The sequence below is a fragment of the Streptomyces eurythermus genome, assembly GCF_014649115.1.
GTDB lineage: Bacteria > Actinomycetota > Actinomycetes > Streptomycetales > Streptomycetaceae > Streptomyces > Streptomyces eurythermus.
Map to the genome: position 1 here is coordinate 55132 of NZ_BMSK01000029.1, position 49751 is coordinate 104882.

At 70.0% G+C, this 49751-nt stretch carries 52 protein-coding genes and 4 pseudogenes (1 of these 56 running past the window's edge); 23 read left to right on the forward strand and 33 right to left on the reverse strand.

Annotation, left to right across the window (positions count from 1 at the left end; genetic code table 11):
• From IE251_RS36895 to IE251_RS36960, 14 genes are all read right to left on the reverse strand, one after another.
• Window positions 1–746: the 5' portion of a chromosome segregation protein ParM gene (locus tag IE251_RS36895; RefSeq protein WP_189757306.1), read on the reverse strand. 1402 nt of this gene lie to the left of the window's left edge; the window shows 746 of its 2148 coding nt (coding positions 1–746); its start codon is at window positions 744–746; the stop codon falls past the left edge of the window.
• 85 nt (window positions 747–831) lie between these two features.
• Window positions 832–1251, reverse strand: a complete 420-nt coding sequence (locus IE251_RS36900; RefSeq protein ID WP_189757307.1) for a conjugal transfer protein TraB — start codon at window positions 1249–1251, stop codon at window positions 832–834.
• 21 nt (window positions 1252–1272) lie between these two features.
• Window positions 1273–3504 (reverse strand): ATP/GTP-binding protein, encoded by a 2232-nt coding sequence (locus IE251_RS36905; protein WP_229897093.1) that lies wholly within the window; start codon window positions 3502–3504, stop codon window positions 1273–1275.
• A gap of 128 nt (window positions 3505–3632) precedes the next feature.
• Window positions 3633–3941, reverse strand: a complete 309-nt coding sequence (locus IE251_RS36910; protein WP_189757308.1) for a hypothetical protein — start codon at window positions 3939–3941, stop codon at window positions 3633–3635.
• Entirely contained in the window at window positions 3938–4414 is a 477-nt protein-coding gene (locus tag IE251_RS36915; RefSeq protein WP_189757309.1) for a hypothetical protein, read from the reverse strand. Before IE251_RS36915 ends, IE251_RS36910 begins: the two co-directional genes overlap by 4 nt.
• Before the next feature lie 115 nt (window positions 4415–4529).
• The gene (locus IE251_RS36920; protein WP_189757310.1) at window positions 4530–4694 is read right to left on the reverse strand and encodes a hypothetical protein; all 165 of its coding nucleotides are present in this window, start codon (window positions 4692–4694) and stop codon (window positions 4530–4532) included.
• A gap of 99 nt (window positions 4695–4793) precedes the next feature.
• Window positions 4794–6833, reverse strand: a complete 2040-nt coding sequence (locus IE251_RS36925; RefSeq protein WP_189757311.1) for a coiled-coil domain-containing protein — start codon at window positions 6831–6833, stop codon at window positions 4794–4796.
• A gap of 91 nt (window positions 6834–6924) precedes the next feature.
• Window positions 6925–7311: a hypothetical protein gene (locus tag IE251_RS36930; RefSeq protein WP_189757312.1), complete on the reverse strand. Its 387-nt coding sequence runs from the start codon at window positions 7309–7311 to the stop codon at window positions 6925–6927.
• Between the two features lie 130 nt (window positions 7312–7441).
• Entirely contained in the window at window positions 7442–7636 is a 195-nt protein-coding gene (locus tag IE251_RS36935; protein WP_189757313.1) for a hypothetical protein, read from the reverse strand.
• Window positions 7637–7745: 109 nt separating this feature from the next.
• Window positions 7746–7937 carry a DUF5999 family protein gene (locus IE251_RS36940; RefSeq protein WP_307784810.1) on the reverse strand — a complete coding sequence of 64 codons (192 nt, stop codon included), beginning with the start codon at window positions 7935–7937 and terminating at the stop codon, window positions 7746–7748.
• A 198-nt stretch (window positions 7938–8135) separates the two neighbouring features.
• Entirely contained in the window at window positions 8136–8654 is a 519-nt protein-coding gene (locus IE251_RS36945; RefSeq protein ID WP_189757315.1) for a DUF6197 family protein, read from the reverse strand.
• Between the two features lie 309 nt (window positions 8655–8963).
• Window positions 8964–9263, reverse strand: coding sequence for a hypothetical protein (locus tag IE251_RS36950; RefSeq protein ID WP_189757316.1), 300 nt, complete (start codon window positions 9261–9263; stop codon window positions 8964–8966).
• Between the two features lie 198 nt (window positions 9264–9461).
• Window positions 9462–9758 carry a hypothetical protein gene (locus IE251_RS36955; protein WP_229897094.1) on the reverse strand — a complete coding sequence of 99 codons (297 nt, stop codon included), beginning with the start codon at window positions 9756–9758 and terminating at the stop codon, window positions 9462–9464.
• A 187-nt stretch (window positions 9759–9945) separates the two neighbouring features.
• Window positions 9946–10653 carry a hypothetical protein gene (locus IE251_RS36960; protein ID WP_189757317.1) on the reverse strand — a complete coding sequence of 236 codons (708 nt, stop codon included), beginning with the start codon at window positions 10651–10653 and terminating at the stop codon, window positions 9946–9948.
• 358 nt (window positions 10654–11011) lie between these two features.
• Between IE251_RS36960 and IE251_RS36965 the strand changes: the two genes are divergently transcribed.
• The 9 genes from IE251_RS36965 to dnaB all read left to right on the forward strand — a co-directional run bounded on the left by IE251_RS36965 (window position 11012) and on the right by dnaB (window position 20852).
• The gene (locus IE251_RS36965) at window positions 11012–11359 is read left to right on the forward strand and encodes a GntR family transcriptional regulator (RefSeq protein ID WP_189757318.1); all 348 of its coding nucleotides are present in this window, start codon (window positions 11012–11014) and stop codon (window positions 11357–11359) included.
• A gap of 355 nt (window positions 11360–11714) precedes the next feature.
• The gene (locus IE251_RS36970; RefSeq protein WP_229897095.1) at window positions 11715–12731 is read left to right on the forward strand and encodes an XRE family transcriptional regulator; all 1017 of its coding nucleotides are present in this window, start codon (window positions 11715–11717) and stop codon (window positions 12729–12731) included.
• A 4-nt stretch (window positions 12732–12735) separates the two neighbouring features.
• Complete coding sequence (locus IE251_RS36975; RefSeq protein ID WP_189757320.1) at window positions 12736–13314, forward strand: cysteine hydrolase family protein; 579 nt, start codon at window positions 12736–12738, stop codon at window positions 13312–13314.
• Complete coding sequence (locus IE251_RS36980; RefSeq protein ID WP_189757321.1) at window positions 13311–14222, forward strand: FAD-dependent oxidoreductase; 912 nt, start codon at window positions 13311–13313, stop codon at window positions 14220–14222. Before IE251_RS36975 ends, IE251_RS36980 begins: the two co-directional genes overlap by 4 nt.
• A gap of 1131 nt (window positions 14223–15353) precedes the next feature.
• A complete protein-coding gene (locus IE251_RS36985) occupies window positions 15354–17618 on the forward strand; it encodes a hypothetical protein (protein ID WP_189757322.1) in 2265 nt (754 codons plus the stop codon).
• Window positions 17619–17823: 205 nt separating this feature from the next.
• Window positions 17824–18159, forward strand: coding sequence for a DUF6083 domain-containing protein (locus IE251_RS36990; protein WP_189757323.1), 336 nt, complete (start codon window positions 17824–17826; stop codon window positions 18157–18159).
• Window positions 18160–18239: 80 nt separating this feature from the next.
• A complete protein-coding gene (locus IE251_RS36995) occupies window positions 18240–18806 on the forward strand; it encodes a hypothetical protein (protein ID WP_189757324.1) in 567 nt (188 codons plus the stop codon).
• Window positions 18803–19339 carry a DciA family protein gene (locus tag IE251_RS37000; RefSeq protein ID WP_189757325.1) on the forward strand — a complete coding sequence of 179 codons (537 nt, stop codon included), beginning with the start codon at window positions 18803–18805 and terminating at the stop codon, window positions 19337–19339. Before IE251_RS36995 ends, IE251_RS37000 begins: the two co-directional genes overlap by 4 nt.
• Before the next feature lie 163 nt (window positions 19340–19502).
• Complete coding sequence (dnaB, locus tag IE251_RS37005; protein WP_189757326.1) at window positions 19503–20852, forward strand: replicative DNA helicase; 1350 nt, start codon at window positions 19503–19505, stop codon at window positions 20850–20852.
• Window positions 20853–21996: 1144 nt separating this feature from the next.
• Here dnaB and IE251_RS37010 read toward each other — a convergent pair.
• Complete coding sequence (locus tag IE251_RS37010; RefSeq protein ID WP_189757327.1) at window positions 21997–22203, reverse strand: hypothetical protein; 207 nt, start codon at window positions 22201–22203, stop codon at window positions 21997–21999.
• An 88-nt stretch (window positions 22204–22291) separates the two neighbouring features.
• Here IE251_RS37010 and IE251_RS37015 point away from each other — a divergent pair, with 88 nt between their 5' ends.
• The 5 genes and pseudogenes from IE251_RS37015 to IE251_RS37035 form a co-directional block, all read left to right on the forward strand.
• Window positions 22292–22552, forward strand: coding sequence for a hypothetical protein (locus IE251_RS37015; protein WP_189757328.1), 261 nt, complete (start codon window positions 22292–22294; stop codon window positions 22550–22552).
• Between the two features lie 1039 nt (window positions 22553–23591).
• A complete protein-coding gene (locus IE251_RS41465; protein WP_229897096.1) occupies window positions 23592–23885 on the forward strand; it encodes a hypothetical protein in 294 nt (97 codons plus the stop codon).
• 156 nt (window positions 23886–24041) lie between these two features.
• Entirely contained in the window at window positions 24042–24194 is a 153-nt protein-coding gene (locus IE251_RS37025; protein ID WP_189757329.1) for a hypothetical protein, read from the forward strand.
• Window positions 24191–24478 (forward strand): annotated as a pseudogene (locus IE251_RS37030) (DUF6420 family protein); the annotation flags it as partial. The gene IE251_RS37025 and the pseudogene IE251_RS37030, both read left to right, overlap by 4 nt.
• Before the next feature lie 6 nt (window positions 24479–24484).
• Window positions 24485–24697 (forward strand): annotated as a pseudogene (locus tag IE251_RS37035) (ATP-binding protein); the annotation flags it as partial.
• 60 nt (window positions 24698–24757) lie between these two features.
• Here the strand turns inward: IE251_RS37035 and IE251_RS37040 are convergent.
• From IE251_RS37040 to IE251_RS37050, 3 genes and pseudogenes are all read right to left on the reverse strand, one after another.
• Window positions 24758–25525 (reverse strand): class I SAM-dependent methyltransferase, encoded by a 768-nt coding sequence (locus IE251_RS37040; RefSeq protein ID WP_189757330.1) that lies wholly within the window; start codon window positions 25523–25525, stop codon window positions 24758–24760.
• A 949-nt stretch (window positions 25526–26474) separates the two neighbouring features.
• Window positions 26475–27225: pseudogene (locus IE251_RS37045) on the reverse strand (transposase).
• On the reverse strand, window positions 27149–28591 hold the full coding sequence (locus IE251_RS37050) for a zeta toxin family protein (protein WP_229897097.1): 1443 nt from the start codon (window positions 28589–28591) through the stop codon (window positions 27149–27151). The pseudogene IE251_RS37045 and the gene IE251_RS37050 overlap by 77 nt, the downstream one beginning before the upstream one ends.
• Window positions 28592–28703: 112 nt before the next feature.
• Between IE251_RS37050 and tap the strand changes: the two genes are divergently transcribed.
• Window positions 28704–30917, forward strand: a complete 2214-nt coding sequence (gene tap / locus IE251_RS37055) for a telomere-associated protein Tap (RefSeq protein WP_189757331.1) — start codon at window positions 28704–28706, stop codon at window positions 30915–30917.
• A 6-nt stretch (window positions 30918–30923) separates the two neighbouring features.
• Window positions 30924–31481 (forward strand): telomere-protecting terminal protein Tpg, encoded by a 558-nt coding sequence (tpg, locus tag IE251_RS37060; RefSeq protein ID WP_189757332.1) that lies wholly within the window; start codon window positions 30924–30926, stop codon window positions 31479–31481.
• Between the two features lie 325 nt (window positions 31482–31806).
• Here the strand turns inward: tpg (IE251_RS37060) and IE251_RS37065 are convergent, their stop codons facing one another.
• The 5 genes from IE251_RS37065 to IE251_RS37085 all read right to left on the reverse strand — a co-directional run bounded on the left by IE251_RS37065 (window position 31807) and on the right by IE251_RS37085 (window position 37134).
• Window positions 31807–33942: a tetratricopeptide repeat protein gene (locus IE251_RS37065; RefSeq protein ID WP_189757333.1), complete on the reverse strand. Its 2136-nt coding sequence runs from the start codon at window positions 33940–33942 to the stop codon at window positions 31807–31809.
• Between the two features lie 160 nt (window positions 33943–34102).
• The gene (locus tag IE251_RS37070) at window positions 34103–34609 is read right to left on the reverse strand and encodes a hypothetical protein (RefSeq protein WP_189757334.1); all 507 of its coding nucleotides are present in this window, start codon (window positions 34607–34609) and stop codon (window positions 34103–34105) included.
• A 478-nt stretch (window positions 34610–35087) separates the two neighbouring features.
• On the reverse strand, window positions 35088–35528 hold the full coding sequence (locus tag IE251_RS37075; protein WP_189757335.1) for a hypothetical protein: 441 nt from the start codon (window positions 35526–35528) through the stop codon (window positions 35088–35090).
• Complete coding sequence (locus IE251_RS37080) at window positions 35525–36208, reverse strand: hypothetical protein (protein WP_189757336.1); 684 nt, start codon at window positions 36206–36208, stop codon at window positions 35525–35527. The genes IE251_RS37075 and IE251_RS37080 overlap by 4 nt, the downstream gene beginning before the upstream one ends.
• Window positions 36205–37134 (reverse strand): hypothetical protein, encoded by a 930-nt coding sequence (locus IE251_RS37085; protein WP_189757337.1) that lies wholly within the window; start codon window positions 37132–37134, stop codon window positions 36205–36207. The genes IE251_RS37080 and IE251_RS37085 overlap by 4 nt, the downstream gene beginning before the upstream one ends.
• A 744-nt stretch (window positions 37135–37878) precedes the next feature.
• Between IE251_RS37085 and IE251_RS37090 the strand changes: the two genes are divergently transcribed.
• Together IE251_RS37090 and IE251_RS37095 are read left to right on the forward strand one after the other, a co-directional pair.
• Window positions 37879–38760, forward strand: a complete 882-nt coding sequence (locus IE251_RS37090; RefSeq protein ID WP_189757338.1) for a hypothetical protein — start codon at window positions 37879–37881, stop codon at window positions 38758–38760.
• Window positions 38757–39104, forward strand: a complete 348-nt coding sequence (locus IE251_RS37095) for a hypothetical protein (protein WP_189757339.1) — start codon at window positions 38757–38759, stop codon at window positions 39102–39104. The genes IE251_RS37090 and IE251_RS37095 overlap by 4 nt, the downstream gene beginning before the upstream one ends.
• 73 nt (window positions 39105–39177) lie before the next feature.
• Here IE251_RS37095 and IE251_RS37100 read toward each other — a convergent pair whose 3' ends face one another.
• The 3 genes and pseudogenes from IE251_RS37100 to IE251_RS37110 form a co-directional block, all read right to left on the reverse strand.
• The gene (locus tag IE251_RS37100; RefSeq protein ID WP_189757340.1) at window positions 39178–39600 is read right to left on the reverse strand and encodes a hypothetical protein; all 423 of its coding nucleotides are present in this window, start codon (window positions 39598–39600) and stop codon (window positions 39178–39180) included.
• A gap of 287 nt (window positions 39601–39887) precedes the next feature.
• Entirely contained in the window at window positions 39888–40376 is a 489-nt protein-coding gene (locus IE251_RS37105) for a hypothetical protein (protein ID WP_189757341.1), read from the reverse strand.
• Window positions 40377–40470: 94 nt separating this feature from the next.
• A pseudogene (locus IE251_RS37110) lies at window positions 40471–40956 on the reverse strand (DUF6233 domain-containing protein).
• On the opposite strand from IE251_RS37110, the gene tpg (IE251_RS37115) reads away from it, so the two are divergent.
• The 3 genes from tpg (IE251_RS37115) to IE251_RS37125 all read left to right on the forward strand — a co-directional run bounded on the left by tpg (IE251_RS37115) (window position 40955) and on the right by IE251_RS37125 (window position 43763).
• Window positions 40955–41647, forward strand: coding sequence for a telomere-protecting terminal protein Tpg (gene tpg, locus IE251_RS37115; protein ID WP_307784872.1), 693 nt, complete (start codon window positions 40955–40957; stop codon window positions 41645–41647). The pseudogene IE251_RS37110 and the gene tpg (IE251_RS37115) sit on opposite strands and share 2 nt — an antisense overlap.
• Window positions 41648–41750: 103 nt before the next feature.
• Window positions 41751–42536 carry a hypothetical protein gene (locus IE251_RS37120; protein WP_189757342.1) on the forward strand — a complete coding sequence of 262 codons (786 nt, stop codon included), beginning with the start codon at window positions 41751–41753 and terminating at the stop codon, window positions 42534–42536.
• Between the two features lie 219 nt (window positions 42537–42755).
• Window positions 42756–43763, forward strand: coding sequence for a PIN domain-containing protein (locus tag IE251_RS37125; protein WP_189757343.1), 1008 nt, complete (start codon window positions 42756–42758; stop codon window positions 43761–43763).
• A 340-nt stretch (window positions 43764–44103) separates the two neighbouring features.
• On the opposite strand, the gene IE251_RS37130 is transcribed toward IE251_RS37125, so the two are convergent.
• Window positions 44104–44523: a hypothetical protein gene (locus IE251_RS37130; protein WP_189757344.1), complete on the reverse strand. Its 420-nt coding sequence runs from the start codon at window positions 44521–44523 to the stop codon at window positions 44104–44106.
• Window positions 44524–44646: 123 nt separating this feature from the next.
• On the opposite strand from IE251_RS37130, the gene IE251_RS37135 reads away from it, so the two are divergent.
• Window positions 44647–44889: a hypothetical protein gene (locus IE251_RS37135; protein ID WP_189757345.1), complete on the forward strand. Its 243-nt coding sequence runs from the start codon at window positions 44647–44649 to the stop codon at window positions 44887–44889.
• Entirely contained in the window at window positions 44879–45136 is a 258-nt protein-coding gene (locus IE251_RS37140) for a hypothetical protein (protein WP_189757346.1), read from the forward strand. The genes IE251_RS37135 and IE251_RS37140 overlap by 11 nt, the downstream gene beginning before the upstream one ends.
• Window positions 45137–45304: 168 nt before the next feature.
• Here IE251_RS37140 and IE251_RS37145 read toward each other — a convergent pair whose 3' ends face one another.
• The 6 genes from IE251_RS37145 to IE251_RS37170 all read right to left on the reverse strand — a co-directional run bounded on the left by IE251_RS37145 (window position 45305) and on the right by IE251_RS37170 (window position 48711).
• Window positions 45305–45685: a hypothetical protein gene (locus IE251_RS37145; protein ID WP_189757347.1), complete on the reverse strand. Its 381-nt coding sequence runs from the start codon at window positions 45683–45685 to the stop codon at window positions 45305–45307.
• Between the two features lie 50 nt (window positions 45686–45735).
• Window positions 45736–46176 (reverse strand): RapZ C-terminal domain-containing protein, encoded by a 441-nt coding sequence (locus IE251_RS37150; protein WP_189757348.1) that lies wholly within the window; start codon window positions 46174–46176, stop codon window positions 45736–45738.
• Between the two features lie 41 nt (window positions 46177–46217).
• Window positions 46218–46472 (reverse strand): hypothetical protein, encoded by a 255-nt coding sequence (locus IE251_RS37155; RefSeq protein ID WP_189757349.1) that lies wholly within the window; start codon window positions 46470–46472, stop codon window positions 46218–46220.
• Between the two features lie 204 nt (window positions 46473–46676).
• Window positions 46677–47159: a plasmid transfer protein KilB gene (gene kilB, locus IE251_RS37160; RefSeq protein WP_189757350.1), complete on the reverse strand. Its 483-nt coding sequence runs from the start codon at window positions 47157–47159 to the stop codon at window positions 46677–46679.
• A gap of 323 nt (window positions 47160–47482) precedes the next feature.
• Window positions 47483–47956, reverse strand: a complete 474-nt coding sequence (locus IE251_RS37165) for a helix-turn-helix domain-containing protein (protein ID WP_189757351.1) — start codon at window positions 47954–47956, stop codon at window positions 47483–47485.
• Entirely contained in the window at window positions 47953–48711 is a 759-nt protein-coding gene (locus IE251_RS37170; protein WP_373302100.1) for a hypothetical protein, read from the reverse strand. Before IE251_RS37170 ends, IE251_RS37165 begins: the two co-directional genes overlap by 4 nt.
• Between the last annotated feature and the right edge of the window lie 1040 nt (window positions 48712–49751).

A 49751-nucleotide genomic window follows, 5' to 3' on the forward strand; every position in this document is an offset into this window, starting at 1 on the left:
GCGTCAGTCGGCTGGGTACGCCGCCTCGCGTTGGCCTCGGGGGTGACGAGGGCCTCCATCCAGCCGGGTCCGCCCTGGCGGCCCGGCTGGATGGCGACGTCCGCGAGGGTGACGTCGGCGGCGGCCACGCCGAACGCGGCTCCGACGGCCTCCGGAGTCAGGCCGCTGATGGGCCGGCCGGTCTCCGAGGCACGCAGCAGAACCGTGAGGTCGTGGCGCATGCCGGGGTGCCGGGTGGCCTTGACGATGTGGGTGCGGGCGGGCATCCCGGCGCGCTCCCACAGGATCCGGGCCTCGCGGGTGAGCGGGTCGGCGCCGTCATCCGGCTGCGCCACGCTCGGCTCCGGCGCGACCCGGGCGGGCATCAGCTGCGGGGCGGGGGCGGCGAGGGCGGGCCGGTGGCCCCGGCGGGTGTGCCGGGAGAACGGCATGACCACGAATCCGGCCGCCGCCCATCCGGCGGCGAGCAGCCCGTCGAGCCAGTAGGGGCCGAAGCCGGGAGTGTTCTTCGCGGCGACGTCGACGGCGGCGGCCAGGACCAGCGGGGACCAGCGCAGGATCTTGCGACCGGCGCCGGGCTCGTCGCTCTTGGCGGCCAGGACCCAGCCGCCGATCCCGGCGGCGCCGGCCAACTGCACCACGGTGTTGACGGGGCTGTCGGGGAAGACGTTCGGGGCCACGGCCAGCACGGGCGCGGCGAGGGTGTAAGCGAGGCGTTCGAGCGCGGCACTGCGCGGCGTGGTCACCGGTGTACTCCTTCAGCAACGAGTCGGGCGGCCCCGCGAGATGTGCGGGACCGCCCGGAGCGGGGGTGGGGTGGGGGAGTGGGGGTCAGCGGTTGAAGAACCCGGGCTTGGGGGTCTTCTCACGCCGGTTGGAGCGCACCTCGTCCAGCGCGCTGTAGAGCCGGGCGTGGGCGCGCCGGGTCTTGTAGGTGAGGTCGACCGTCTCCTGCGCGGACTGGGCCAGCTTGTGTACTTCCCGCGCGGCGCCGGCCAGGGCGGTGGCCACGAGGTCGGTCAGGGTGACGAACTTCGGGTCCAGTTCGGCGTTGGTGATGTCGGTGGACACCCCGTCGGTGTGGTCGGCGTTGTTCTGCATGCTGCGGCGCAGCCCCTGCAGTTCGACCGTGGCGTCGTCCATGGCCTTGCCGAGCTTGTCCAGCTTGGCCTGCACCGCCTTGTACCGGTTGTCGTCGTCGGCCACGACGGGCGCCGCGCTGCTGCCGCGGGGCGTGAGGGAACCGCTCATCAGATGTTGTCCTCTCGGGTTCTAGTCGTGGTGGGCGGCGGCCGAGGCGTGCTTGAGGCCGGCGTCTTCCTTGGCGGCCATGTCCTGGCCGTAGACGCGGGCGACCTCCCTGGCCGCCACACCGGCGGCTTCCCTGGCGAGGCCGCACTGCTCGGCACACCGCTTGGCCTGCGCCTTCATACGGCCCGCGGAATCGGCCAGGTCGGCGATCAGGTCGGTGACCTCGGTGGTGACGTTGTGGTCGCCGGCCAGATCGGCGGACATCTCCCGCAACGCGTCAGCGACCCTGCCCAAGGCCTCCATGAGGGCTTCGGCACGCTCCTGGTCGGAGGCGGCCCTGATGGCGATGTTCGCCATCTCCACCAGGTACTCGCCGAACGTGATGTCCGTCCGGTGCTGGGCCGCCAGCCCCTGATGCCCAGTACGCCTGCTGACGTGCGAACTGCTCACGCTGCTCCCTTCTGTCCTGGCGGGCCGACTGGTGCCGGGCCGCTGTGTGTGCTTCTCCGGCACGGGCGGCAGGCCCTTCACGCCGGTGGTCACGGCCGCGGGCGCATCGGGGACAATGTCCGCGTCGACGATGTCGTCCTCGTCGTTGCCGACGGGGCGCTCGGGCGGACGGGTGGGATGCTCGGGCCACACGTACCTCGGGGTGGTGTCCTCCGCCCCGAACGGGCTGTCCGCCGTACGGCCGTGCCGCCCGGCATCGCCCGTGCCACCGCGCTCTTTCCGGCCGGTGCGGCGGGTGCGTCCGCGCCGCCCGGTGCGGCCGGTTCCGGTGCGCCGACGCCGCTTCCGGCGCCGCTCCTTCGAGCCGCCAGACGGCCCGCCGGCGGCCTTGGACTTCTTGCCCGGCTCATCCGACGCGCCGTCCCCGCCGGCGCCCGAGGCGCCCTCAGGGCCGTCCTCGGCGGCCTTCTCGTCTTTGCCGCCGCCCGCCTTGTCCTTGTCGACCTTGTCCTTGCTGCCCTCGTCCTTGGCCGGGTCGGCCTTCTCAGTACCGTCCTCGGCGGCCTTCTTGTCAGCGCGGCGCTTGTCCCAGCGGTCCTGGATGCCTTCCATCACCGCCGCACCCAGGGTGGTGCGGTCCTCGGCAGCCTTGGCGGCCTCCCGCTTCGCCTTCTTCGCGGCCTTCCGCTCCGCTTTCGCCCGGCGCCGTTCCTCCCATTCGGTCTGCCGGTTGGCGCGGGCCTGGTCGCGATCCTTGCTGCGATCGGCGAGGTTGGCGGCCTGGTCGGCGCTGCGCCGCTGCTGCCGGGCCGTCTGGCGGGCACCAGCGCGCTCCTGGCGGCCGCGGGCCCGTTCAGCCCGCGAGCTGGTCGGCGAGTGCTGCGACGCGCCGCCGCCCTTCGAGCCACCATCGCCCTTCGAGCCGCCCTTTCCTGCCCCGGAGCTGCCCGAGCCGCCCGAACTGCCCTTGCCGGAACCGGGCTTGCCTGACCCGGAGCCTCCAGAGCCGTTCTGACGGCCTTTGGCGCCGCCGGACGGCTCATTGCCTTTGGAGCCGCCTCCACGGCCGCCAGCGGAGCGGTCAGAGCTTTTCCCGGTGCCCTTGGGCGAGTTACCTCCCCCGGAGCCACCGGACCCTTGCGTCCCCGAGCCGCGGGCGCCACCGGAGCCCCGGCCCGGGCCGCCGGAGCTGCGGCCGCCTCCCCGTGAACCGCCCCCGCCCCCGCCGCCGGCCTTCGAGCGGCCCTTGTCGACGCCCATGCCGGAGCCGGGCGACTTCATGCGGTCGGCGTCCGCTTTCCCGCGCGCCGCCGCTTTATCGCCCTTCGCTTTCATCATCGCGGCATGGAGCTTTCCGTTCCGCTCCATCATCGCGACTTCCTGCGCGGTGCGACCCTCCAGCAGTGCGACCTTCCGCGCTATTTCCGCCTCACGGAAAGGCGCTTCGCCTTCATGCCGCGCCCGCGCCCTTTCCAGCCGGAATTCCAGCCAGTCACCGAGACGGTCGGCGAGAGACCGAGGCTGAACATATTCACCCTCCTCGCATTCACCGTCATCTTCACCGGTTTCCGCTGCCGTAATTCCTTCCGAACGCAGCGCCATTGCCGGATCCGGGGCGGCCGGAATCGGCGGCAACTGCATCGTGGTCTCCTCCGGGGACTCCGGAGGAGCCTCCGGAATGTCTTCCGGAGACGGAATGGTGTCGGAGAAATCCGGGACCGGCGGCGGCGCGTAGGTGGAATCACCCCTCCAGGGGCCGCGGACCAGGGTCCCGCTGCCGGACTCGTCGGACTCGTCGGACACGGTGCACCTCCCTCCAGGGGACTTGACAGACAGTGGGGTCTCGTGTGCACGCGCGTGCACGTGCACGTGTGCACGCTTTACGCGCGCGAGGCCCCGCCGGAGCCCGGCGGGGCCTTCGTTGATGACCTTCAGTGACGCGGGCCGTGCTGCTCCAGCACCTGCTGCGCGTACTGCATGAGGTGGTTCCACAGCCTCGCGTCGCCTGCTGCCCGCTTGTCGACCGCGAGCATGAACAGGCGGCACACGCTGGTGAATCCGCCAAGGACGTCATTGCGTCCGGCTTTGACGTCCTTGCTGATACGGGACCGAGTAACGCGGAGCCAGAATTCCATCCGGCCGATCTCGCCTCGGCTTTCGATCGCCTTGCGCTCCTCCTGCTTCAGCCAGTCGTTCCGCCCTTGAACGGAGCGTTCGATCCTGGTGAGGGGGCGCGTCACGCCGACTCCCTGTTACCCAGGTCGTAAATCGACGCGGGTTCACCATAGCCGAGATTCCGGCTGTGCGCACCCTGCTGCTGCGGGTCGGGCGCAGCCTGGAGCTGCGGCGGGTTCTTCTTCCGCTGCTTTTCCAGCTCCTTTTCTTTCCTTTCCCTCACCGTATTCACAACGGCTTCGTCGTGGGCTCGGCGCTTATAGGCGCTCTTTTCCAGGCCCTCGGTGAGGTTCTTCAGGTTTTTCAGGACGTTTCCGAGGGCCCTTTCGACGGGCAGCGCGCGCAGCCTGGCGTGGTACCAGCGGTCGCCCTCCACGTGGGTGTCGCGCAGGTGGACCTGGGTCTCGATCGCGAGGGTCTCCAGGTTCTTGCCGATGTCCAGCAGGACCCGCTGAACGTCGGCCAGGTACCGGGCGGTTGCCTCCGGGTTCTGCGCGACGTCGCGCAGGGGGGAGTGGGTGGGGTCGGTGCTGTTCACGGCGGGGATTCCCTCCTGGTGTACTGGGTGGAGCTGGGACTGCTTCCGGCAGTCGCAGCGAGGGCCAGCCCGCTTGCCTCGGGCTGGCCCTCACTGGTGTGTGCCGGACGGCTGATCAGAAGCGCCACTTGCGCAGCAGCTGGGACGGGTGGCATCGCCAGCAGGCCGGCCCGTGGTCCGGGCCGGTCCACCCGTGGCCGAGGTAGGCGAGCGTCGCGGGGATCGCCAGGACGGTGAAGGACACGGTCAGGGCGCTGACCACGTACAGCCAGACGGGCATGGAGAACTCCTCATTGGATGCCCGCGGATGAGCGGGGCGGGGCGGTGCTGCGCCTCCAGGGCGGGGCGCTTCACGGTGGCTGTTTGGGGCACCGTGATCTCACGAGACCTTGCGGAAGCGGGCCCGTGCGATCTCAAGGCGGCGGCCGGCGGTAGCGCGTGAGACGCCGAGGATGTCCTTGGCTTCGTCGACTGAGACGGTGTCCGCACCCTGGCGCCGGTACATGAGACTGAGCAGTGAGGTGATCTGCCCCTCGATCTCAGCGTCCCGGGCGAGCGCAGGGCGGCCGGTCTCAGCCGAGCGCAGCGGGACCGGAGTCGCGCCGCCGCCCGCAGAGGCTGTCTCACGCTCTGACGTGCGCGTCTCACTCGTGTGAGACGTCGTCTCAGTCGTACTCACCGGGTCGCTCGTCTCAGTGGAACCGGTCTCAAGCTCCCGGCGCGTCTCACTCTCGCCCGTCTCAGCAACGAGTGCTGGGGCGGTGCGAGGGTGGGGAACCGTCTCACCGAAGCCGGTGAGATCGGCGGCCCGGGTGTGCTCGGTCTCACCGGCGGGCGCGGTGCGCGTGGTCTCATCCGGCCCGGCGCCGCCCGCGGTGCCGGTCTCACCGGAGTCCGTCTCGCTGGGCTCCTTGGTGATCTGATGGATGCGCCACATCACCCACGGAGCGATGGCGGCGACGCCGACGATGAGCCACCACAGCGGGTGCCCCTTCTTGTCGACCCCGACCAGTCCGGCGGCCGCGAGGTGGTAGATCGCGTTCGCGGCGACCATGAGGACCAGCGCGCCCGCGACGTCGCGGTGCCGGCGGAACGCCTGCACGACGTAGACGTCGATCGCCAGTGGCAGCGCCCAGGCCACCTGCCAAGGCCAGCCGCTCAGCTTGGCCAGGGCGAACTCGCCGGAGGCGGTGAGGACAATGGTGGCCCCCAGGGCGATCCTGGGTCCCCACGTGTTGACCACGTTCTTCGTCTTCTCCTGCCGGGCGATGAGCGCCTGGGCCCGGGCGACCTCCTCGCGGGTGGCCTCCAGCTCCACCCATACCGACTCCTGCTCGGCACGGGCACGGGAGAGGGCCTGCTCGGCTTCCCGCTTGGCGTCGGCGACCAGGCGGCCCGCCTCCTTCTCGGCCGCCGTGATCCGCTCGGCGGCGGCGGCCTCCGCGCTGGAGATGGCGCCGGCGGCCTTGGCCTCCGCGATCGAACGGACCCTCAGGACGTCCTCTTCCGCACGGGCCTGCGCCTCTTCGAGGACCTGCCGCGCCTCGCCCCGCGTGTCATCGGCGTCCTGCTCCGCCTCGCGCAGCACCTCGTCGGCCTGGCCGCGGGCCTGGTCCAGGATCCTCGCCGCATCCTCTTCAGCCCTCACCATCTCCTCACGGGCCTGAGTGCGCAGCTGCTCGGCGTCCTTCTCCGCCTGCTGACGCATCTCGGCCGCGGCCTCACGGCGGGCACGAGCGTCGTCCTCGGCGGCGGCCACCAGGTCGGCGGCCCGCTGCTTAGCCTCCTTCACCAGGTGCTCGGCGTGCTCGGCGGTGGCGTCGACCTCGGCCTGGACGCGGTCCTTGTTCTGTTCGGCCTCGGTGCGGATCTGCTCGGCGCGCACGCGGGCGGCCTCCACGATCCGGGTGGCCTCCGCTTCGGCCTCGGCCTGGAGCTTCTGCGCCGTCTGGCGGCGGCGGGCGAGGGTCTGCTCGGCCGCCGCCAGGTCACCGTCGGCGATCGTGCGGGCGCGCTGCACGGTCTCCTCGGCCGCCGCGATCTGTTCCTCGGTGAGCTTGCGGATCCGCTCGGCCTGGTCCTTGGCGACGGCGAGGATGCTGTCCGCTTCCACCTGCGCCTTGTGCACGGTGCTGTCGGCGTCGGCGGTCTGCCGACGGGCCTGCTCCAGCAGTGCCTCGGCCTCGGTGCGGGCGGCGGCCAAGAGCTGGTCGGCCTCCGCGCGGGCGGCGGTCACGATCGCTTCGGGGTCGGCTTCCGTCACCGTCGCGGTGCGGGCGGGGGCGGGCTCGGTGGCCGCCACCGCGGTGCCGGCGGCCGCGCTCGCGCCGCCCGTCGTCGCCGTGGAGACCACGGTGGTCTTGGCCCTGGTCGTCGTTGTCTTGGCGGCAGCCTTGCGCGACTGTCGTCGGGTACTCACGGACGGGGGGTCCTTTCTGCTGTACGCCGGCCTCGGCCGCCGTCCCAGAGGATGAGGCGGCGGCCGGGGCCGGATGCGGGGGCTGTGCGGGTCAGTCGCGCCGGGACGACAGCTCGAGACGGGCGGGCAGCGTGCCGCTGTCCTGTCCGAGATGCTGGCGCAGCCAGGCGACGGCGGCCGGGGTCATCGCCCCGGTGTCCGGCTCGCTCAGCGGCGCGGTGTCGATGTCGTGCATCGCGTCCGTGGCCGGGAGCAGCCGCATGTAGTCGGGGTCGACTCCGGCGAGGGCACGGTTGCCGCTCAACTCGGTCAGGTCGTAGAGGACCTTGCCGGTGACGGCGTGGATCCAGGACCGTTCCACCCGGGCGACGAAGGTGTGGCCGGGAAGCCCGAGCCAGAACCGTTCGACGTCGCGGAACAGGACGATGTCGCCCTTGATGTAGGTGACCTTCGGGCGGGTGGCCTGCGACTGGGTCATGTGCGCTCCTCACTCGCATACACCGGTCTGGGGCCGGCGGGTCCGGGCTGTCCGGCTCCCCGTCACCGCCCGACCCTGCCGCCCGGGAGGCGGGTGGTCGGTGCGGGCGGATCAGGCAGCCGTCAGGCCGTCAGCGCTCCAGCTGGCGCTTGAGTCGCTTCAGGTCGGCGGTGGACATGCCGGCCACGGCGCGGCGGACCGCGTCCTCACCGCCGGAGGCAGCGGCGTCGATCACCCTGCGGGTCCGGCTGCTGGTGGTGGCGGCGCGGGTCGCCTGGGCGGTGACCTGCGAAAGGGCGGCGGCGAATTCGTCGAGGTTGCGCATGAGGTGGGCCCCTTTTGCTCTCGGGTGTGGTCCGGACTGTCCGGCTCCCGTCACCGCCCGGCCCGGCCGCCGTGGGGTCGGCGGTCGGTGCGGGCGGATCAGGCAGCCGTCAGGCCAGCGCGGCGACGGGACGGTGCGGGTCGATGACCCGGCCGTCGGGGAGCAGCTCGCCGGTGTCCTCGAAGAGCACCAGGCCGTTGCAGAGCAGGCTCCAGCCCTGTTCCGGGTGGGCGGTCACGACGTACGCGGCCTCCCGGTCCGGGCTGTCGGCCGTCGGGCACTTCGGGGTGTGCGTACACAAGGAGTCCGGCAGCGTGGCGTCGGTCGTCGCGGTGTCGAGCGGGGTTTTGCTACGCATGGGCTCTCCTACGGGGGAAGCCCGAGACTCTCCCGGGCTGAAGGCGTGCGAAAGGCCGGTCGCCCGTGGTGCGGGCGGCCGACCCGGTGGAGCGGCAGGGTGCGGGAGGGGAAGTGGACTGCCGTCCCTGGGGGCGGGCGGTCAGGCGGGGCCGTAGCGGCGGGCGAAAGCTGCCGCCGCGGTGAGGACGTTCAGGACCTGGTCGACGGTGCGGCCGGGGTGGGCGTCCCAGCTCTCGTAGTAGGCGTACGGGGCGCCGGTGGCAGCGCGGACCAGGAGCGCGATGATCTCAGCGACGGTCAGACGGGTGTCGATGCTGAGCAGGCCGTCGGTGTCGATGCGCTCGGCGTAGATGAGTGCGTCCCGTAGGGAGCGTCCGGCGGTGATGTCGGGGTTCCAGCCGGCGGTCCGCAGGATCTGCGCGGCGCTCTCGGCGTGCGCGGCCAGCGCCCGCCCGGTCAGCGGCATCCCGCTGCCGCCCCAGGCCATCCAGTCGATGCCCGGTGCGAGCCGCCGGGCCTGCTCGATCCACGCGGTCACCGCCTGCTCGCTGAGCACCGGCGCGGACACGCCGGTCAGGTAGGTCTCCACGTCTTGGGCGAGCTCGCCGCGCTCCTGGGCCTGGCGACGCAGGACGATGTCCTGGGCGAAACCGGTCACGGTCACTCTCCTCTTCAGCGTTGCCGCTGTTTCTGTCGGGTGGGGTGGAGGTCAGTAACGCGGTGCCCGGCATCCCACGCCGTGGCGGCCGCCAGCGCGGCGGCCGCCAGCAGCAGGCGTGCCAGGGGATGTCTGGGACCGACCGCGAGCGCGGCCCGGGCGGCGCGATGCTGCGCCGCCCGGGCCGCGTCTATGAGCGGTCGCGTCACCGGGGTCGCTTCTCCGACTGGTCGTTGACCTCGCGGACCTTGCGCGACAGTTCTTCGTGACCCTCGTCGTCCAGGGCGGGGGTGGGGATACGGTTGCGCATCAGGCCACCGCCGTCCCGGCCGTCTGCGTGTTGGTCTGGCAGTTGCCGCGGCACTGCCAGGACCCGCACAGACCGCAGGCGTCCTGCTCCTCCTCGTACAGCCCGTTGAGCCGGGCCCGCATCTCGGCGACCGTGCGCGGGACGCGTCGGCTGGCCGGGATCGAGGCGTCCTGGGCGCGGACGACGGCCAGGAGGTGCGCGCCGAGCGCCGCCTCGGGCTCGACGCTGGGCATGCGGCGAACCGGACGGGTGCGGTCGGTGCGGTGGCCGTTGATGGCGGTCAGGACCCGGGCGAACATGTCGTCTCCCTGTGGCGCCTGCGCCTCGCCGCGTGTGATCATCGTGGTGTTCAAGGAAGGCTCGCTTTCTTGATCACGGACGGCCCTGGAGCTCCGACCTCCTGGGGCCGTCCACCTTCGACTGGCCGAGCGGCCAGCCACGACCCGTCTCCCGCCCTGTTCTGCTCTGGTGGGCGGGAGACGGACCGTGGCGGGCCGTCAGGCAGCCGCGGTGTACGAGACGTACGACCGCTTCGCGGGGCGGATCAGGTAGTCGCTGTCCGTCCACACCGTGCCGACCGCGACCGGCTGCGAGTCCGGGCGGAGGGTGTCGCGGACGATGACCGCCCACCGGGCCGCCGCCCGTCGCAGCAGCTGCGCGGCGTCGACCGGGTCGGTGACGAGCGCGAGGACCTCGAACCGGCCGCCCACGGTCTGGTAGATGGCGCCGGGCTGGCGGGGGCCGATCTCGTCCTGGACACTCGGGCGGGTCTGGCGGGATGCGATGCTGTGCACGTGGTCTGTCCTCTCTCATGGGATGACCGCGAATAGGAACCCCCAGGGAGAGCAGCCCTGGGGGTTCATCGCGTGCGGGCCCCTCGGCGGGGCAGTGCGTCCTGCGCACTCCACCGGCTACCGAACCCCGTCCCGGAGCGCGGTCGACGATGGGCAGCGCAGGCTGCGGAACAGAGAGGGAACTCGGTCAGTCGCCCAGCGGGACAGGCCGACTCTCCTGCGGGGCGTCGCCAACGAGCTGCTGCTCGCGTCGCCCGTCGACCCGGTGCGTGGCACGGTCCAGCCGGCGCCACTGCTGGGCACGCGGGATGGCCGGCGTGGCCGCGGCCCGGAGCGCCATCTCGTGCTGTTCGTATGCCAGTCGCACGGAGGCGTCGGTGTGCCCCATGCGGATCTCCAGCTCGCGACCGACGGGGCAGCGGGTCCGCCCGGTCCGGCACACCGCGCACTCGCTGCGGTGCTCGTTGACAGCGGTGCGGGCCCGAGAACGCGCCGCCAGCAGACGCGCGCTGGGCCCGGGGATGGAGGCCAGGCGGTGCACCGGCGCGGCGGGGGCCGGGAGCGGCTTGGAGTGCTGGCGGGCGGAGCGACGTCCGGTCGCCGTGCTGTCCGCCTCGAGGAGGCGCCGACCCCACTCCTCGACGGTGATGTCGATGACGACGCGCTGGGCACTTCCGGGGCAGCGGCGGCCACCGGCCGGCTTGTCGCCGAAGTAGCGGCGCTCGGTCTTCTCGACGGGGGCGCCACTGCGGTGGGGCAGGATCATCGACCTTTTGAGGCGGTGCCAGGTGTCGCAATCCGGGCAGACCACCAGGGTCGGCTCGTTCTCGCGGAGGTTGAGGTGCTCGGGCCGCATCTGGCTGGCCTTGAGCGGGGCACGTCCGTTGTGACGCATGTTCGTCTCCCTTGCTGTTGCGTTCTCCGACCGCCGCAGTTCACCCCCATGGAGGCGGGCGGGCTGCGGCAGGCGGGCAGCGCAACGGCTGCGGGTGGCGCAACTGGCTGCTGCTCTCGGGGGACCGCGTCGTACTCGTCACCCCGGCCGCGCCTGCAAGCGGCGGACAGCCAGACGTATGGAGTTGAGGGGCGGAGATTCCCGCTGTTTTGCGGTGGTGCGGTCTTGCGTCTCCGCTGTTGGCACCTGATAGACGACCAACCATGTCGACGTGGATAACCTAATCAGTACACTCGTGCCGTGTCAACCAGGTTGGGCAGGCTATCTATTCGAGCGAGGTGGCACTACGATGTGGCCCATGACGGACGAGGCCATGCAGCCCTTTGAGCGCATCGCGCAGGATGTGCGCGAACAGGTTCGGCTCGGGCAACTCAAGCCCAGCGACAAACTGCCGAGCACCAGGGAGTTGGCGAGCAAGTACGCCGTCGCGCCCGGCACGGTGCAGCGCGCCTTCGCCGAGCTTCGACGGGACGGGGTCATCTACTCCCACACAGGCCGCGGGAGCTTCATTCGCGAAAACGCCCTGGAGGCACTTGCCGACCCGACCACGCAGGCCATCAGACGCCTCGAGGAGCAGGTCGCCAATCTGACTGCGCGACTCGAACGTGTCGAGCAGAACCAGAGCAGCGGGTCGGCACAGCCCTGAGCCCGACCATGACGCAGTGCTGCCTCGTTCTCCTGTAGTGGCAACCACGGCGCCTCCCGTTCGTCATCGACATTCACTTCGACGGAGATCAGCTTCGGGGTTGCGGGCGTCTCGGCGAGATGTCCCGGCGTGGAAGGGGTGTCGCAATAGCGTCGCAACAGGGCTCTTTCCGCCTGGCAACAGACCGTCATAGAGGTGTGTAGTGATCGCAGTTGAGCAGTGGACAGGCGAGGAGGCACTGCTGTTGCGATCAGTAATGCGTGCATCGGTGCGGGGGTTCGCCGATCGCCTCGGGATCAGCCCGCGAACGGTTTCCCACTGGCAGAGGAACAGAAGCAGCGTGTGCCGTCCGCAGATGGCACAGATCCTCGATACGGCGCTCAACCAGTGCACCCCGGAGGAGCAGGAGGCGTTTCGTCTGCGTCTGGCTGCCCTTCGCGGCTCCGCAGTCGCGGCCTCGGGCGCCGATACTCCGCGGCCAGCGCCTTGCACCGTTGTCTCCCACAAGTTCCTGCCGGCCTACGTGGGCGAGCAGATCGCCTCCCTGTACGCCGTCGGCGCTCCCGCGCCTTCCGGCCCGGGGGGCTTAGAGCGCCGGACGCTTCCGGCGGGACACCACTCGGCTCAGTCGTCGACGGTCCACGTCTACGGGTGCGGCGTCGCCGTAGTGCACCTAGAGGAGCATCATCGCGTCGAATCGCTGACCGATCTGGCGGTGTGGCGATACCGCACGTATCTGCAGGAACCCGCCTGGGCGGGCGAGCGGATCACGCAGCTCATGAAGCTCCACGCTGCCGAGGGAACGCCCAGTCGCGAGGTGCCTGCGCCGCAGTACGTGCTGTCGGTCTACGAACTCCGCGAACACTCCTGGACGAGCGCGGGTCTGGACACCGCCCTGCAGCTCTTGGCCACGCCCTCTGTCCTGGTCAATCGCCAGGACCCGGAGAACGTCGTCTCGCTGGGACCGGACGTCGAGGCCGCCAAGTTCCGCGAAAGCTGGGCTCACGCCGAGGCTGTCCCCTTCGGAGGCGGCGTCTCGAAGGGTGTCGCCGGATGGTCCGGGGTCTCCTACCACCCCCAGCCGGATGAGCGCGCCCTCACGACAAGTCAGATCGTCGCTCTGGAGCTGGATGTCCAGGCATTGTGGGCTCTCTCCTCCCACGTCCTGCACACCGTCGAGGACGGCCACGACCCGGTGATGCCGCCCGAGTATGGCTGGCGTTTCCTACGGAGTGCGTACTACAGGCTCACAACCGCGCGTCCCACCGAGACGGCTCAGCACCGTGTGATGCGCGAAGCGATTTTGACCACGAGTGAACTCCCCGATCGGCTGCGCGCCGCTCAGGACGCCCTCCGAGACAGCAGGCCGTGATGGCATGGGAAAGGTGGACGGGTTGAACCCGCGATCGACAGCGCTTCTGGTCATCGACGTACAGCAAGGCTTCGTCAACCAGCACAGCCGCGATGTTGTCCCAACGGTCATACGGCTGGTGGACGGCTGGCGAGCAGCCGGTGCTCCGGTGGTCTTCACCCGGTTTCACAATGCGCCGGGCTCGCCCTACGAAACGATTTCCGGCTGGAAGCGGCTGCGTACCGCCGAGGAACAGGCGTTCGTGCAGGATCTGGCTCCCTTCATCAACGACTCGGCCCTGGTCATCGACAAAGCTCAGGCATCAGTCTTCACGCCCGAGGGATCGCAGCTCATCCAGGACGCCGGCTGGCGTGACCTGGTGCTGTGTGGCATCGACACCGACGCCTGCGTGTACGACTCCGCCACAGCTGCCTATCAACGGGGCTACCGGCCGTGGATCGTCACCGACGCGTGCGCCTCCAGCGGCGGCTCCCAGTACCACGAGGCCGCCCTGCTACTCGCGGCCCGGAACCTGGGCGCCGATCAGCTCGTCACCAGCGACATCGCTCTGTCTCGAATCAGCGGAACTGGGGAGTTCCAGTGAGTACACCTTCGCTCGACGCCGACGTCCTGGTAGTCGGGGCCGGCCCCGCTGGTGTGGCGGCCGCCCTCATGGCCAGCAGCCTCAACATGAAGGTGCTCGTCGTGGAGTCCGCCAGCGTCGGCGGCAAGCTCCAGACCATCGGTGCACTGGAGAACGTCTCCGGCAACTGGACAACCGGCCCCCAGCTGGCCGAGGCCCTGACCACGGATCTGGCACGCCTTGAGGAGGCGGGTCGATGCTCACTGGTCCGATCGCGCGCTGTCAGGGTCAAGGGGCACTCGGACCGAGCAGAAGTCCTCCTCGCGAACGCCCAGGTGCTCACCGCGCAGGCCGTCGTGGTCGGCACGGGCGTGGCGGCGATGACGCCTTCCGACACCGATTGGATCAGCGCCGCGCCATCGCTGTCCACGCCTCCGCTGTGGCGTGCGACGCCCGAGCAGATCGGGCCGCAGACGTACGTTCTTGGAGGTGACAGACCGCTGGGCACCTGGCTGCGGGCTCATCCTCAGTCCTCCGTCACACTCCATGTCCTCGCCCCGGCAACGGACGACTACAAACTGGCGGAGGTGTCAGGGGACGATCGAGTCCGGGTAGTTCCGGTTTCTCACGTCGCCATTTCACAGGCCCTTCATGGAACCGACTTCATCGTGGAGGTCGAGAATCGCGGAGGTGAGCGCAGCACCTATGTCGCAACGGCCGTGCTGAGCAATCTCGGCAATCGGCCGGCGGCTCTTGAAGGGCTCGCGGTGGACCAGGACGGATACTGCCCTCCAGACATGCAGCACCCTCGGGTCTTCATCGCCGGGGATCTGCGGTCGGGTCGGTTCCAGCGCATCACCACGGCACAGGGCTCAGGAGCCGAAGCAGCCCTGGCGTACTACTACTCCACCGCGCTTGAGCGGGTCTGAACCGGTGCAGGTCGCGACGATGGCGCCGCTGCAGGACCCGACACGTGGTCCTGAGGCGCATGCCGACTGCTCGTGGAACGGTAGAGTGATCCCGATCGTTGATCAAAAAGAAGAGTGGCCCCGTCGATCGCCCTTGAGCAAGGCGAGAGGGGCCACGTGGCCAACGGACCTTGTGATGGGGGTCCGGAAGCCTGCCGAGCACCCTTTTCGCGAGAAGGAAGGTGCCGACGTGATCAGGGTACCCGTACCCGCCACTCGACACACCGCACCCCGCCGTGGGGTCAGCAGCCATGCCGGTTGCTGGTCCGTCGACGGGGCGTTCGTGTTGTCCGTGCACGTCCCGGTCCGCGCCTCTGGTGAGGGGGCCGGGATGACGTAGTCGTCGCGGGGCGGCGCCCGTACGGGTCTTCGTGCCGCCCCCGGGTCGCTCAGCTACTGGTGATTGGGAGTCACCTCGGCTCAGCGCCCATCTGCCACCGGAGAGCTTGGGAGGCCCTCCGAGGGTTCTGCCAACTGGTTGGGAGCCGGTTGAGCAGTTCAACATCCGTTCGATTCCACCCGAACGCGAAGCACCATCAGGGGCTTCGTCATGCCGTGAGGCGAGCCCCTCGACACAGGAGTCATTGTGCATGACCATCCTGCGGGCCGCCAGCTTCGGCATGCCCGCACATACCTGCCATACCGCGCAGACCAGTCACATCGCCGTGTGACCGTGGCTGACATCACGTCGTGCGCGGGACCCGTGAGCCCGATCGATGCGGCTGAAAAGCACCGGCCCGGAGTGCGCCCGCTCGTGCTCGGTGCCGTCAGGCGTCGTGTTCCGCGTGACGGGACCAGTTCCAAGATCTTTAGTCGCCTGGCGGGAGTGTGCGGGGCTTTCACCTCTGATCGGGGTCTGCCCACAGGCGCCTTGGTTCACGGTCGCTGGATGACTGCGATCACGTTCTCTGTCTGGGCAGGCCGGTGAGTGCCGTGGCGGCGCCGGCCGCTGTCGGGTTCCGTGTGCCGGCTCCACGGCGCCGACGGACGCGTCGTGGGCCTGTTCCGGTCCAGGGTGTACCGGCGCCGAGGTGCGAGGCGGGGCATCCGCTGACGCTCGGGGACATTACTGGGGCGCGGCTGAGGAACGCCGTGTACGCGCTCCTGGAGATGCCTGGCCTGGACGGTGCGCTGGACACGGTGCGGCTGGCGGTGATCGTGCTGGCGTCGAGGACGCCGTCGGAGACCGGCGAGGTGGTGATCCGTACGGGTGAGCTGGGCCGGTGGATCGGTCTGTCGGCGTCGCGTACCGCAAGTTCGGTGGTGCCAGGTCTGCGCCGGTCCGGGCTGGTCGAGGTGGAGACGGAGCCGGGCGAGTTCGGTCAGGACGATGCGCTGCGGTGCCGGCTGCTGCCGATGTGGAAGGCCCGCGGCATGGTCGGGCACCCGCTCAACCTGAAGAAGAGCGAGCTGGCGACGCTGCTGCGGCTGATGGAGGCCGTGATGGCACCGGGCTGGGCGCACCGGGATGGCCGTGTGACTCCGGCCGGGCTACTCGGGGTGCGTACGGGGCGGGGTGCGGCGACGGACCGGCTGGCGCTGCTGCTGCTGGTGCTGGAGGCGCGGGAGACCGGTCGGGTGCGGTTGTGCGGTGGCCGGGTCGACAAGCGGTACGGGCGGCCGACGGCGACGTTGGCGCGGCTGCTGGGGTGCTCGATGTCGCGGGCGGAGCGGGCGCTGGCTCGTCTGGAAGACGCTGGGCTGGTGGAGCGTCCGCGGAAGCGGACCGCGTCCGGGTTGCAGCAGGAGTCGCGGCTGGTGGTCCCGGCGGTGGCGGCCGCGCACAGCAGCCCCCACGCTGACACCGGGAACGGGGACCGTCAGGCAGGCTCAGGTGGTTCTGATCGCTGTGTCGGAGAGCTCGCAGATACGGCAGGGCCTGATAAGGGTTCCCTGCCGTCGGCGAAGTCGCAGGTCAACGGCGTGAGTGGGCGTTGCGGTTCGGATGAGGGAGACCTCGCGAATACGGCAGACCTTCACACTGATCACCCTCACCTGGTTACTCCTGTCTCTTCCTCAGCTGTCTCCCGTGGTTTTTCCGGCGAAGGCCGTGGTGGGATCCGCCGTCGGCCGGAGCGCGCGTGCGTGCGCGAGCAGCGGACCGCCGAGGACGCGACTTCCGAGTCGGCCTTGCCCGTGGCGAAGGCTGGCCCGCTCCGCGGGGAAAAGCCCGGAGAGGTCCACGGAGGCAGAGCGAAGTCGGCGACGGCGGGCGTACGACCTCGGTGGCTGTTTGCCGTGGACGAGCGTCCAAGGCGGCGGCACCGGAGTGTGGCGGACCTGGATGACCTGCGCTTGCGGGTGGCACTGGCCCCGGCCGCGGAGCTGTGGGACCGGCTGAACCCCAGGCAGCAGGCCGTGGCCAGCCAGGCCGCGCTGCAGGCCCTGCAGGAGGTGGCTGAGATCGCCGATGACAGCACCGCGCCGCGGCTGCTGGCCGACCGCTTGACCGACCGGCTGGAGGAAGTCGGCGGGCAGGCCCTGGTACGCGATCCGATGGGCTGGCTCCTCGGACGCGGCCTGGTCCAGCGGCCGGCCTGCGCGGACCCGCGCTGCGACGACGGGATCCGCCTCGACACCCGCGCCGACTGTCCCACCTGCACCACCGTCATCGCCGACCGGCGCGCTCAGCGCGCCCGCCTGCGGGCCCTGGCCGACGAGCAACTCGCCGGCGCCGGTACAGCCCAGCGGCGCGCGCTCTACGAACAGCAGCTGCGCGAGCACGCACTCCGCGAAGCGGCGCGTGCCGAGGCGCGTCGCGCGCGGGAGGCCGTCGCGGTCCAGGCGCGGCGGGCGGGGGCGGCCCGCCGCCGTGCGCAGCAGGAGGCCGCTGCGCAGGCGCGCAGGTCTGCGCCCTGCGCGGAGTGCGGTCTGCCGGACGCGGCCGGACTGTGCCCGCAATGCACCCACCGCCAGCGCATCCAGACCCTGCTGCACCAAGCGGTCGACCTTGCCGTCGCCGTCCGCGCGGATCTCGACGACCCCGACAACGTCGCCCAGCTCACCGAACAGTGCGCAGCCGACACCAAGGCCCTGCTCGCCAAGGCCAGCCGGCACAACGACAGCCAGCCGGAGCTTCGGTCCCTCACCGAAAGGGAGGTGGCCGACCGCATCCTGGCCGAGCGCCGCACCAGCGCCCTGAGGCGGCTGCTGCGCAGCGAGGAAGCCGACGCGGAGGCGGAGACGGTGTACGAGATGGTCCTGCGCCGCCACCCCACCGCTCACCGCGCTGCGGAGGAGGCGGCCGAGCAGGCCCGGCACCGCACCGCCCAGTACCTCCTGCAGCAACGGCTCGGCCAGCTCCGCGTACTGCGCATCCGTGCCGCGGCGGGACGACTACCACAGCGAACCGCCTGAACACCGGCGGGCCTGTCAGCAGCCGCCGCTAACCTGGCAGTTGACGTTCCGCGTGCCCGTCGATGGCCGACCTGACCACCCGGAGGCTGATCGAGTGTCTGTTCCCCCTCCGTACAGCCCCCAGGACGATCTCGTTCCCGCGTGGGGACGCAAGCTCACGGTGCCGTGCCCAGCGTGCACGTTGCCAACACACCGTCACCGGACGATGGACTACGACGGGGTCACCACCTACCGTTCCCAGGCCGGCCAGGATCCCGCCCGCGCGGTCGACGGTGAAGAGCCCGAGCACGAAGTGGCCTGGATCGCGCTGATGCCCGGGGACTACCCCGCCCGGCTCTTCGCCGACAGCGAGATCTACCACCTCGCCGGCGGGATCGCCTGGCCCGGCCCCCACCACCGCGATTACGGCACCGCCAAGGTCACCCACGACGCCTGCTGCCCGGGCCGGCACCGTACCCCGCCCGCCACCAGCCGGGGGGCCGATGAGCTGTGGAGGGCGATGCGCCTCAGGCTGGCCCGGGGACCACGGTCCCAGCCCTGACACCCGTCCCCTGACCCCGTGCCCCCTTGGACGCTGCCCGCCGCTTGGGCACACCCGGTACCGAGACGAGGAAGACACCGGTGAACCACGCACAACTCATCGCCCTTGGACGCTCCTTGCGGGTCGCCGGCGAACACGGCCAGCGCCTCACCGACAGTGAGACGGCCCCCGACACCGACGAGATCCGCCGCGACCTCGAAAGGGCCCTGGACCTGCTGGACGAAGCGATCAGCAGCCCCAAGCCGGTCACCCGCTGCCCTGAGCACCCCGCCGGTCCTCTCGACCCGGAGGCCATCGACCTGTGCCTGCTGTGCGAGACCCGCCGCCGCACCGGACAGAAAACCACCCCACGACCGCGCTCCGCCGCACCCGATGACGAGCCGCCGGCGCGCGTGCAGTCCCGTCACCGGCTGCGGGCCCAGCAGCCCGAGCCCAGGAAGCGCTGGATCCCGGAGATGTGGAACGGACAGGCCTGGCAGGTGTGCGGCACCCCGCGGCGCAGCGAACAGGAAGCCGAGCAGTTCCTCGCCGACCTGAGCCGGGGCACGAACCCGGCACCGGCGTATCGGGTGGTGTACGCGTTCACCGACCACAACGTCGTACGAGTCTGGGGCACACCTGCACCACGCCAGCAGGTCGACCTGTGACGCCGCGCGCAGACCTGGCCCGGCAGAAGCTGAGGCAGGCCAAGGAAGACGCCCGCCTCCACCGCTTCACCGGGCGCTCCGCCTCTACCGGCACGAGGCAGCGGCGCGGGCGCACTCCGGCGGTGCCCCTTGGACAGGCGCTGCGTGAGATGTTCGCCCGGCGTGGCCTGCTCACCGAGGCGGAAACACAGATGATCACCCGCTGGCGGGCCATCGTCGGCCCCATCGCCACGCACGTGCACCTGGCCGGGTTCGACCCCGACACGGGCACCCTTACCCTGTGCGGGGCCTCCACCGCGTGGAACACCCAGGTGAAGCTCCTCGGCGACGCCCTCATCCGGAGAATCAACGAGGAACTCGGATCTCAGGCCGTACGCCGGCTGCGCGTGGTGAAAAGGGACTCCCCCTTCTACGGGTTGCCGCCCGACAGCCCTCTCGGACCCCTGCAGCCCCGGACGGTCCGCGAACCAGACCCAGCCACCCAGGCCGCCTTGGACCGGCAGACGGCAGATATGCCCGGTGAGCGCACCTGAGCATCCTCTAGGCCGGCACCCGCTGATACGCAGCAAGCCGGCGTTGTCCCTCCGGACGACGGACCATCAGACCGACGGGCCCGGCTCGTTGTCGGCCGCCGCTACGCTGATCTCGTGCCCACGCGATAACGGCATACAGGGCTGGGGAGACAGGGGAACCGCGATGACCGTCGAGGACCTCGACGCCGCGCTGCATCATCCGCACGATCTGCAGGCAGAGAAGGCCGTGCTGAAGGCGATGCTGCGGTCCGCAGACGCGATCGCCGACATCGTCGACGTCCTGGACGGACACGACTTCTACCGGCCCGCCCACGACCTTCTCTACACCACGATCCTCGACCTGTACGGCCGCAGTCAGCCCACGGACCCCACCGCCGTGATCAGCCACCTGCGCGAACAGAACCGCCTGGAGGAAGCCGGCGGCGCCGCCTACATCACCGCACTCCTCAACGGCGCCTCACCGTCCCGCAAATGGATCACTGAGGCCGAACGCGTACAGAACGCGGCCATGCTGCGGCGCATGAAGAGCGCCGCGGCCCATATCGAGAACCTGGCCTCCGAAGCCGAACCAGACGCCGCCGAGCGCATTGCCGACGCCGCCCAGGCCGAAATCTTCGCCGCCACCACACGCCGCCCCCTGCTCCCACCCGCGAGCCCCCTCAGCGACGTCATGGAGGACACCCTCGACTGGATAGAAGCCGTCGGCAGCCCCCAGACCTCCAGCCTGCCCGGCGTACCCACCGGGTTCACGGAACTGGACCTTCTCACCGGCGGTCTGCACCCCGGGCAACTCATCGTCGTGGCCGCCCGCCCGGCCATGGGCAAGTCCACCCTCGCCTACGACTTCTTGCGCGCAGCGAGCATCAAACACAGTATGCCCAGCGCCCTCTTCACCCTCGAAGCCGACCGCCACGAAGTCGGCATGCGCATCCTGTCAGCCGAAGCCCGAGTCGCCCTGCACCACATGCGCTCCGGCACGTGCACCGACGAGGACTGGACCCGGATGGCCCGCCGGATACCCGACGTCACCGCCGCGCCCATCTACATCCAGGACGGCTCCTACGCCAACCTCCATGACCTCCGCGCCCATTGCCGCTACCTGCACGCCCGTATGGGGGTCCAGCTCATCGTCGTCGACGCCGTTCACCTGCTCACATACGGCACCAGGCAGCTCAGCTCACGCTATGAAGAGATCTCCGAGATCGCACGCTGCCTCAAACTCCTGGCCAAAGAACTCCAGCTGCCCATCGTCGCCATCTCCACCCTCAACCGCGGACCCGAGCAACGCACCGACAAGAAACCCCTGATCAGCGACCTACGCGACTCAGGAGCCCTGGAGGACAACGCCGACGTCGTGATCCTCATCCACCGCGAGGACGCCTATGAGAAGGACTCGCCTCGCGCGGGCGAGGCCGACCTGATCGTCGCCAAGCATCGGCACGGTCCCACCGCCACCATCACAGTCGCCTTCCAGGGCCACTACTCCCGTTTCGTGGACATGGCCCAGACCTGACTCACCTCGCGTCTGGCTCCGCCAACCTGCCTCCACCCCAGCAACAGCTCACTGTCGGACAGGCAGAGTTGCTGGGCCTCTGTGGGAGCTCAGGGCCTGCGGAGCGAACAGCACAACGGAGTTCGTCGCCGAGCATGTCGGCGGTCGGGTTGGTTCAAGCGGTCGGCGCGGCGGGCCGGTTCGGGGCCGGTATCTTGTGGTCGCTTCAAGGGTGAGGCCCGAACGTTCGCCCGGGTGGGGTTCGGACCGGTTAGCCGAACTGTCCGAAAAGTCGGACCGTCAAATCATCCGAACGGGTGACAGTTGGGACGCCTGGACCCCATCTACCCGCATGAGATTGGGGTGTTCACCGGAATCTGGGTCGCGAGGGTCCGGGGTACCCCTCCGGAGGACGTAGACTCTCCGTGGGTGTTCGTACTCTGCCCGTTCATCGCTGTCCTCTGGTGCCGCGGCCCGGAGGAAGCGGCTCACTCCGGACCACGTGTCCCGAGCCGCACAGAAGGATGACTATGGACGGAAACGAACAACCGGACTGGAACTTCTGGTGCTTCATCGCCAGCCTCCTGGATCTGCTCATCCAGCTGGCGTCGCTCCAGTAGCGACAGTCCGGGTGCCCGTGTCACAGGCCGCCTCCCAGCCAGGGGGGCGGTTCTGTTTTGCCCGGCGCTCCACAAGCCCAAAGAGGCGTGGACGCCTCAGCCAATGTACCTCGGTTTCGCTGAATCATCGAACTGCGCAGATCCGATATCTGCACTCTGACCAAAGCTCTGAGCTTCGGATCCGACAGCAAAGTTGAAAACGTCAGGCCGCCTGTCCGGTGCAGGACGCGCCTCTGACATCATTGGCTCTGACCTGCATCAACATTGCTCCGGGTGTTGCCCGGGCCGTCTGTGTGGCTGGGTGACTAGAGCGCCGACACTATTGACATCTTCAGTCGTCACATCGCATGACAGCAGCCAGACCAGTAGTTCTCAGGCGCAGTGTTGTTGACAGGAAGGTGATCGATCTATTGGGCTGCACGGCGCTGATTGTGCGTCAGTGTGGCTGTAGATGACTGAGGTTGCCTCGGTTGGTGAGCGCACTTGCAGCGTCTGAAGCGATCGTGCGTCACGTGGCGACAGCAGACGATCCAGGGTGGGTTGACCTAGCGTCGTCCACGCAGACGCTGATCGCTGTAGTTGGTGAAGCCCACTGCCGCTGCCGCGGAGTCGGCGAGTTGAGCCAAAGCGTGTACCGCTGCGTCCAAGGCCGGGGGCGGCAGCGCGCCGACGACCGGCTGATCGGCCTGCTGGTGGCCGCCGTCTTCACCGTCGCCCTGGTGCTGACCGTCGTCAACTGGCTGCTCGTCCACTGGTGGGTCCTGGCAACGTTGCCGGTGCGCTCGCGGTACTGCCTGCGGCGCCTAAATCCACCACACGCAGCAACAGGCGCGGTGGAACATGGCAGCGCGCAGGGCCTGCATCCTGGCCGAGTGCCGCACCAGCGCCCTCAAGCGGCTGCTGCACAGCGAGGAAGCCTCCACAGAGGCGGTGTACGAGGTGGTGCTGCGCCGCCACCCCACCGCTCACCAGGCTGCGGAGGAGGCCGCCGAGCAGGTCCGGTGCCGCACCGCCCAGTGCCTCCTGCAGCAACGGCTCGGCCGGCTCCGCGTGCTGCGCATCCGTGCCGTAGCGGGCCGACTACCGCAGCAAACGCCCTGAACACCGGCGAAGCTGCCAGTAGCCGCAACTGGGCCTGCCAGGTGACGTTCGGAATGCCAGTCCACGGCCGACGTGCGCCCAACTCAAGCCCGTCCTGGGCCGAGCAACCCCCGCGCGCGGGGACGACTCCCGTGTAGCACACCTCAACGTGTGCGAGCACCCCCCGCGGGCGCGGGAGGGCGTCATGGTAGGAACGTTTCTAGGATCGGTGTGGGCGGAGCGACCCTCGTGTGTGTGGAACCGATCCCTAACCTACTCACGTAAGTAGGTTGGCCACGGTTCCCCGCGAAGACGACCAGCACCCGAGCCCGGAGGGGCAGTTCGTACGGCCGCCAGAGACCCGCCGATTAGCGCGGGGAGACGACAGCGCGTACGGATATCCGTACGTGCTCAGTCACGAACTACTCCTGCGAGCCCGGGGACGAAAGCTCGGGCCGGGGCTTGGGCTCCGCGCCGTGAGTTGTCCGCGGTCGCCGCGAACGGATGCGCACCGGCCTGCAGACGGTCGCCGACTACATCGGGCGGCGCACCCGCTGGACCGCGGAGGGCGGCCTGCTCACTCGCGGCTACCCCCGCTGGGTGCGGATGCTGGTGATGGCCTCGGTCACCCTGGACACCGGTGCGCGATCCGGCTGGAGGACCTTTCTCCCGCTTTGGAGAAGGTCCGCATCGTGCGCCGGCCGCAGAACCGCCGTCCGGACGACCCGGTCTCCGTCGAGATCTACCCGCTGCGGAGGGCGACCCGGGCCGCCCTGCAGCGCTGGTTCCTGGTGCGCCGCCTGCTGATGAGCGAGGTCACGGGGAGCGCGGACGCCCTGTGGGTCTCGGTGCGCGGGAACCACTCTGGCACCGTCGATGAGGAGACCGGCCCGCAGCACCGGCCCGCCGGCACCCCCCTGCAGCCACGCGGCGCCGACCGTGCGTACACCGCGGCGGTCGCCAAGATGAACATCGAACTGGCCGGGACCGAGAGCTGGAGCCCGCTCCCGGAGCGGATGGAGCAACTGCGCCGCGGCGTCACGGCCCCGAGATCTACCTCGTGCCGCCCCGCCCGGACGTCGAGCTCGCCGCCATTTACATGGCCAAGCTGGAGCAGGCCGGCCGCCAGCTCGCCGCCCTGCCCGACGCCAAGGCCACTGCGACCACCGGCCGTACCGCCCGGGACGAGGCCCGGCACGTCCTGCGCGAGGCGTGGCGACCCGGCGTCGAGCACCAGGTGCAGCTCGACGTACTGTCCGTCTCCGGCCTGCTCGCCTACGACACCCCGCGCGCCGGATGGAAGCCCGAACTGCTGCGGACCCTGGACCGCGCTGCCCGCCTCGCCCCGCTGTAGACCCCTTGGGTCCAACAGGTCCAACCAGCCCCGGCCGTCTCCGCGCGCGGGGCTTTCGCCTGTCCAGGCGGCATGCGGCCGGAACACGCCGTACGACGGTGAGGCGGGAGGCACCATGGTCCCGAACCGCCCGTCGACCGCAGGAGTACCGCGCCCGTGTTCCGCGACCACCACCGACTCAAGGGTGGCGCCTCCCAGCTCGGCGCCACCGGCCCCGGCCGGGTCGGCCCCTTCGGCCTCTGGCCCGCCGACGAGCACCAGGACCACGAGCCCGCCGAGGGCCGGGCGGGGGAGACGAGGAGCGCATGACCGAGGACCGCGGGGCCGCCGGCCCGTACATCGAGTACGACGGGCTGCCCGTCCTGCACCGTTCGGAGGTGAAGCTGCCGCTGATCCATCCGTACGCCCCGGTGGAGGCCGGGCGCTACGTCACCCCCGGCGGCGGGCGGCTGACCATCCGCAAGGCCGCGAAGAACGCCGCCCATCTGCGGATCACGTTGGATCACCTCGGCTGCCCCGCGCAGTGCACCGAGGAAAAGAACGCCGCGTTCAAGCGGCTCGCCCTGGCCGCCGAGGGCTACTGCGTCCAGGCGAAGTGCCGCCTCTTGACCGAGCGCGAGGAGAAGAACAGCGTCGCCATCGCCTCCAACGAGTCGTTCGGCGGCTGGACGAAGACCTTCACCGACCCCCGGCTCTGCGCGGCCATCGTCGATCGCCTCACCTTCAACGGCACGATCATCGAAACCGGCACCGACTCCTACCGGCTCGCCTCCACCCGCGCCCGAGCCGAGGAACCCGCCAAGGCCGGCTGACATCCGCTGGCTCCACTCCGGCCTCCGCCCGTGAGGCCGGCGGCCGATCGGGCTGCGGAGCTACTTGCTGGCGCGGGCCACAAGCAGCGGCTGGAAGAAGCCTGTCTCTTGCGGCATTCGCCAGCCGGGGTCGACAAACCCGGCCTCAGCTGCGAGGCCGGCCAGTCGGTCCTGGCCGAGTGCCCAGTAGGTGGTCCGACGGACCTGGACGCGCCATTCTCCGCCTGCCGGAAGGAGTTGGAAGTGTTCCAAGTCGTAGCGCTCGCCGTCGTCGTGCCAGTGCCAGAGCTGGAAGGTGACTGTCCGTTCTCCGCCGCCGGCGGCCTGGTGGACTTGTGGAGGCGTCGAAGCGGGGCGGTCGCGCAGCAGGTCGTCATAGGGGCGCGTGCTGACCAGCAGCAGGCCATCGGGACGTAACACACGGCGCATCTCGGCCAGGGCAGCGTGCACATCCTGCTCCGTCAGCAGGTGAGGCAGCGAGTTGTCGGCGCAGACGACGGCGTCGAACTGGCCATCGGGAAACGGGAGGCGCCGCATGTCGGCGGCGGCCGTGCACAAGCTCAGGCTATGGCGGGCGGCCTCACGAGCAGCGCGGGCGGCGGCGCGGGGGCTGAGATCCGTCCCGGTGACGCGGTGCCCGCGCAGCGCCAGGCCGATGGCCTGCGTGCCAATGCCGCAGGAGCAGTCGAGCACCGCTGCGCGATCCTGGCCGATCAGGGCGTCCAGCGCGTCCCCCTGCCGGCGGATGCTCGCGTCCCAGTCTGAATAGATCAGGTGGTAGTCGTCGGCAAGTTCGTCGTAGAAGTGCGCCACTGATGTCTCGGCCATGGCCCGAGATTACCGGGCCTGGTTTCCCGGAGGCTTTGGTCACCCCCGTGGTCGACGCGAACGCCCTCACCACCGACAGTGCCGTCATTTCTCGTGAACATCTACGCACGCGCTGATCGCCGACTGCTGCTGAGACTCATCGACAAACGCTGCTGCTGGACGTGAACGAAGCCAGTTGCGCTCACCGTCGTCGCAACCGCTGGCGCGGGTGAGCACATCTGAACAGCATTTGAGCACGAAGTGGCCTGGTGACTGAGCAACAGGTTCGGCCACAATACAACCAGACCCGGTGACGAAGAATGATGACGGGTTGCAGGTCTGCGTAAAACGAAGGGTTGCATCAGTGAACAGGATCGATGCTGCTGGGTGCTAAATTGGCAGTACCGGCCCTGCACACGTTTCCGGGTACCGTTCACGTTGCTGGTGGGCACGCTGTAGAGCATGTGGGGCTGATGGCATGCTTCGGAAACTGCTCCCGACCCAGAGGCGACTTCATTCTTTGTTCGTCGGTTTCAAGACAGTTTGCGTTAAATACCCAAGACAGGTAGGAGATAAGCGATGCGGCTCATCAGGAAAATAGTTACCTCGACAGCAACCATAGCTGTAGTTACGGCAATAGGGCTGGCGGCAGCCCCATCGGCGATGGCTAGCGACGGTAATGCAACGCTCCCTAATGGAAACTTGTCGTTTGTCCCGGCTGTTAGCGCTTCGAACTGCACACAGTCAACGCTCAACGGTCTGATGGCGCGGTCGAGTGCGATTGCAGAAGCCAGCGACCGATTGGATCGTTACATCGCTCTCACTCAGAACGAGAACTCCATCCGTGAAGCCCTCGCAGAACGGAACGCCCTTGAACTGCAGTATTGGGCACTGAACCTGCACATGCGGGCGTTCGTGGATGGCTGTCGCGCCGCAATGCATCCCATAGGTTAGCAAGCAATGGGCCTTTTCAGCGTTGCCGCTCCAAGGCGAGGACCGCAGCAGCGATGACCATCATCCGGTTCGGACTGCAGCGGCTTCGGCGGAAGATCCGCCAGGACTTCAGCCGGGCGACACCTCGTTCGACAGGAGCACGGGCATGGGCGAGTGCCCGGTTCAGCGTCCGCTCGGTCGGTGACAGTTCTCCGTTGGGCGGGCGGCGGATTGCGGTGGTGACCCGGGCGCCGGCGCCGATGTAGGCGCGGTCGGCCACGATCGGGACGCCTTGCCGTTCGCAGATCCGGATGATGCGGTGGGTGCGGGCGGCGGTCAGATCGTGAGCGCGGCCCGGCAGTGCCGGCGAGATCCACAGCAGCCGGCCTTCGGGATCGGTAACGACCTGCACGGTTCACGCCGTGGCGCCGGTGCTTGTGGGAGTAATCGGTGCGTCCGTCGCCCAAGCGGTCGCACTCGCTGAGCGTGCCGTCCAGGAGCACGTAGTCCGGGTTGTGCTCGCGCAGGGTCTTGAGCAGTCCCGGCGCCCGGTCCGCGAGGAGTCGCACGACCGCGGAGGTGTAGGCGTGGGCCGTGCCCACGGATATGCCGAACCCGGCGGCGATCTGGCCGAGGGTGTCGTGCTTGCGCAGGTAGGCGAGAGCGACGAGGGCGCGCTGATGCGGGCGGAGCTTGCAGCGTCGGTCACCCTCACGGGTGACGATGAGCATCGTGACCCACTCGACCAGCGCATGAGGCAGGTCGAGTGCGGCAGGATAGGGAACCAACAGGGCTCCTGGACCGGCAGGTGGAGACTTCGAACACCTCATCCAACGGCGCAGGGGCCCTGTCCGTTGCGGGCACCGAGGCCATCAGCCCCTCCACGCTGCCGGGGGCGGCCTCGATGAGAACGTCGCCGCGCCGGTCACGGACGTACTGCTCGGCCCAGGTGAACCAGGCCCGGTAGTCGGCGCGGATCGCCGCGCCGGCGCTGCGGGGGTTGTCGCGCAGCAGGGGGAAGTAGTCGGGGTGCTGGGCCTTGAAGTTGTCGCCGACCAGCCGGGTCGTTCCGGGCCGCATCGCGCGGCGGACCATCCGGGCGGCCAGCAGCTTGCCCGCCCCGGGCTGCCCCATGACGTAGACGGCGCGCGGATCGTCCCGGGTGACGATGCCGTTCAGGTAGGACGGGACGATCAGCTCGTCGAAGACCCACCGGTGCTCGCTGGTGGAGAGCCGGTGGTAGTCGACGCCCGGCGCGCGCCGTCGGGGCTGGGCGATGCGGCGGACCGGCTCGGCGAGCGCGGCGGCCCGCCGCGCGTCGCGTACGACGGCCAGGCGCTCGTCCTCACCCGGTACGTCGCGGTGCACGCGCACCTCGGCGCGGGCTATCTCGTGGTGGAACGCGGCCGTCTCCTGGGCCGTCCATGCGCGGGCGCGGCCGCGGGCGACCGCCTTGTCGGCGGCGGGCCGGCGCCGCCACGCGCCGTCGATGAGCTCGTTGTTGTACAGCACCGTTGCGTCGCGGGTCACCACGGTGATGCGGTCGGCGAGCTGCTCGGCCTCGATGACCGCGAGCGTCGGGAGCATGTTCGTCGCGCAGGAGTCGTGGTTGGTCCACGACACGAACCGGCCGCCCGCCCCCTCGGAGGCCTCGGTGAGGAACCGATCGAGGATGCCCAGCTGGCTCCACGCCTCCGGCGTCGCGAGCGCGACGACCTCGATCCGGTGCCGGGATCGGCGGTACGCCGCCGATGCCGCACGAAAGTCGTCGAGGTCGGCGAGGGCGGTCTCGACGACTGCGTCCAGGCCCTGGTCGCGGACGTACTCCTCGACGGCTGCCTGCCAGGAGCTGGTGTCCGGCCGGACCTTCGCGCCGGCGGTACGGACGTCGGCGGCCAACGCCGCAGCGTAGTGACGGTGGGCGGCCTTGTAGAGGTCGCGGCCGATTCGTACGGTGCCACCGCGCTGCCTGAGGGCCGCTTGGACCAAGTCGGCGACCTTCGTCTTTCCAGCCCCCGGCTGGCCACCGACGAACCCCACGACCGGACGGGCCTGGGGCACGGCGCTTGCAGCGGCTGCGGGCAGGATCACCCGCCGCAGGACGTCCCGGCTCTCGGGGGCCGAAAGTACGGCGCAGTCGTCCACGTCGTCCACAGGGCCTCCAGCGCTTCCACGGTCGAGATCGTCCTGGCAGACCACAGCCGCTATGAGCAATCCATGTGAAATCCAATGTTAAATCCAATGAGTGATTGAGGTAGTATGCGGCATGGAGGTGAGCTCTGTGCCCACTGAGAACGAGCTGTTCAGCGCCGTCGACGCGCTGCTGGAAGAGGTCGCTCAGGACGATCTCCCGGCACCCGAGGAGCGCAAGCGTCTGCGCGAGGCCGCCGGGCTGAGCCAGGAACAGATCGCCAAGGCTCTGAAGAGCCGGCGGGAGACCATCGGGAACTGGGAGTCAGGCGTCACCGAACCGCGGCCGCCCAAGCGTGCCGCGTACGCCCGGCTCCTGGAGGGCCTCGCCGCCCGCTTCCCCGCCCCTGCCGCCGACGCGCCCACCCCCGCTCCGGCGCCGACGGTGCCGGAGGCGTTCACCGGCCCCGCGCCCGTCCCCACCCCGGCGGCCGAAGCGCCAGCGCCCCCGGCTGCTGCCGTACGACCGGCGCCCGCTGCGAGGCCTGCCGCGTCGTCCCGGCGCCCGGGTGCGAAGAAGGCGATGGCGAGGAAGACCACGGTGTCGACGGCCGCCGTCGGCCCGCGCTTCGAGAACGGTCCGCTCGCGGTGATCCACTGCGAGGACGGGCAGGTGTCGGCGTACTGCGTCGGCGGCCTGGTCCTGGACGTGCCTGCCAAGAGCATCCCGGCGCTGGTCGACTGGACACTGACCGAGGCCCGCCTCGGGCAGGCCCGGCTGCACCGCCACGGCCGCGACGCCGACCCGATCCTCGTCCTGACCGCGGCCGCGCTCGAGCGCTACGGCCTGCCCACCGCCCTGTCGAATGAGGAACGCCGCGCGGGCCGACTGTCGGCCGGCCACAAGGTGGTCAAGCAGATCCAGCGGGCCGGACTCCAGCTCACCCAGCGCGGCTTCGGACCGTGGGCCCGGGTCTACCGCGACCCGGAAGGCTCGAGGCGGCGCTGCGTCCAGCTGTGCATCCTGCCCTGGAACGCGCTGGACGCCCGCGAGTGGGACAAGAAGGACGACCCGCAGCTGCCGACGATGCACCCGGCCGACCTCGCCCGCTACCTCGGCCTGTACGCGGCCCGGGTGATGACGCCGCGCGGCAGCACCGCGACGACCGGCCTGGAACTGATGACCGCACTACGCCCGCCGACCCGCGCCGAGAAGGACCCGGCCACCGGCGAGTTCAAGCGAGCCGACAACGACGACGCGCTCACCCAGCTCTACCCCGTGGTGGAGTGCGAGGTCCCCGACGAACACCCGATCCTCAAGGGCAAGTTCGCCCGGCACCACATCCGCACCCCGGCCGAGATGCTGATGGAGGAACCCTACGACTGGTGCCGGCCGCTCACCGACGAGGAGTGCGCCAACCCGTACCTGGTCGTCATCGACCTCAACATGTCGTTCGCCGCCGCCGCGAACGGCCTCACCGTCGGACTGAACGGACCCACCCACCTGGCCGGCAACCCGAAGTTCGATCCTGCACTGCCCGGCTCGTGGCTGGTCGACCTCAGCCACGTCGACCTGTCCCGCGTCCAGATCAACGGCCGCACCCTCGACGGAGAGCGGCTCCCGAGCCCGTTCACGCCGAAGGGCGACAGGCCCGAGGGCCCGGCCTGGTACGCCACGCCCACCGTCGCTTACGCGGTGGAGCTCGGCTTCGACGTCGCGCCGATCGAGGCGTACGTGCGCACCCAGACCGGTCGCTACCTGGACCCCTGGTATAAGCGACTGCGCGACGCCTACGTGGCCACGATGGCCGACATGGGCGTCACCACCGACCTCACCGGGAGCGAGTTCCTTGAGGCGATGGCGCGGCGCAAGCAGGTCGACCCCACGATGGCACTGCTGGAGACCGCGATCAAGGCGACCGCGAAGGGCGCCATCGGCAAGCTGCGCCAGCGCAGCCGGGGCCAGGTGCCGTACTACGAGCCCTACCCGGCGCTGAACCGGGAGACGTGGCGCCCCGACATCCGGGCCGCCGTGCTCGCGGCCCAGCGCGTCGGCCTGCACCGCAAGCTGATGAAGACGGCGGCCGCAGCCGACATCTACCCGGTCGCGATCGGCACCGACGCCATCGTCTACCCCTCACCCGGACCGTCCCCACTGGACGTCCTCCCGTACTCCCCCGAGGGCACACCGGCGCCCGGCACGTTCCGGCTCGGCGTCTCGCCCGGCATGGTCAAGCACCAGGGCACCCAGACCGTCCTGTGGGCGGAAGCCCAGTTCGAGGAACACGGCGGCGTCTTCAACATCGCCAACCTCATCAAGACCGACCAGACGGCCGGGGAAGGGGAGTAGCCCACGATGGTGGACTCGCTCGGGGACAGCCTGGACCGCGCACTGGAGTCGGCGTTCACCCGCCGCCCCCCGCAAAGCGCCCAGGCGCAGATGAAGTACCTGGTCAAGCAGCTCAAAGGCACCAAGGCCGCCGCCCAGGCGCTCGGGATCTCACAGCGCACCGTGGAGCGCTACGTCGCCGGCAAGCTCAAGCGGCCCCGCCAGGACCTGCGCGGCCGCATAGAGCGCGAGGTCAAGAAGCGCTGGCAGCCGCAGGTGCGGGCGAAAGCGAAGAAGAAGGCGGCCTCCACCGACGGCCTGGTCGTCACCACACGCGCGAGGTTCGGGTTCACCGCCGCACCCGGCACCACCGACGACGCCCGGATCCGCGACATCACCCAGGCACTGCCACCCGAGTTCGCCGACCGCCTCTTCACCGCCCGGGAGCAGGGCGCCACCGAACAGCAGCTCCAGCAGATCGCCGCCGACGGCCTCGCCCAGATGTACTTCCGCGCCAGCAACACCCGCGCGCACGGCCTGGGCGTGGAGTTCACCGACGTCGAGCACATCCAGATCGAGCTGTAGGCCATGCTCCTTGTACGAGCGCCGTGTCCCCGGCATGGCAGCTGCCGGGGACACGGCGGCGTGCCCGCCAGGACAGCCACGGCACGGTGGCAGCGTTGACGGCCCCGCAACGCCGCCAGGCGGGTGGTGCCCTCCGTGCCGGACAAGGCGTTCAGCAGTCGTCGACGGCGACGACGGCCGGGTCGGAGCAGGCACGAGCGGGGCGAGGGCGGTGGCGGCTCGGGTGAGCGGCTCCCGTACCGCAGCTGTAGTCTGCTTGCCCGCCACCCGATCCCGTGCAGTAAGTTCGTCTGCCTCGCAATGAGGTTCGCAGGTGACACAGCGGTTAGCACGGCCCAGTGCGGGCGTCACGCTGAGCAAGGGCTGCGGTGAGATTGTTTCGGACCGTCACCGTGATCGGATGTTCTTCGCCGAGCACCCGCTCGCTGTCGGTGAGGGTCTGCTCGTACAGGGCGATGGCGCGGCCCAGATCCCCTGCTGACCTGTAGGCGTTGGCGAGGCTGTTACGGGAGGTCAGGGTGGACGGGTGGTCCTCGCCCAGCACCCGCACCCGGTCGGTGAGGGTCTGCTCGTACAAGGCGATGGCGCGGCCCAGATCCCCTGCTGACCTGTAGGCGTTGGCGAGGCTGTTACGGGAGAACAAAGTGTCGGGGTGGTCCTCGCCCAGCACCCGCACCCGGTCGGTGAGGGTCTGCTCGTACAGGGCGATGGCGCGGCCCAGATCCCCCGCCGACCTGTAGGCGTAGGCGAGGTTGTTACGGGAGGTCAGGGTGGACGGGTGGTCCTCGCCCAGCACCCGCACCCGGTCGGTGAGGGTCTGCTCGAGGAGAGGGATGGCGCGGCCCAGATCCCCCGCCGACTCGTAGGCGCCGGCGAGGTTGTTACGGGAGGTCAGGGTGGACGGGTGGTCCTCGCCCAGCACCCGCTCGCTGTCGGTGAGGGTCTGCTCGTACAGGGCGATGGCGCGGCCCAGATCCCCCGCCGACTCATAGGCGTTGGCGAGGTTGTTACGGGAGGTCAGGGTGGACGGGTGGTCCTCGCCCAGCACCCGCACCCGGTCGGTGAGAGCTCGTTGGAGGTATGTGATGGCGCGGTTGGGCTGGCCTTGGTTGTTGAGGAAGCTTGCGGTGCGGTCAAGGATTTCTGCAGTGGTAGTGGTGTCGGTGTCCTGCGGGGTGTGCTCGGCGAGGGCGACGATGTGGGGAAGCAGGGTGCGCCAGGCGGGCCAGGTGTTGGGAGTGGTCCAGGCGGCGGGCAGGACGGCGCGCAGGTTGACAGTGGCCCGGTCTCGGGCCTGGGCGATGAGGGTAGGGCTGCGGTGGGGGTCGTCGGGGTCGGGGGTGCGGGCGAGGGCCTGGACGAGGCGGTGGACGGCCAGGGTCTGGGTGGCGGGGTCGGCGGTGACCATGTTGTAGGCGGTCAGCAGGCCGAGTGCCGTGTGCATGGTGGGTGGGTCGTCGGGGCGGACCGCCAGGGTGGCGGGGATCTGGTCGGGGGCGTACCAGGCCAGGATGCGCAGCAGGCCGGCGGCCTGGGGCTGGAGGTGAGTGATGCGGTCGAGGGTGATGTTCCAGATCCGGGCGATGGTCCGCTCGGCGGGGGTGGTGGCTGCACCCTGCCGGTACATCGCCGCCGGGTGCCGGGCGAGCAGCTCCAGGTAGGTGCGGGGGGTGGTGAGCGGGTTCTGTGCGAGGTACGCGGCGGCCTGTTCGACCGCGAGGGGCAGGTGGCCCAGTTCGTCGCACAGGTCGGCAGCACCGTCCAGGTTGCGCGCGGGGCTCGTTGCGGTGGCGATCCTGGTGAGCAGAGCGAGGGATTCTTCGGGGTGGAGGACGTCGAGGCGGACCAGCGTGACCGCAGTGCTCCAGCCGGTGGCGAGGCGGCTGGTGATCAGGAACCGGCCGCCGCGGGCACGGCCGAGCAGGCCGGCGATGTGGCCGGGGTCGGTGATGTTGTCCAGGACGATCAGCCAGCCGGTGTGGCAGGCCAGCCACTGCAGGCCCCACTCGGCGAGCGCCTCGACCGACAGAGCTCTGGCCAGGACGGGCTGCAGGGCGGTGGCGAGGTCGGCCAGACCCTGCCGGACAGCGGTCGGACTGTCGGCGGTGATCCACCGGACCGGGGCGTAGCCGTGAGGGCGGGTGGCGGCCCAGTGGGCGGCCAAGGTGCTCTTGCCGATCCCGCCCAGCCCGTGCACGGCCTGAACCAGGGCCACACCGGGAGCGGCGAGGGCGGCGTCGAGCCGCGCGAGTTCGTTGCCGCGTCCCACGAACAGACCCGGCCCGTGGGGCAGGTCGTCCAGACCCGCGCGGGCCTCCACCTCGGCGGGAGCCCGCAGCTCCCCGGGGGGCAGGTGCACGGTGGAGTTGTAGATGCCGGAAACGGCGATCCCCCCGCCGGTGGCCGTCGCGTCCCCGCTGCGCAGCACCTCCTGCCACGTCCCCCCCGGTCCGGGCGCCATGGACGGCCGGATGCTACCGTCGGCCGGCGGGGCCTGGCCGGTGCCGCCCGTATCCGCCCGCACAGCCAGGTCCGCGCTTGCGCCCGTGCTGTCCTTGCGCCACGGCCAACGGACCATGCCGCCCCCCTCTGGATCCCTTACCGATTCCGGCGTACCGGGGCTACTCGTTGACGATGCCGCTGACGGCGCTGGAGCCCGCCCCGGTGGCCTCGGCGTCCCCAGTGTGCACCGCCCGCGCCGGGCCCAGGGCTCCGCCGCTCTTCTTGATACCGGTGACCGCGCTTCCCCCGTCATGCGCCACCGCCCGCCCCGTGGCGACGGCCGCATCACCGGTCGATGCGGCGACGAACGTCAGCAGCTCGCGCAGTTCCCCGGCCACGCGGTCGCGCCCGGCGTCGTCGAGTCCTTCCAGCAGGGCCTCGAACCGCCCGGCCCACAGACCCTCCTGCCGCAGCCGTTCCGCGGCCGCGTCCCCCGCACCATCCGCAACCAGGACCCGGGCGGTGTGTTCGAGCCGTTCGAGTTCGGCCTGCGCCCGCGCGGCATCACCGCGGCCGAAGATCAGCCCGACCCGCCGCTGCAGCTCGTTCCACGCGTCCGTACCCGCGGCCTGCACCACCGCGCCGCCACCCGCCGCCGCCAACGCCGTCAACGCCTCCGCCAACATGCTCCTGCCCCTTTCCGTATCCGCGGATGGCCGCCCACCGCCTTGGAGACACCGAGCGACCGCACAACCGTCACCCCGCAACACGTTCAGCAGCCACGGGGAGTTCCCGGTCCCGACAGCATGCGTGGCCCGCCACCGAGCCGTACCGCAGCGGTGGCGATCGGGTTCGGTACGGCGGTCGAGCGTGGCTGCTGGCGGGGTGCGCCGCGCTGTTGTCGGACCCGGGTCTGAAGGGGTGCGGCTGATCCGGTGCGCTTGGCGGCCGTGGTGCTGATGGTGAAGGTGTCGGCTGGCTACAGCACGCGGATCACCGCGAAGGAGCTCGGTCGGTGGATCGGGCTAAGGCCGTCCCGGGCCGCCCACCTGCTGATCGCGAGCCGGGCTGCCTCCGGCGCTCGCGATCACGTCCGACGATGCCTCGGCCCCGGCAGCCGCGCCGTCGGGGCCGAGGGGGCGGCTCGCCTCTCCCTTTCCTGGACTAGGTACTGGGCATGAGCGGGATGCCGTACTTCATCCAGCTCTGCATGGCGCTTCGGGAGTGGCGGCTGGCTGCCCCGGTGGCGCAGCGACCATGGAAGTTCCACCACAGGACGGCGAGAACGTGCTCGCCGATGTCGATGTATACCGGGCGTCGGCAGGCTTGCAGGGTCGGCCAGCAGGGCTGCCAGCGAAAGACGATGTCCACGCGGTCATCTTCCTGCAGAAGTAGACGGTGGTCGGTGTAGGCCTTGCGGCCGTCGAATAGCCAGGCGTCGGCTGTTTGCTCGCGGGAGCGGAACTCGTCCGGGCCGAGCGCGCGTGACTGGATCTCCAGTCGCCATCCGTTGTACAGAAGGCAGTCGCTGCGCCGGTCAGGGCCACGAAGTTCGGTCGCACGGCCCCAGTTCTTCCACCCGCGGTGCCAGCAGGACTCACTCACTGTGCGGCGGCCTCCTGGAGCAGGGACACGTCCTCCTGGTCGAAGCCGAACAGGGTCAGGTCGGTCCGGGCCAGGTGCTCGGGCAGTGTCATCATCACACCGGGTTCTTCGATCGTGGCGCGGAGCCGGTCCAGGCGCTCCTTGCTACGCAGGGCATTGAAGCGCCGGCGGCGCTGTTCTCGGCGACGGATGTCTGCGTTGGTCGACTTGACGATCTTTCGCAGTCGGCTGATCTCGGCGGCCTCGGCGGCGGCGAGTTCCGGCAGAACCTTCTCCAGCTCGTCGACCTCGTCGAGCAGCAACTGCCGAGGCGACTTGTCCTCGATGACGCCCTGCTCATCGACGGTCGTGATACCGATGACTGTCGGTCCCTTCTTTGACCGCTGCTTCGGCACTTGGCCATCACCATCTGAGGTGACGTCCTCGATGGCGGCCGCAGCCATCTCAAGATCAGACTTGATCTTCGAGTATCGGCTACTACAGGCCGACTTGAGCAGCTTGTCGAGGAGCGGGGCAAATTCGGGGTTGTACTTTTGACCGGACACATTCATGAAGAGCCGGGCCCGCTGCTCTGTTTCCGATCCGCCCGCATTCATGGCGCGCAGTACTTCGCGGTCCAGCGGGTCACGCACTCTGTTGGAATAGCGACCCCGGGGTTCGGCGGACACGTGAGTGGTCATGCGGTTTCCTCACTTTGCACGAGTCGGATAGAGCGGGGGCGGACCTGGAGGACGCGCTCAGTCCAGTCGTTGACGCTGTCCCTGAGCATCTCGATCGAGTCCCAGACGTCCGGGTCGTCGATGTCGGCAAACTCCTCGGGAGGGAATTCCAGAACGACGCGGGATGACTTATGTACCTGGTCGAAGAAGCGGACAGCCCATGCGGCTCGCGGATCCTCCTCCTCAGGGCCGGTGAGCTGTCTCACCGCCTCCGCTGCCCGCTCCTGCCGGGTCTGCAGCGCGCTGCGCACGACGTCGGCAAGCTGGGGGTCGGCGCGGAGAAGATCACGCACAGCGCCCGAACTCACGAGGGCTTTGGTGGCGGCAGCGTCACTGGCGATGTGCGCTACGACTGCTTTCTGCACGTCTGGCCGAGCGAGCTGGGCCACCACAAGCGACGGAGTGATGGACTCACTGTGGCCGGCGTTCCCGATTCGTTCCCGATAGGTGTCCCTATTCAAGAGCGCCGCTCCGCGCCGCTCTGCTTCATCGAGGAGCTCGAGAAGCACTTTCACCCGGCGTTTGCGGTCGTCGTCGTCAGCGCTACAGCAGTCCACCAGTGCGGACCAGGGCACAGCCACGGAGGTGCCCTCGATCCGAGCCCGCAGGGATGCCGGCATGGTGGACGAGGTACGGCAGTAGTTCACGAGCGTGCCCACTGCGTAACCGAGTTCTTGCGCCAGGGGGAGCAGAGTGGAATGTGCTGCCGCCTGGGACCCGTGGACGATCTCCGCGCATACGTCTCCCAGGCCGAGGCGGGCGGTCACCCGCTCGCGTGTAGACCTGTGGTCCAGGCCAGCGAACTTCCTTGCCCGCTTCAGCTGTTCCTCGGTGAACCCCCGTCTCGCAGTGTCCCGCGCCAAGGGTTCTACCCATTCTTCGTGCATGGCGCCGAAGGTAGAGATGGGGACTGACATTCCAAGGCCCGCTCTTCACTCATTCGGCCCAGCAGTCACTAAAACGCGTGAATATTCTTATCGCATATCAAAGCAATTTACGATTAGAAGGAGTCACTTCTTCACGCTGCCGGGGGCGGCTTCGATCAGGACGTCGCTACGGCGGTCGCGGACGTACTGCTCACCCGGGCGAGCCAGGCGCGGTAGGGCCCACGACCTGGGCGTGGAGTTCACCGACGTGGAACGGCTCGACATCGAGCTGTGATCACCCGCCCATAGCTGGGGCCCCGAACCGCGCGCCGGTCCGGAGCCCCAGCGACATGCCGCCGCAGGATCAGCCAGTGGCGGCCTCTCCTCGGCAAGCTTCTTCCCCACCTGCTGGTAGTCCTCGTACGACACAGCGTTCAGCGCCTCGATCCGGCGAGCGTCTCCACCGTCTCGTCCTCCTTCATCGCGGTGTCCATGAACTTCAGCAGCAGCTCCACGCGGATCTGAACGGCCGCGCATTTCCTCCGGGGGCATGCCGGAGGGCGAGCCCGGCGGTGCGCCCCAGGTCAGAGATGGTATGACGCAGATCACAGAGGAGGATGCAAGATTTATTGCCGGACCAGGGCGCTCCCGGGCCTAGGTAGAGAAGCCTCATTCGCCTTGACACCGCTGGAGTTCCACGTGAACACGCCGCCCCGACCAGATCCAACTTCCCTGCAGGACCGCGTTCGTGCAGCTTGTGAGTCTATGGAGCAGACTCTCGAGTCGTTCCACGCAGAGATAGACGGTGCCGACGGCCGCAGGCTCTGCCATCGCGAGCACCTGATCCATCTGGCAGTCCAAGTGATCGAGGAGTTCCGCAAGTACAAGCACGAACTAACAGCCGCGCTGGCAGAACTGCGGCCGGAGGAAGGAGAGACGCAGTCCTCAGCTGAGGACCGGGCGAAGAAAATCTTCGGACCCCGTCGCTGTGCCGAATTCCTCGCACTCATTCTGCTGCAATTGGATGCCGTGCTCAGGCGGCCGCACGTGCTGGTCGTGTTCCATCCACATGTACATGAAGCGTTCCTCGCACGGAACGCCGCTCTTGAGGGCGACGCTGAGGTTGTCGACGCGTTCACCAAAGACGTACTGGGCCGGCACCCCGGCCGCTGGCGCGGAGCCGTGGAGATGGCCCTGTTAGGGGACTGGGTCGACCTGTTGGCATGCAGAGACGGTGTTTTTTACGTCAAGGACGTGCTCGAGCGTGAGGCGGAGGAGCACCACAGCCAGCTGCAGCCGCTGTGGGAGCGGAAGGCAAGGGGGAAGCGGACCCTGCTGCTGGGGCAGCCGGTTGACGCGACCCGAACCGTCGAAGACCTGCTGGTCGATCACCGCACCCCCGAACAGAAGCTGCTGTCCAACGAGCTCGACACGCGGATCGCTTCGGTGCTGAAGGCGATGCGACCTGCCGAGCAGGCCCTCGCCCTGGAGTGGTCAGCGGCCCGCGACTCCTGGGGTTCGGTAGCCAGGGAACTCAGCTACGAGCGACAGTTCGGAGACAGGGTGCGGCGCAAGCTCAAGAGACTGGGCGACCGCCACATGGACCGGGCCGCGGCGGCAGACCGCACCGCACGGAGACTGAAGTGAACATACTCTCCGCCGCGCTGCCCGAATTCCTCGGGAGCCTGGGCGCCACACTCATCGTGGCGCTGGCCGGCTGGATGAAACGCCGCTGGCGCCGACAGGCCCGCACGCAGGACACCACGCTGAGTCCTGCGACCGGTGAGACCGGCCGGACCGGGGCCATGGACCGCCCCGGCCCGGCCGCTGACCAACGTCAGCCAGCCGATCCGGCATCCAGGACTTCGACGACTCCGCTCGCCACGCTGCAAGTGCCCCAGCACGAAGCGCCGAACGCTGTGATCGGCGCAGCGCTGTCCAAGGGCGGGGCCTCGGCCACGGCGTCGATGACGGCGAGCACCTCTTCGTGAAGGCCACTGGACAGCTCCGCCATGACGCCGGGCAGCCGGCGGGAGGCGGCGGCCGCGGTGAAGAACAGCCTGGTCATGCCGAGCTGCCCTGCTGTTCCGTCCGCACCTCAGCTCCGGGGGCAACGAGGCCATCGAAGTTGCCCACTGCGGTGGCGTCGCCGCACACACCGGTGGAGTCGGTGTCGACGGGGGTGAGAGTGCCGTTACTTCGCACGGTCCAGGCCACCAGCGGGTCCACGTTGGACGAGCCGTCCTCTTGCTTGTACCGAGCACTCCACCCACCCCCAGGGATAGCGGCGACAACGGGGTGCCCGCCTTCCGAGAGGCCGGTGAAGGTGCGGCCGTTGTTCGCCGGGACAAGTCGACCGCTGCGCTCATCAACGACGAGCGCCTGGCCTTCGTCGTCCCAGGCGATGACGGGCTTGCTCCTGTAGACCGTGCGGCCGCCCTCTTCCTGCTTGTAGTGCGCTTCGTAAGGGTGTTGTGCAGGGATCACTACGTCTCCTGGGCAGGTCATTACTGGACTTGGTGCGACCGTACGGCCGGGGCGGTCTGTCCGTCCCAGGGTTTGACCAGCGTGACCGGATGCCGTGAGGCCCCGCCCTGCGCTGCTGCGCCGGTGCGGGGCCTCATACGCGTATCCGCGGGGGTCGGATGTTCATGCACGCGCTGCCGTGTCCAACGCCCGAGCTGGCCGTGCGGTCACGGCCCGCCGGGGTCGTCCTGTTGCCCGTCGCCATCTCCTGGATACGCACATCCCCCGCGGCGTACCGGTCCGGGCGATCAGGCGTCGTCAAGCCCCGGCCGGCCCGCACCGGCACGCCGCTCGGCCGCGCGACGGCGGATGACGTCGGGCAGCTGGCGGGAGGCGGCGACCGGGATGAAGAACAGCCCGATCATGCCGAGCCCGGTCACGGCGGCGCTCAGCAGGCCCACCGACACCGACGGGTCGTCGACCGAGGCCACCCCGCAGAACACCGAGCTGACCGCGACGAACACCAGCGACGCGACGATCCACCCCTCCCGCAGCGGGGACCGGGTGCGGGCCACCACGCTCAGCCACCACGTCCAGCCCGCCATCACGCAGAACAGCACGGCCACCGGCGGCAGCAGCATGGGCGGCGCCCACCGCGCGACGTCGCCACGGGGCAGCTCCTGCCCGGTCAAGTAGCCGACCCGGACCAGCCACACCAGGTACACCGGCACCTCGATGGCGATCACCACCCACATCAGGACCCGCAGTCCCCGTAACGCGTCCCGCTGCTCGCCCATCCCCACGCCCTCCCCCTTCGATCACCAGGTCAGGGGGAACGTAGCGGCCCGGCGTCCACGCCGACCAGGGCGCCGTCACCCGCAAGGGTGGAGATCAGCCGCCGTCGATGCGGTCGAAGCCGCGCAGCACGGGGTCCAGCTCGGCGGCCGCGCCGCACAGGGAGCACAGGCGGGTGCCGGGCTGCTCCGCGACGTCCAGCGCCCGCTCCAGGGGCAGCAGCGGCGCGTTCTGCGGGGCCTCGGTGCAGTCGACGGCGTGGAGCACGGCGCCGCCGGGCCCGCGGCCGCCGGCCTTCTACAGCACCCACCCCGAAGGCCGGCGCGGTCCCAGCACCTCGCGCACCGCCGACGGCGGCGGCAGCCGCTCGGTGGGCACCACATCGTAGGGGGCGCCGTCGACCGGCCGGACGTGCTCGGGGGCACGCACCCACACCCGGTACTCAGCGGCCTGGACGTCGCCGTCGTACAGCCAGCCGCGAGGCGTCTCGCGCCGGGCCCACAGGCGCGCGGTGAGCTCCTGGCCGTCCGGCAGGACCACCCGCACCGGCACCGGCATGCCGTCCGCAGGAGTCGTCATCATGGCCACCACGGTAGGCAGCCCCGCCCGCCTCGAGCGCCGTCACCCGCGCGGGTGCCAGATCATCGGCCTCTGTCCACAGGCGGCCCGGCGTGTCCTGGGCGGCATGGACGACACCACAGCGCCGCCGGCCTCGCGCCCCGGCAAGATCCGCGCCGCGCTCGCACGAGCTGAGCGCGCCGTGTTCACCCGCCCCGCCCCGAAATCCCCGCGAGCCCAGATGAAATTCCTTCGCACGCGCGTGAAGGGCTCGACGCAGGCCTTGGCCGAGCGCCTCGGCGTGTCCCGGCGCACGGTGCAGCGCTACCTCGCCGGAGACGCCACGAAGCCTCACAAGCGCCTCCGGGAGGTTCTGACGCAGGAGACCGAGGAGCAATGGCAACCGCAGGTCAGGGCGCAGGCGAGGCGGCGCGCGGCGACCTCCGGCGGTCTTGTCATCACCTGCCGGGCCACCTTCGGCTTCACCACGAACGGCACCTCGGACGACGCCCGGGTGCGGGACATCATGACCGCTGTCTCGCCCTCGCACGCCGCCCGGATCCTGGAGGCGCAGGAGCGTGGAGCGACGGACGATGAGCTGCAACCGCTGCTCGCTGAGGCCATCACCGAGTCCTATTTCCGCGAGGGAGGGACAGCTCGCGCGGGCCTGCGCGCTGATTTCCGGGACGTCGAATACCTCCAAATAGATTTCTGACCGCGCCGAATACCCGGCTGCTATAAACCTGTCTACGGCTGCCGCGCACCCGCCCGACGGCCGGGAATTTTGTCACCCGTTTCCGCGACGATTGGGAGGCTCCGTGAGCACCCCTGTTCCCCCATCCCGCCGCCGGCACCTCTCGGCGCCCGGCACGGCCGCGCCCCGCCAGCCGGTCGACCAGGCCAAGGTCGGCCGCCGCGCGGTACGCCGCCGCGCCGCCGGGATGACCGCGACCGAGGCCGCAGTCGCGCTCGAGGACGCCCGGCTGCAACAGCACATGGACCGCGACCGCGAGGACCTGGCCGACAACGAACGCGGCCCGGCCGAAGTAGCCGAGTGGGAGCGCATCGCACTGTTGCTCGCCGCCACCGGCGGCGTCTACGACCCCCAGACCGACGCCGTCGCCCAGGACGAGCTCGCCGCCGACCGGCGGGCCGAGGAAGCCGAGCAGCAGCGCCTGAAGGCCCAGCAGCAGCTCGCCGCCCGCGCCGACGAACTCGCCGCGCTCGCCGGAGCCGGCCGGCTCGACCGGACCGTGGAGAGCCAGCCAGGAGACGAGGCCGCCCGCAACCTCCTGGCCCAGCGCGGCGACTACCGCTGTCCGAAGGTCGACAACTGGCTGGCGCAGGCCCTCGCCGACCACTCCGGTCACTACGCCGAACCGGCCGCGCGCACGGCCGCCGTCGGCTCCCTGCCCCCGGCGGTGCGCGCCCACGCTGCCCTGCTCGCCGCACTCGCCCGCACCGGCGCCCGAGCCTGCGACGGCGAGCTGGAGTTCGCCGCCCGTCTCGCCCAGGCCGACCCGGCCGCTACCAACGCGCTCGCCGCCTGGCTCGACCGCGCCCTCGCTCCTACCGACCCGGCAGGCACGGGCGGCGCACGGTGAGCGCGGCCGACCGCGTAGTGGCCTCCTGGGCGGAGGTGACCGGCTGCGGCACCCGCTACGAGGACCTGACGGCCGACGGCCGAGGGACTGTAAGGGTCCGAGGAGCGCCGGAGCGGTTTTGGCGGTAGGGCTCAGCGCCCTCTAGAGGGGTGGATGCAGCCCGCGCACGGCGCCGGAATTCCGCACCGACCGGGTCAACGCCCGCACTACGATGCGCAGATGAACGAGCTGTCGCCGTCCATACGGCGCACCCTGTACAAGCGCAGGTCGCTGCGCCGCGCGCTGCTTGACACCTCCGTACTGACCACAGACATCATCGCGGCCACCCGGCGGCGGGACCCGTCGTCGTTCGTCGCCGGGGCGCGGGCGGGGACGGTGCGGTGTCTGATCCCGGTTCACGTGTGGGAGGAGGTGCCGCGGGTGCTGGCCGACCGGCACCAGGAGGGCGGGCGGTTCGACCTGGGGCGGGCGCTGGAGCTGTGGCAGTCCCGGTACGCGCCTGTTCTTTACGTCGTGGACACCGCCGGCCTGCCGATGACCCCGCAGGCTCACGTTCTCGCCGGACGGGATGCCTCCGATGTGCCGATGCTGCTGTTGGCCGGGGTGATCGCCCCGGTAGTCATCATCGGGACCGATGCGGACCTGGTCGACAGCGGGCTCGCGTCCAAGGAGTGGCGGGAACTGCGTTCGGCCCTCGGGGACGTGGGGGTGACGGAGGGCAAGATGATCGACCTGGAGCGGCAGGCCAGCGTCTTCCTGAATCTCACGGAGCACGTGGTGAAAGGGGTGATCCGGCAGAGCAGCCCGAAGCGTCTGGCGGCCGCGGCAGTAGTGGCCGGGGCTGTGGGCGGAGCGCTGTACTGGCGGCAGCAGAAGCACCCACGAGTCCCCTCGCAGCGGCAGCCGGTGTGGCCGGTGATGCTGGAACACGTCTCGGCGCGGATGGCCGCCCACGCCGAGCGGCACGCCCGCGGGGAAGACCGGTGGCGGCAGGCGGAGCTGGGGACGCCCGGCGACACGCTGCTGCATCGGGTCGCACGGACATTGGTCAGGTCGCGGGAGCCTCTGACCCGTACGGCGATCGTGAACAGCCTGGGAGAGGCAGTTCCCGGTGCCGGGCACACCGAGCGGATGGCCGCCGTCCGGGATGTGCTGACCGCCCACGCGATGTTCGTGGACGTCACGGGCCGGGGGCACTGGCAGGTCGGCCGCCTCGGCAGCCGGTAACCGGAGAACTCACCTGCACCGTGTCCTCACTCAACCTTTGATGAGAATCGCTCAACCTTCGATGCGACAGGTCAACCCGGCCCGCCGGTGCGGGCGGCTGCCCGGGTGCTAGACGCACCCTGTCACGCTCACCGAACGTCACAATCTGCGTGTCACGCGTCCTGTTGCGCTGCCTGTCACGTCGCCGGGATGGCGCGTGACAGCACCCAAGCAAAAGCCAACTAATTCGGGCATTGAGGCTCGGAATCGGCCCGGAACCCCTCTCGAGGCCGTTTTCGCGTGACAGGCGCGACAGCGTGACAGCATCTCCGGGGGTGATCACGTTGCGTGTGGGGCCGGGTCAGGGGATCTGCCGGACCGAGGCGTCGTGGTGACTGAGGGAGACGGGCGTGTCCACCGGGTGCAACCAGCGCAGCGGCACGGTGAGCGTGCCGATCCGGGGCAGTTCGACGGGCTCGCCCTCGGCGTCCAGCAGCATCCCGGAGACCTGATAGCCGCCCCCGGTCGGGAGGCCGGCCTCACGTGCCTGATCCTCGGTGAGCTCCACCGTGATCCGGGGGCTCGCCCTCATCACCAGGCCGTGCGCGGTCCGGGCGGCGGTGTCCACGTCGACCACGGACAGCAGGAAGTACGTGCCGCGCAGCCAGCTCAGCGGCAACCAGGAGTCGCCCATCTTCTCCGGCCGGTACCGCCGCCACGGGAGCGCGAGGGGCACCTCGCAGCGGTACGTCTCGCCCACCCGGACGTCCTTGGTGCGCATACCTCCAGGGTCCTCCCCGCCGGGCGCCACCGCGCACCGCCGGGTTTCGTCCGTACCGTCCCGGCGCGCCCCGCGCCGGCGCTACGGTGAGGACACACGCCAGCAACCGTCCAGGAGCCCCGGATGAGCCAGCAGCCGGCCCCCGCGCCCGTACCCGACCGTCAGCCCCTCGATGAGAACGCCGCCGCGTCGATCCGCGCGTATGCGGCCGACCAGCGCGCGAAGGTCGACGTCCTCGCTTCGGTGCTGGAGGACATCGCGGAGAACGGCTACCCGGCCGCGGAGTCCGGTGTGCTGTGGGAGGAAGCCCGCGACGCCCACCTGGAGCGCCTCGCCGACGAGCAGCAGTCCCGCCGTGTCGCCTGAGCACGGCCCGCGCCGGTCCCAGGTCGTCCTGGTGGAGCCCGCGCTGAGCCAGCTGGAGAAGCTGACGGCGGCCGAGACGCACCGCCTGGACCGCGCGATCGTCGCGATCAGCGTCAACCCAGAGCTGGGCTCCCCCGTGCCCGGCACCCTGTTGCGCGACTACGTGGACGACGTCGACGGGGTCCGGGTGATCTACTACGTGACCGCCCTCCGGCAGATCACGATCGTGGCGTACGTCGAAGCCTGAAGCAGCAAGCAGCGCCCCGGACCGCGACGGTCCGGGGCGCTGCTGCATCTGCTGCACGGCGGGCGAGGGGTGCTGCACCGGGAGGCCGGAAGCCGGGCGGCACACGGGTGCTGCTCGTGCAGCAGCGGATCCGTGCAGCACCCGGCCGAAGACCCGGCTGCACGGCGGTCAGTTGCTGCCGGTGGCCCACCGCTCCATGGGGCTCGGGTCGTTTTTCAGCAGGGTGTCGCGGCGGTACTGCGCGGTGGCCCGCTTGACGTCCATGGCCTTCGCCAGCTCGCCGTACGAGCCGCCTTCTGCGGCGTGCTGACGGACGGCGGCGTTCTGGATGCCCCCCAGCCGGTCCAGCAGGTCGGCGGATGTTGCGATGGTCGTCTCGAGGTCGTCGAGGCTCGCGTCGCCGGCGCGCAGCTGCGCGAGGCCGTGCAGGACGGCACCGAACCGCTCGGCGAGCTGGCCGACGTCGTCGCCCAGCGCCTGGGCGTCGGCGGCGGACAGCGGGATCGTGAGGTCGGGGACGGGGTCGGTGTGCTCGGGCTCGGTGGTCACCGGGCTCTCCTCCTGGTGGTGCGGGTCGGACAGGGGCGGGGGTGCTGTTCTCAGCGGTCGACAACGTCCTTGTCGAGGTCGCGGTGGTGAAGGTCGACGGCCAGACCGCGCCCCGTGTACCGCTCGGCCAGGTCGGCAACCAGGTGCGCGGCGGCCCTCTCGGCATCACCGGACAGGACAGCCGCAAGCGCGTCGGCCACCGTCGCGGAGCGGTGACGGCCTCCCGCGCACCCGACGGCCACGGTCAACGGCTCATCCTGGCGCGGCCCGGCGAGGTAGGCGTCCACGGTGGCGGCCATGGCGTGCACCAGCGCCAGGACACCGTCGGTGCCCATCACCGCCTCACGCACCGGGGCGTCCCGGGCGGTGAGGTAGCGCAGCTCCGGGCGCAGGTGCGGGTCCCGGAACTGGTGGCGCAGGTCGTAGCAGACGCGGGCGGCCGGCTCCGGGCCGTGCAGGTAGCCGAACGAGGTGATCACCACGGTGACCATCAGAAGCCCTCCCAGGGGCAGTGACGGGTGCGGACGGGGGTCTAGAGCCACTCGAAGGCGCGCCGGACGGCGCCCGCGGCCCCGGCCAGGTTGTCGGCGTGCAACCGCACGTCGAAGTCGTACGGGTCCTCGGCGACCACCATGACCCGCTCGGAGGCGGCGTCGAAGACGCCGGCGAACGCCTCGTGGACACCGGCTACCTTGAGCGCCTGGACGATGTTGTCGTGGTCGGCGCCGCCACGCCGGACGGCGTCGGCAAGCAGGTTGAGCGCGGCGGCCGCGGCCGGGGCGAGCACGGCCAGGCCCTCACCGCCCGTGGCACCGGCGGCCCGCTCGGCCGCCGCCTCGACGCTGCTGATCCGGGCGAGGGCCTTCGACTGCTGCTCCGTGAGGACTCCGATCCGATACGCGGTGGGAAGGTCTCGGTGGTGGCGCGCCCGGGTGGCCGGAGAGCGATGACATTCCGGGGCCGGCCGCCCGGTGGCACGGCAGTGAAGCGCTCAGGCGTGCTGGGCGAGGTAGCGGGCGGCGGTGTCCACGAACTCGTCGTGCGCGACCATCGCGGCCTCGCGAGCAGCGGTGAGTTCCTCGGTGCTGCCGAAGTGGTCCCGCATCGCGTAGGTCAGCGTGACCATGTGGTCGGCGGCGACGCGCACGGCCGGATCCGTGATGAGGACGCGCATCGCAACCAGCGGCCGGGTGACCTGGGAGCGCGTCAGGTGGCTCTCACTGCGCAGGGCCTGGACCCGCTCGTGGTCGGCGCCCTTGAGGATCGCGTCGCCGCGCATCCACATCGTCCGGCGGTGGTCGCTGGCGGCGCAGGCCAGCGCGGTGACGGCCTCCAGGCGGTCCCGCCGGATCGTCTCGCCGTGGCTGACGCGGACGCCGCGCTCGGCGGCCCGCTCCTGAAAGCGCCCGGAGACGATCGAGCCGAGCAGCGTGCCGAGGACGGCGAGGGCGGCGGTGACCAGGGTGAGTAACACGGCGACTCCCGGATCGTATGGATTCCCGTACAGAAGAAACTGTATGGGAATCTGTACAGTCAGGGGAAGGGGGCCGCTCATGATTCTTTTCGCACCGCTTCCGAGCTGCGCGTTTCCCGCTGGCGGGAAGCGCGCGTACGGATCTGACACTCGCTGCCCGCGCTACGCCGACCGAGCTGCTGACGAGCTGTTTGGCCCTGTACCAGGGAACCTTTGTCCACCCGGACGGGGGCCTTCGGTGTCGGCACCGACACAGGGAACGCGATCGGCGCTGCACCGGTGGAGGGTGCAGCGCCGACGACCGTGCGAGCGTGCTGGCCTGCTCAGCTGACGGCGTGCAGCGAACCGCGCCTCTTGGCGGCCGCGGCCTTCTTGGCAGCGGCGGCGGCCGCTCGCTTCTTGCGCTGCTCGGCGAGCTGGTCCTGGTAGGCGGCGACGGCCCGGTGGTAGTCCGCCACGTAGGTCTTGCTGTCCAGCCGGTCTGCCTTGGGCATCGCCTTGACGGCGTCCAGGGCGTCCTCGGGGGAGTTGTAGCCGGCCAGCATCGGGTTGATCTGGTAGACGCCGTTGCGGACCTTCTTGACGAGCTTGGCCAGCTCCAGCTCCCGCAGTGCGGCGTTCACGCTGGGGCGGCTGAGCCCGAGCAGCTGACCGAGGGTGGCCTGGTCCATCGCGATGCGGCCGCCGGCCTCGCTGCGTGCCCGGAGCTTCAGCAGTGCCCGGTAGGCGGCGGGCGGTAGGTCCAGGTCGGCGAGGAGACCGTCGGCGTTGGTCGCCGACCACTTCAAGGTACTCACTGGGCTGATCCCTCCTCCTGGCGCTGCGCGCGGGCCAGCCGGCGTGCAGCGCGTTCCTCGGCCCGCTTCTTCCGTAGCTCCTCGATCGCCTCGCGCATGTGCTCCAGCGACGGGAACCGCACCAGATCCGGCAGGCTCTCGTCCCTGCGGATCTTCGCGATCGTCTGGTCCTGGTCGACCTGCACGTACTCGGCTTCCACCAGCTCCGTGCCCGGGATGAACTCCGCTACACGGTACGAGTAGGGCGGGTTGAACTGGTAGACACCGCGGCGCACCTTGAAGACGATGCCATGGCTCATGACCTCCTGCAGCGCCTCATTGATCTTCGCTCGGGGCACGTCCAGGACCGTCGCCATCTCCTCCTGCGTCAGCCGGATCTGCCCGCCGGCCTTCTGGCAGGCGATCAGCAGCAGGATCAGCCGCAGCGGCAGGGCCTCGCGGAAGTACTGCGCGATCAGGAAGAAGAACTCCAGCGAGTCCATGGAGAACGCCTTGGGACGCTCCGGGGTGTCGTAGAACTCCATCGGCTTGCGCTCGCTGCTGAGCGAGAGCTTCCGGCGCGGGTAGCGGCGAGCGACCGAGTCGAGGTCCTCAACCGGCTGAACCGGCTTGGACCACGCCTGGATCTCATCACCGAGGGGCAGCTCCGTACGGCGCACCGCGCGCTTCGGTGCGGGACGACGGCGCTGTGGCTCGGGTGTCACGAGGCTGCTCTCCACTCCGCTGATCTTGGACGCCAGCAGTATGTCAGCCACGCCGACAAATATGTCGGCCTCACTGACGTTCCGGCGTGTTGTGTCCCCCCAGGGGGGACAGATCTCCCCCTGCAGGCGACGGCAGACCGCTCGACGGGACACCGTCGCGAACGTCGGTCTGGCTGACGTTTCGAGCCTGAAAATGTCGACGTGGCTGACATTTGGTCGGCGATGTGACTACTCAGGAGGTACATATCGCAAACGTTGTGTACCTCCTGGAGTGACAGATCGCCGGATGTGCAGGCCGCTGACCTGCGGGTTCTTGATCTGCGTAAGTATTAGGTGGCTGAGGTCGACCCGCAGGCGCCGGCCGGACCCCGGCGTAGCTGAGGCGGCTTCGCGCGCGGGCCCGTGGGCCCGCGCGGACCGTAGGCGGCACCAGCGGCTCTGAGTCTCGGGCGGTACTGGCCGTGACGGACCAGCAGCAAAAAGGGCGTGGCGGGTGCCGTCGAGGGTTCCGCCGCCCGGCCCGAGGGGCCGTTCGGCTCCGGTACCTCCGCACGCCGAATTCCGAGTTCCCCATTTCCGAGGTTCCGTTCTGTGGTTAAGGCCAATGCGGCGAAGGTGAATTTGGCCAATTCTATCTGTGCTGACTTTCGGTGAAAGCAGAAGTCAAATTCGCGGGTGTTTTTTGCTAGCAATGGTGCGCTGTGCTGGTTCCAGACTCTATCTAGCTCCAGAGAATGATGCACGCTAACTGGACCCGATCACCCGATGGAGGTACGCCCGTCCCGGTGGTCCGGCCTCTCACTCTTCCGACGGCCCGTCACCCCCCCTCCCCTGCCTCTTGCTGCTGCTCGGGCCGTCAGGCCCGTGGGTGGGCCGCGCGGAGCGTGGCGCACCTGGTGGTACGGCGGGTGACGTGGGGTCAGGCGGTGGGGTGGTGGGTGGCTGGAGCGCAGCGGAGGCCACTGGTCCGGCCGGAGGCCGGACCCGGCCCGCAACGCGGGCCGGATGCCCTGCGGTTGGCGGGGAGCGCGGAGCGCGTGCCGCCTAGCGGTGAGCGGAGCGAACCGCATCCGCTCACGCGGAGCGGGAGC

What these genes read in the sequence shown, in the direction of transcription:
- IE251_RS36990 (WP_189757323.1), top strand. Translation starts at nt 17,824, where the DNA reads ATGGACTACGACGGGGTCACCACCTACCGTTCCCAGGCCGGCCAGGAT.
- IE251_RS36900 (WP_189757307.1), bottom strand. Translation starts at nt 1,251, where the DNA reads ATGAGCGGTTCCCTCACGCCCCGCGGCAGCAGCGCGGCGCCCGTCGTG.
- IE251_RS36950 (WP_189757316.1), bottom strand. Translation starts at nt 9,263, where the DNA reads ATGTTCGCCCGGGTCCTGACCGCCATCAACGGCCACCGCACCGACCGC.
- IE251_RS37080 (WP_189757336.1), bottom strand. Translation starts at nt 36,208, where the DNA reads ATGACCACTCACGTGTCCGCCGAACCCCGGGGTCGCTATTCCAACAGA.
- IE251_RS37105 (WP_189757341.1), bottom strand. Translation starts at nt 40,376, where the DNA reads ATGGGCGAGCAGCGGGACGCGTTACGGGGACTGCGGGTCCTGATGTGG.
- dnaB (WP_189757326.1), top strand. Translation starts at nt 19,503, where the DNA reads ATGACCGTCGAGGACCTCGACGCCGCGCTGCATCATCCGCACGATCTG.
- IE251_RS37135 (WP_189757345.1), top strand. Translation starts at nt 44,647, where the DNA reads ATGAGCCAGCAGCCGGCCCCCGCGCCCGTACCCGACCGTCAGCCCCTC.
- IE251_RS36920 (WP_189757310.1), bottom strand. Translation starts at nt 4,694, where the DNA reads ATGCCCGTCTGGCTGTACGTGGTCAGCGCCCTGACCGTGTCCTTCACC.
- tpg (WP_189757332.1), top strand. Translation starts at nt 30,924, where the DNA reads ATGGTGGACTCGCTCGGGGACAGCCTGGACCGCGCACTGGAGTCGGCG.
- IE251_RS36930 (WP_189757312.1), bottom strand. Translation starts at nt 7,311, where the DNA reads ATGACCCAGTCGCAGGCCACCCGCCCGAAGGTCACCTACATCAAGGGC.
- IE251_RS37070 (WP_189757334.1), bottom strand. Translation starts at nt 34,609, where the DNA reads ATGTTGGCGGAGGCGTTGACGGCGTTGGCGGCGGCGGGTGGCGGCGCG.
- IE251_RS36965 (WP_189757318.1), top strand. Translation starts at nt 11,012, where the DNA reads ATGACGGACGAGGCCATGCAGCCCTTTGAGCGCATCGCGCAGGATGTG.
- tap (WP_189757331.1), top strand. Translation starts at nt 28,704, where the DNA reads ATGGAGGTGAGCTCTGTGCCCACTGAGAACGAGCTGTTCAGCGCCGTC.
- IE251_RS36935 (WP_189757313.1), bottom strand. Translation starts at nt 7,636, where the DNA reads ATGCGCAACCTCGACGAATTCGCCGCCGCCCTTTCGCAGGTCACCGCC.
- IE251_RS37130 (WP_189757344.1), bottom strand. Translation starts at nt 44,523, where the DNA reads ATGCGCACCAAGGACGTCCGGGTGGGCGAGACGTACCGCTGCGAGGTG.
- IE251_RS36960 (WP_189757317.1), bottom strand. Translation starts at nt 10,653, where the DNA reads ATGCGTCACAACGGACGTGCCCCGCTCAAGGCCAGCCAGATGCGGCCC.
- IE251_RS37090 (WP_189757338.1), top strand. Translation starts at nt 37,879, where the DNA reads ATGGAGCAGACTCTCGAGTCGTTCCACGCAGAGATAGACGGTGCCGAC.
- IE251_RS37015 (WP_189757328.1), top strand. Translation starts at nt 22,292, where the DNA reads ATGGCAGCGCGCAGGGCCTGCATCCTGGCCGAGTGCCGCACCAGCGCC.
- IE251_RS36970 (WP_229897095.1), top strand. Translation starts at nt 11,715, where the DNA reads ATGGCACAGATCCTCGATACGGCGCTCAACCAGTGCACCCCGGAGGAG.
- IE251_RS37065 (WP_189757333.1), bottom strand. Translation starts at nt 33,942, where the DNA reads ATGGCGCCCGGACCGGGGGGGACGTGGCAGGAGGTGCTGCGCAGCGGG.
- IE251_RS37040 (WP_189757330.1), bottom strand. Translation starts at nt 25,525, where the DNA reads ATGGCCGAGACATCAGTGGCGCACTTCTACGACGAACTTGCCGACGAC.
- tpg (WP_307784872.1), top strand. Translation starts at nt 40,955, where the DNA reads ATGGCCACCACGGTAGGCAGCCCCGCCCGCCTCGAGCGCCGTCACCCG.
- IE251_RS37085 (WP_189757337.1), bottom strand. Translation starts at nt 37,134, where the DNA reads ATGCACGAAGAATGGGTAGAACCCTTGGCGCGGGACACTGCGAGACGG.
- IE251_RS36975 (WP_189757320.1), top strand. Translation starts at nt 12,736, where the DNA reads ATGGGAAAGGTGGACGGGTTGAACCCGCGATCGACAGCGCTTCTGGTC.
- IE251_RS37150 (WP_189757348.1), bottom strand. Translation starts at nt 46,176, where the DNA reads ATGGTCACCGTGGTGATCACCTCGTTCGGCTACCTGCACGGCCCGGAG.
- IE251_RS37125 (WP_189757343.1), top strand. Translation starts at nt 42,756, where the DNA reads ATGAACGAGCTGTCGCCGTCCATACGGCGCACCCTGTACAAGCGCAGG.